This window comes from Pseudoalteromonas rubra (assembly GCF_004212645.1).
In the GTDB taxonomy this organism is placed as follows: Bacteria; Pseudomonadota; Gammaproteobacteria; order Enterobacterales; family Alteromonadaceae; genus Pseudoalteromonas; species Pseudoalteromonas rubra_G.
Map to the genome: position 1 here is coordinate 173,015 of NZ_PPUZ01000031.1, position 57,671 is coordinate 230,685.

Sequence of the window (57,671 nt, forward strand, 5' to 3'; positions counted from 1 at the left end):
TGCACCCGATATTCGGAGCGCCAAACACTGGTGCCATCGTGCGTCCAGCTCACCAAGGACAACCTCAAAGACATCTTTTTTATGCCGCAATCTTGCAGTTATCGCCGCTTACATGAAGGCCGTGGACTGGCCAGCTGGCACCCGTTACGTCATGAAGGCTCTAAGCAGCCTATGCATGACGCCGGGATCAGTATTCTGGGTAAGGCCGTCAGCGAACAGGATGTCGATCTCGAGAACGACTTTGAAGATCACATTGTCACCTGGCCTGAACATGATGTTGATTGATACCAGACGGCTTAAACTCAGAAGGTGACGCTCTCTCCTTCGTTAAGTACGTAAATGGGTCGCTGGGGTGCCAGTGTTTGTTTAACATGAAGCAGCCTAAACAGCGCTGAATGCGACGTTAAATCGCCCATTTTCCAGCTCATATTGCCATATCCCCACGGCACTACTTGCTGACAGTTAAGGTCTTCGGCCGCCACCAGCATGTCTTCAGGTGTGAGGTGAACATTGCGATACCAGTTGCCATACTCCTCATGGTGATAAGAGGCGATGGGCAGCAGGCAAACGTCAATATCGCCGTACTTCTGTTGTATGTCTTTGAAGTGGGGGGAGTAACCCGTATCACCCGCATAAAATAAGGTCTTGCCCTGGTACTCAAATATCCAGCCACCCCAAAGCGTCGCGTCATTGTCTTCTGTTAAGTAGGGGACAACGATCCGGCTGCTGAAATGATGAGCCGGTACAAAATGAATGTTAAGCTGTTCTTGTTGTGCGCTGGCATACCAGGCCATTTCATTGATCTTATAGCCGCCGCTGGCAAAGTAGTCGGCAAACCCCAGCGGCGTATAATAAGTTGGCTCGGTGCCTAAGGTATCGATATCTGCTTTATTGAAATGGTCGTAGTGTATATGTGAATACACGACCGAGGTTAGCTTGTTGAGCTCCTGATCTGCGGGCCACAGAGGCTCAGTCCGATAAAAGCCGCCGGTCCATTTAAAACCCAGGTCAACCGGCCAGTCAAACTGCTCACTTACCGGGTCAACCAGCACTTGCTGTCCGTCAGGCATGGTAAGCAAAAAGCTAGCGTGGCCAAGCCATTTTACGTTAAAGCCCAGTGAGCTGTTGATGTCGGGGCGCTCGCCTATGTAACGACATTGCTCCATGTTTTCGCGGCATTCAATTAATGGCGTAGGCGGGTAACAGTCCTGTTCACAAGTGTAAGGGTAGTGCTCAGGCTGTTTATAGAGGTTGGCAAAACGGTCTGTGTAGCCCTGAGATGTTTTGTATTTTACCACCGTCTGGTCTGACTGAGTCACTTCAACCTGATTGGCCGTGCAGGCACTCAGGCAAGTGACGAAAGGCAGAGCGAGATAAGGTTTGTTCATAAAACGCGTCTTTTCTTATTCTTTTACTGTGTTAGGCTTAGCTTAGCATAAGTGTTTAGCATTAAATCAAATACTTAGATGTAAGCAGGTGTTACTACACCAGTATTTTGATTGTTTATTTGAGAGAGTAAAGGATGGACAGAGTTGCCCCTGAAACCTGGTATGCCGTTGGGTTCTTCTTTTTGCTGATCCTGGGTCCTTTTACAATAGGGTGGGGCGTAATGAAGGCTTACCGCCGTTATCGGCCAAAAACGTCACCAGCCCAGGATGAGAGCTCAGTGTCTGTGGTGTCGCAACTCAGTGCACAGCGGGATGGTTTTTTTAAACTTTATCTGCTTGGTCTGGCGATTTGCTCGCCCGGGTTTTACTACATTTACGTTGAATATTTGGCGCATATTTAAAGGCGCGTTATCTGTGGGCTTGCTGAAAAGGCGCATCCATGCACCCGCTCTCACAGCCTGTTAAGCAATATCCTCGTAACTCGGCAAGGAATCAAATGCACCGTAGCGTGTTACGGCAAAAGCGCCGCAGCGACTGGCGTATTCTATGGCGCGATATACGCTGTCTCGGTCGGCCAATATGGTGTCGATAGGCAAGTCTGAACGGATAAAGGTTGCCAGTAATCCGCCTACAAACGCATCTCCCGCAGCGGTTGTATCTACCGCGGTTACATCGGGTACTTGCACCTCGCCCTGATAAGTCTGCCCATAAAAGCGAACAGCTTGCCTGCCATCGGTGATGATCAGCAGCTTTACATTGGCTGCCATGATGGCGTCGAGGGTATGGGACTGAGGCTGACCTGGATGACTTTGCTCATTCAAAAATACCAGTTCCTCGTGTGACAGCTTAACAATGTCTGAGAGGGAAATGACATGCCAAATGCGCTTTGAGCAATGTGTCATGGATGTCCAGAGGTTTTCTCTCAGGTTCATATCAAAGCTGGTATTCATACCCTGAGCGCGTGCCTGAGTTAAAGCATGGACGGTTGTTTTATAGATGTTGGTTTCGGTCAGGCTATTGCTGCACACATGTATCAATGTATGCGTATCAAACATGCTGGGATCAAAGTCGTCAGCACGAAACAGCAGATCAGCCGCAGGGGGGCGATAAAAACTAAAACTTCGTTCGCCGTTTGCATCTAAAGATACGAACGCCAGCGCCGTTTTGGCTTTATCTGTCGTGCTTACGTAATCACAATTAACCCCATGGGATTGCAATTCTTGTTTTATAAAGCGGCCGAACATGTCATCGCCGACCATGCCGCAAAAACTCGCTGCAATACCCTGACGCGCGGCGGCAACGGCAACATTGGCCGGTGCGCCACCTGCGTATTTAGTAAAAGACTCAGGCGTTTTTCCATCTGACAGGAAATCTATCAGGGCTTCTCCAAAACAAACCAGGCTCATAATGCCTCCTGTGCTAGTTGCTGGGCTCTGAGTACTTCGTAGCAGGCGCCCATTGTATGATAATCGGTTTTCCCGGCAGGGCTTTTTTCGTTGCTGTATGGCTGGTTTCGTTTATCTAAAATGCGGTACCAGGCACCATGTTCATGATCTATCATATGATCCCAGCAATACTGCCATATTTTGTCATACCACTGCCAGTAACGGTTTTCACCCGTTGTGAGTGCCAGTAGCGCCGCTGCGGCAAAACTCTCTGCCTGAACCCAGAAGTACTTATCTGAATCGCAAATGCTGTTATCCGGCGCGAAGCCATAACATATTCCGCCATGCGCCTCATCCCAGGCGGTTTCAAGCGCTGTATCAAACAGGAAGCGGGCGCGTTCGATCATCCAGTTTTGTGGTTTGTGCCGATACAGGATCAGCAACAGCTTACTCCACTCAGTTTGATGACCTGGTTGAAAGCCCCATGGGCGAAACAGGTGTTTGGGGTTATCCTGGTTATAGTGCCAGTCAATCTGCCAGTTATCGCTATAGTGCTCCCAGACAAGGCCGTTGGCTAATTCAGCCTGTTGTACCGTCATGGTAAAGGCAAGCGCATGTGCGCGTTCAAGGAATTTATTATCCTGCGTGGCTTCAAAACACATGAGTAATGCTTCGCACATATGCATATTGGCGTTTTGCCCCCGGTAAGGATCAGCGACACTAAAATCACCATTGTACTCATCCAGGTATAGCTGATAGTCACTTTGGTAGTATTTGTCTTCCAGTAAGCGCCATACCGACTCTATGGTCTCAGCTGCTGAATCAACACCGGCCTTAAGCGCAATCGCGTTGGCCAGCAGGACAAACGCAAGGCCGTAACAATGGTTGGTATTGTCTTCAACCTGATTTTTACTGATAACCCACGCGTAGCCACCATTGGGTTGTTTGTGTCTTTGCTCAAGAAAGTCCAGACCATGGTGAACCAGTTCGAGGTATTCAGGCTTACGCGTTTGCAAATAAGCCATCGCATAATTGAACACAAACCGGGTACTTGATACCAGATGGCGATGATCCTGGTTGTAAACAGTGCCGTCATCCAGAAAATAGTGGAAGAAACCGCCGTCAGAATCAACACATCGTGGATGGTAAAAGCCCATGGTGTGGTTGATATGTTTAAGTAAAAAGTCATCGTTTCTGAAGTTTATAGACATAACCTATCCAGTGTGTCGTCATTTAGCCTGAGTATCTTTACCCGGCAATACCTGCATTTAATCTTACTCTAGCATCATCAAAATTAAATTGGAACGGTCCAATAAAACATTTGTGATTTTTCTGTAACAGTGTGTAGAATCACTGAATCCTTTAACACGGAGTAATCCAAGTGAGCGAAATTAACACTAACCAAAGTTATGTAGCCAGTGGAGATGCAAAAAACAACAACTATTTGTTGCCACTGACCGCCATGACCACCCTGTTTTTTTTATGGGGCTTTATTACCGTACTGAACGATGTACTGATCCCGCGCCTGAAAGCGGTGTTTGACCTCAGTTACACCGAAGCTATGCTGATCCAGTTTTGCTTTTTTAGCGCCTATTTTATCGTTTCTTTACCCGCCGGCGCATTCCTCAAGCGCTTTGGTTACAAAAACGGTGTTCTGACTGGCCTGGTTGTGGCAGCAGCAGGATGCATGCTGTTTTATCCGGCCGTGGTGGTCCATGAGTACTGGATATTCCTGAGCGCGCTGTTTGTACTGGCGTCAGGTATTACGGTTCTACAAGTATCTGCAAACCCCTATGTTGCAGCACTGGGTCCAGAGAAAACCGCCTCAAGCCGATTGAATCTGGCGCAGGCACTAAACTCATTGGGCACAACTGTTGGACCGGCGGTGGGCGGCATGTTGTTATTTGGTGCCGGTGCCAGTATGGCAACTGACGCAACAGCAGACTCCGTTAAAGTCCCTTACCTGATACTTGCCGGTGCCTTGCTGCTGATTGCCGCGGTATTTGCGTTTTTAAAGCTGCCGACCATCGAAGCACATACAGAAGAAGGGGATTGCAAAGCCCGTGGTCACAAGTTGACCGAAGCTCCGCATCTGGTGATGGGTGTTGCGGCTATCTTTTGTTATGTAGGCGCAGAAGTTGCGATTGGCAGCTTCCTGGTTAACTATTTTGCCGATCCGTCAATTGCCGGAATGGAAGAGCATACCGCAGCCAAATACATTTCATATTACTGGGGTGGTGCTATGGTAGGGCGGTTTATTGGCTCTGCGGCACTACAAAAGATTGCTCCGTCAAAAGCGCTGATGTTCAATGCCATTGCCATTATTGCACTGTTGCTTCTGACGATGTCTACAGATGGCAAACTGGCTATGTTCGCGGTACTTGCTGTAGGCCTGTTCAATTCAATCATGTTCCCGACCATTTTCTCAATCGCCATTGAAGGACTGGGCTCTTTAACCAGTAAAGGGTCTGGCTGGTTATGTCTGGCAATTGTGGGTGGTGCACTGGTACCGCTGGCACAGGGTCTGGTTGCAGACAGTGCGGGGATCCAGATTAGCTTTATTGTTCCTATGGTCTGTTATGTCTTTATCGCCTGGTATGGACTGAATGTGGTGTCTCTGTACAAGCAGTGGCAGCAAAAAGTCGATAGCTAAACGCGCTTTTATCAAGCCGGCCTCAGCGCCGGCTTTTTTATGTCCGGTTAACCCCATTAACCTCGCAGCTTTGTAACTCGCTAACTATTTCTTATCCTGTTGCTATTGAATACGTATTCATTTGCAGTGTACTATAGAATCGATTGGAACGGTCCAAATAATAACAATAGGTATAGAGGAGAGATGCATGTATCGCATCATATCGGTAGCAACCCTGGCTACTATAATATCTGTCTCGTCGCTGGGGGAGGCTAACGCGTCAAACACTCAGTGGGTCGACCCATTTATAGGCACTGGCGGTGACGGCCACACCTTCCCGGGGGCTGTGGTACCCTTTGGCATGGTCCAGCTGAGCCCGGATACCGATAACCCCATGCGCGGCGTATCACCACAACCAGAGATCTATAAGCGCTGTGCAGGCTATCATTATGACGATACCACCATAGTCGGTTTTTCTCATACACACTTTTCCGGCACCGGACACTCTGATCTTGGCGATCTGCTGATCATGCCCATCAGCGGGGAAGTTAAAACCAATCCGGGCACGGCAAAAGATCCCGACTCTGGTTATCGCTCGCGATTCTCGCACGATCAGGAATGGGCCGAAGCTGGCTACTATGGAGTAGAGCTACAAGACTACAATATCAAGGCCGAGCTCACAGCCAGTCCGCGTGTAGGCATGCATCAGTATACATTTAAAAATGGTGGCGAAGGTCATGTGCTGTTTGATCTGACCAGCGCGATTTACAACTTTGAAAACAAAGTCATCTGGAGTGATATCCGCAAAATAAACGACACTACGCTGCTTGCATACCGGGCAACCAATGGCTGGGCACGTAATCGTCAAATGTACTTTGCCATTGAATTTTCGCAGCCAATCGACAGTTACCGTTTTATCAACGAAGATAACATGCGCTATCGTTGCATGGGTTGTCTGGGTAAAGAAAAACACTCAACCATAGAAAACAAAGCCGTAAAAATGAGTGCAGGTAAGGCGATAAAGTTTGTAGCCAGTTTTGACAATGTTGAAAACAAGCCTCTCCAAGTTAAGGTTGCCTTGTCTGCCGTTAGCCGCAGTAACGCATTGGAAAACCTGCACGCGGAAATACCACACTGGGACTTTAATAAGGTACGCGAAGCGGCAAGCTCCCAGTGGGCATCTTACCTGGACAAAGTAGATGTTGAAGGCACTCGCTCCGAAAAGCGTCAGTTTTACACGGCGCTGTATCATGCCTTGCAGGCGCCCAGTTTATATCAGGACGTCAATGGGCAATATCGCGGTGTTGATGGTGAAATTCACGATGGTAAAGGCTTTGAGCATTATACCTTGTACTCGCTGTGGGACACTTACCGGGCGCTGCATCCGTTACTGACCTATATCGACCCCGACAGAGTGTCGGGCATGATCCAGTCTATGTTGGTGCACTATCAGCAAAGTTACGAAAAGATGTTACCCATCTGGTCGTTCCATGCGCACGAGACCTGGACCATGATAGGCTATCACGCCGTCTCTGTGATAGCGGATGCCTATCTTAAAGGGATCCGAGATTACGACCTTGACCTGGCTGTAGAAGCCATCATTAATACGGCCAATAACCCGGTGTACGATGCGATCCCTGAATATAAGCAATTCGGTTATGTCCCAATGGATGTGTTACCAGAGTCTGTGTCTATCACGCTTGAATACGCCTACGATGATTTTGCCATTGCCAGAATGTTCGAGGCGATGGGTAAAAGTGAGCTGGCTAAGCAGTATTATGCCCGTGCAATGAGTTATAAGAATGTCTTTGACCCGCAAAGTGGCTTTATGCGCGGTCGTGACAGCCAGGGACGTTGGGATCCAGACTTTAACCCGTTTAAGGCTAAATACATGGGGCCTTTCACCGAAGGTAATGCCATGCAATACAGTTTTTATGTCCCGCAAGATGTTGCCGGCCTCATTACCTTAATGGGCGGAGATGAGGCATTCACTCAGCGTCTCGATGATTTGTTTGATACGCCTTTATCCCATGAAATGATCAAAGAGCATGAAGACATCGCCGGTTTGATAGGTAACTATGCCCATGGTAATGAACCCAGTCACCATATTGCATATTTGTATAACTACGCCGGTAAACCGTGGAAAACCCAGCAACGCATTCGCCAGATTATGGATACCTTGAGCTCGGATAAACCCGACGGCCTGGCAGGTAATGACGACGTAGGGCAAATGTCTGCCTGGTATATCTTCTCTGCGATGGGTTTTTATCCGGTAGCCCCTGGTGACCTGGCGTATGCCATTGGCGCGCCACAAACGCCCAAGGTTACGTTGAAATTGGCAAATGGTAAGCAGTTTACAACCACTGCGGTTGGTTTGAGCGATGCAAACAAATATATCCAGTCGGTTACTTTGAATGGCAAGGTCCTTGAGCGCAGTTATCTGACTCATGACGACATTATGTCGGGCGGGGAGCTGAGGTATGTGATGGGCGATAAACCAAATAAGAATTGGGGCAAGGCCTTTAAAGCAAGGCCGCCGGCTTTGTCTGAGTACCAGTAGCAGGCTCCGTATATAATGTTAACGACCAAAAGCCAGGCTGAGCTGAACGAAGATTGAGTTAGATACAGCTTGCGGTGATCATTGTGTGTAAAACAAAGGTGGGAATTATCCCGCCTTTTTTCTTTTTAACGTTGACACTTGTCCAATAACTATTCAGTTAAAAAATAAATCGTGAAAACAAGTGTATAATTGGCTTAAGACCGCAAAAGTTTCGCCGATAAGGTAAGACAAACTCGTTAAGATTTGGTAAAACAAATTTGTATTAGCAGAATTAAGACAGGATCCCCATGTTTAGTGCGCTCAAATTTACAACTAAAATAACACTGGCCGCTTCATTGGTGCTGGTGATCGTGCTTTCCCTTTTCACCGTGAATAATTTTATTCTGATGCGCTCGCAAACTCAGGCTCAGCTGACCCTGGTATTGCAGGAAATCTCTGAGTCGGTGTCGCAGAATATAGCTAACTGGCTAAACGACAGGCTGGATATTGTCAGCTCCGTCGCCAGCGGCCATCGAACGAGCGATGCCACGGCGGATATTTTACGTCGAGTACAAACGGCTCATGAGGCTGGGCATTTTAAGAATACCTTTATTGGCACGCCCGACGGCCAGTTTGTTCTTAACGATACCAGTGTCGTATTGCCCAGTGATTTTGATGCCACCCAGAGACCCTGGTATAAACTCGCTGAGCGAAAACGCGATACTGCGTTTACTACGCCCTATATTGATGTCACCAGTAACGAACTGACCATCACCGCAGTTGTTCCTATCATGATGAACGGTCGTTTCTCTGGCGTTGCTGGTGGTGACATAGACATGGCGACCATTACAGACATAGTCAACGAAATTGATTTTCTGGGTTACGGTTATGGCTTTTTACTGGATGCAGAGGGCCGGATCCTGAGCCACCCAAATACCGGGCTCAACGATAAACCTATGTCAGACTTGTTCGGTACTAAACTGCCGCTGTCCGAGTCATTCGCTGACCTGACGATAGACGGTAAAGAAAAACTGGTGTCTTTTGTCAAAATGCGCGGTATAAAAAATGTCGACTGGTACCTAGGGGTAGTGATCGACAAAGAGATTGCTTACAGCTCAGTGGCTTCTTTCCGTAATATGGCCCTGATCTACATGCTGGTGGGTGTTGTGGTGATTGTAGTGATGTTACAGCTGCTACTGAAATACCTGATGCGGCCAATGGTTCATTTGAACGAGGCAATTAAAGACATCGCCCAGGGAGAAGGTGATTTAACACGCAGACTGGAAGTTGAAAACAACGATGAGTTTGGTGAGCTGTCTAATTACTTCAACCTGTTTGTAGACAAAATTCACGAGAGTATTTCTAAGGTCAAGGAAACCACGCTGGCGCTGGAGCAGGTTATGGCCGGGCTGCAATCGCAAACCCAGGGTGCCCTGGACATTTATACCGAACAAACCAAACGTACCGACAGTGTCGCAACCGCCATTAACGAGCTGTCATCCAGCGCGGTTGAGATTTCAAATAATGCCAAGCACGCCTCGGAATTGGCGACGGAGGCAAACAGCTTGTCCAGCCAGGGCCAGGTTGCTCTGAATGCCAATATCGAAGAGATAGGCTCTTTGAGTGCTAAGATGCAGGAAGCCCAGTCAACAATCGATGGTCTGGATAAACTGACCTCAAGTATTGGCCAGGTGCTTGAAGTGATTAAAGGGGTCAGTGAGCAAACTAATCTGCTGGCGCTCAATGCGGCAATCGAAGCGGCGCGCGCCGGTGAGGCCGGACGCGGGTTCGCCGTGGTGGCCGATGAGGTGAGACAGCTTGCCCAGCGTACACAGGAATCGACCCAGGAAATTGAAAACACCATTGGCGAATTGCAACAGGGATCTGCATCCGCCGTTGCGGTGATGAAGTCGAGCATCGACGATTCCAGTAACAGTGCGCAGCAGGCTCAGTCCGCTGGGACTAAAATGCAGGAAGTGACACATGCAATCGACTCTATCGACGGTGTAAACCATGCCGTGGCCAGTGCAACGCAGGAACAAAATGCGGTGATCCAGTCGCTCGACAGTGACATTCATGGGATCAGTGATCTGTGTGTCGAGGGCAGTGACAGCCTGACTAAAACACTGGAAGAATGCCAGACACTAAAATTGCAATTTGATGAACTAGAACATATGCTCGCCAAGTTCAAGGTCTAACCCTTTCTAAGGCTGCGTCTATGCAGCCTTTTTTATTTATTGCACAAGACTAAATAAACCTCCTTCATGAATCATATATGACAGCTGTAACCTAACTGTATTTTTAGCGCAACATGGATGTCATTTAGGCACATTAGACTGCACGCAATTCCAATATAGCAACAAGCAAATATTAAAAGGTGTATGCGATGAAGTGCGTTAACCACTTGCTATTAGCAGGTATGGTCGCAGTAGCGGCTAATGCTCAGGCAAACGATCTGGATAAGGTCATTGATTCAAGTTCGGCGATTAACCAGTCCGCTTTGCAATCTCAAAACAAAATCAACTCAATTGCAGACGATATGCAGTCACGTCTGCAAAAGTTCAGAACCCTGAATAAAGAAATCGATGGCTTGGTTGTTTACAACAGCCAGCTGGATAAGCAGATCAAAAATCAATTAGAAGAAATGGCTGCTATCAATGCATCGATGGATCAGGTATCGGTTATCGAGCGTCAAATCACGCCGCTGATGATGCGCATGATCACCGGTCTTGAGCAATTCGTTGCCCTGGATGTGCCATTTCTTAAAAATGAACGCGCCGAGCGTATCGCAAAGCTACAGGCCATGATGGACCGCGCTGATGTGTCTTCCAGTGAAAAATTCCGCCGTGTTTTAGAAGCCTATCAGGTAGAGGTTGAATACGGTCGCACTATCGAAGCTTACTCCACACTGCTCACCGTTGATGGTCAGGAGCGCGAAGTCGATATGCTACGTATCGGACGTCTTGAACTGCTTTACGTAACTAAAGATGGCAGCAAAGCAGGTAGCTGGAACAAAGAGAGCAAGTCTTTCACTGCACTGCCAGACACCAACATCAGTCAAATCAACAAGGGTATCCGTATTGCCCGTAAGCAACTTGCCCCGGATATGTTAACTCTGCCAATTCAGGCTGCAGAATAAGAGGTATACAATGAACTTTTTTAAATCTTTCAGCCTAAAAACGGTTATGGCAGCGACACTGGCATTGTCGAGCTCAGCATTTGCAGCCGAGCAAGCAATGGACCTGGATACCCTGTTAAAACAACTTGAGCAAGGTCAAACAGCCCAGAACGCGCAAAACGCACAACGCGAAGCGCAGTTTAAGGCACAACAGAGCGAACAGGTTCGCATGCTGCGCGAACTGACTGCAAACCGTGACGGAGAGCTAAACCGTTCAGAGCGCCTGGAAACACAGTTTGAAGAAAATGAAATTAAACTTGGTAACCTGAGCGATACGCTGTCTAAGCGCATGGGTTCACTAAAAGAGCTATTCGGTGTGCTGCAACAGGTTGCCGGAGACTCAAGTAACAAATTCCGCACGTCTGTGGTCTCTGCCGAAATTCCAAACCGCAGCGCGTTTATGGATGATATGGCGCAGCGCATGGGTTCAAGCACTAAGCTTGCGTCTATCGAAGACATTGAAAAAGTCTGGGTTGAGTTACAACGCGAAATGACTGAGCAGGGTAAAGTCTCTCGCTATACTTCAGATGTAATTGTTGCCGGTGGTGCCAAAGAGCAAAAAGAAGTTTTGCGTGTTGGTGCGTTTAACCTGATTGCTGATGGTAAATACCTGTCTTACAACCCGGAAACTAACACATTGTCTGAGCTGACGCGTCAGCCTACTGCACGCTTCACCCAAAGTGCAGCTGACCTTCAGTCTGCGCAATCAGGTATTGTCGACTTTGCACTTGACCCAACAGGCGGCTCAATTCTGGGTCTGTTGGTTCAGGCACCAAACACCAAAGAGCAGGTTGAGCAAGGTGGTGCCGTAGGTTATGTCATCCTGGGCGTAGGTTTGCTTGCACTGTTAATTGCCATCGAGCGCTTTATTTCTCTGATGATTATGGGTGCTAAGATCAACCGTCAGCTAAAAGACTCTGTTGCACGTGAAGACAATCCGCTGGGTCGTGTGATGAAAGTTAAAGAGCAATACCCGGATGTGGCGTATGACACACTTGAGCTTAAGTTAAGTGAAGCAATCCTGCGTGAGATGCCAAAAATTACCCGTAACCTGACTCTGATTAAGATTATTTCAGTAGTTGCCCCGTTGCTTGGTCTACTGGGTACGGTAACCGGTATGATCAATACCTTCCAGGCAATTACACTGTTTGGTACAGGTGACCCGAAACTCATGGCAGGTGGTATTTCTACTGCTCTTGTTACGACAGTGCTGGGTCTGGTGGTTGCTATCCCAACCGTGTTCCTATACACCCTGCTTAACACACGCTCTCGTAACTTGCTGCTTATCTTGCAAGAGCAAAGCGCCGGCATCATCGCTGAACGCAGCGAGAAAGGAGCGTAATTGTGGTTCTTTTAGTAGATGCAATTAATGCGCTACGTGAGTTCCTAGATACAGGTGGCCAGGTTCTCCTGGTCATCGGACTGGTCACATTTCTGATGTGGTTGTTGATCCTCGAGCGCTTTATGTTTGTGTTCGGCAAGTTCAGAACGTATCGCAAAGATCTGCTGAACAGCTGGAGCAGCCGAGAGGAAAGAAACAGCTGGAATGCAGAGCAGATCCGCCAGGCCATGATCTCACGAGCCGGTATTCAGCTTAACAGTAACTTACCTTATATCAATGTGATGGTTGCCCTGTGTCCTCTACTGGGTCTGCTCGGTACAGTGACCGGCATGATAGAAGTATTTAATGTCATGGCAATTACAGGTTCCGGCAGTGCCCGTTCTATGGCAGCCGGTGTATCCAAGGCAACCATTCCGACTATGGCTGGTATGGTTGGCGCGCTGTCCGGGGTGTTTGCCTCGACCTTTTTGCAACGCAAAGCAAAGCGCGAAGTAGAACTGTTGGAAGACAAGCTGTTGCTTGACCACTAGAAAAGAATTTGAGGAAACAAAATGAGAGCTCCACTAGCAAAGGTTTTTCAGGAAGAAGAAGCCGAAGAAATTAACATGACGCCCATGCTGGACGTTGTATTTATCATGCTTATCTTCTTTATCGTTACTGCGTCTTTCGTCAAAGAAGCGGGTATTGATGTTAACCGCCCGGAAGCAGCGACAGCCGTGAAAAAGCAGCGTGCCAATATCCTGGTTGCCATTTCAGACAAGGGTGAAATCTGGATCAACAAACGCCAGGTAGATATCCGCGCGGTACAGGCCAATATCGAGCGCCTGAAAGCGGAAAATCCACAAGGCAGCGTGGTTATTCAGGCAGATAAAAAAGCAACTACAGATACCCTAATCAAGGTAATGGATGCATCTCGTGCAGCAGGCGCGTTTGATGTCTCGATTGCAGCACAGGAATCATAGGATTAGAAAATGCGTTACTTACTAGCACTCGTTATTGCAGGTATTGTGACTTTTTTCTTGTTTCTCGGTATGCAAGCACTTATCACAGGCGGCGAAGGCAAAATGGAAGAGCCCGTCAAAGGCAATGTACTTGACTTTGTTCGCCTGAAAAAAGAAGAAACAGTTCAGAAAAAAGAGCGCAAGCCACAAAAACCACCAACGCCAAAAGAGCCGCCTCCACCTATGGATGCGCCTCAGATGCAAAGTAATAACCTCGATGCTGCAGGCGCTGATTTTAACTTTAGCGCAGACGTTGCAGCCGATGTAGATCTTGCCGGTGGACTGGCACTCGAATCCAGTGATGGTGAATATCTACCAATCGTTAAGGTTGCGCCAGTCTATCCCAGACGTGCGCTGTCACGTGGTATCGAAGGATATGTGATCGTTGAGTTTATCGTGACGAAGCAAGGCACGGTAAGAGATCCGGTTGTCGTGAAAGCTGAGCCGGAGAATATTTTTGAGCGTGCGGCAATGGATGCGGCTTTGAAATTTAAGTACAAGCCTCGTGTTGTGAACGGTGAAGCGGTAGAAGTAGCCGGTGTTCAGAACAAGATCTCATTCCAGATCAATGGCTAACAGACAAAGGTGCGATTATGAAAGTATTTAAAAAAGTCTTGTTGGCAAGTGCACTTGGTTGCGCCGGCCTGGTGGCGCCAAGTATGGTCTCGGTGTTACCGGGTGTTGACCTTGCGGTTGCACATGCAGAAACCAAAACAAAACGTGTACCGGCACTGCGCGAAAAAGTATACAGCCAGCTGGCACGTGCACAAAAGCTGGCCGATGATGGCGACGTCAAAGGTGGTCTGGAAGTGCTGGACTCCATTAAAGAGCGTTCCGGTAGCATGAACTCTTACGAAATTGCCATGATGCATAATTTCTACGGGTTTATCTATTACAACGAAAATCAGCTTGATAAAGCCATAGCTTCATTCGAGCAAGTTGTTGCTGAAGAAGCGATCCCTGAGTCACTGAGATTATCCACGACCTTTAGTCTGGCGCAATTGGCCATGGCCAATGGTGATTATAAGGCTACGGTTGATTATCTCGATAGATGGAAAAAGATTAATACTCAGCCAATTAAAAGTAATTATTATGTATTAAAAGCACAGGCTTTATACCAGGATAAAAATTATCAATCGGCTGTAGAAAATATCAATATAGCGATATCATTAACAGAAAGTGAAGGTAATGTTCCCAAGGAGAACTGGCTGGTTCTGCAAAGGGCATTATATTACTCAATGAATCAACCTAAAAAGGTTGCTGACGTACTGGAAAAAATGGTCAAGCTGTTTGATAAGCCAGAATACTGGGTCCAGTTAGCGGGTATGTTTGGTGAGTTGGGCGAAGAGAAAAAACAACTGGCTCTTCTCGAAACAGCCAAACAGCGCGGCTTTATTAAAAAGCGCAGCGACGTTATCCAGCTGGCTCAGGTTTATCTGTTTAATGGTTTGCCGTATAAGGCGGCGGTGACCCTGGATGAAGGTATCAAAAGCGGGGTTGTCGAAGGCAATGCTAAAAATTACGCCTTTATCGCCGAGGCCTATGTGCAGTCTAAGGATGAAGATAAGTCCATATCCTACTTTGTAAAAGCAGACAAAGAAGTAGGGCATGGTAATTATCTGCAACGTATTGCTGAGGTCTACATTAACCTAGAAAAGTTTGATGAAGCGGCCGACGCTGCACGTGCCGCCCTGGATAAAGGGGAGCTGACGTTCGAATCCAACGCGTATGTGGCATTAGGTATGGCACAATATAACCTGCAAAACTTCGACGCGTCGATACTTGCGTTTGAACAGGCAGAAAAGCACAAAAAATCAGCTAATCTCGCCAAGCAATGGATTAAATACGTTAAACGCGAAAAAATTCACGCCGAAACGTTAAAGCAAGCTTTGTTATGATTTTATAATCGCAACACCAAAGCCGCCTTCGGGCGGTTTTTTTATGCCTGTCTTAAAATAAAAAAATTCCCTGAATTTGATACTTTCATTTTTCTGAAAATAATTAGACACACAAATGAAATATAGCCTTTATATGATAACGCCAGCTCATTTAAATACACAACGGAGAATAAAATGAAACTTACTGGGTTATTCAAAGTAAGCCTTGTTACATCTGCACTTGTACTAGCTGGCTGTGGCGGTGACATCGAAGTAACACCAACAGTAAATGATACAAGTGTTACAGATTCAAATAATACAACAACAACTACGAATAATGGCACAGGCGATAATTCCGGTGGTGATAACAATGACGGTGGTAACGACGGTGGCGATAAAGACCCTGTTGTTACTAACCCGTGTGTAAGCCGCACTGTTGCGGGTACAGAAGTACAGGGTGAATTCCGCAATTCTAAACACTGTTACTATGATTCTTCATTCGCAAGTAAAGCACTAGAAATCAAAGAAGACATTACTTTCGACGCACTGCCAAATGGTGGCGCGCATGTCTTCGCAGGCGCTCTATTGATTGGTGAAAACTGTGACACCAGCTCAAACACTGGCTGCACTGTGCCAGAAACTGGCCCAACACTAACTGTTAAGCCTGGCACTATTATGGCATTCGCTTCTGGTGAAGCCATTGTACGCATCGCACGTGGTGCAAAAATCATGGCTGAAGGTACGGCTGAAGCGCCAATCGCGTTTACCTCTGCAAACGCTATTCCAGAGTTTGACCTGACTGAAACTGGTCCTCAGTTTGCTGACTGGGGCGGTATCATGATCAACGGTAAAGGCCTGACTAACCAGTGTACCAACGAAGAGCGCGACGCAAACCTGTGTAACGCTAAAACCGAAGGTATTACCAGTCACTTTGGCGGCAGCAATAATGAAGATGGCAGCGGTACAATCAAATACGCGAAAATCTGGTATGCAGGTTCAGGCCCGCGTGAAGGTGGTGTAGGTGATGACCTTAACTCACTAACATTAAATGGTGTGGGCTCTGGTTCTAGCTTTGAGTTTTTACACATTCACCAGGGTTTTGATGATGGTATCGAATTCTTCGGTGGTGCAGCCAACCTGAAAAACATCGTTGTTACAGATACTCAGGATGATTCAATCGATATCGATGCAGGCTGGCAGGGTAAAGCTCAGTTCATCTTCATCAAACACGGCACTATCGAAACTAAGAAGCCGGTTACTTACACTGGTGAAGACGACGATGGTAAAAAAGTGACCAAGATCATTGATGCAGGAACAAAAGGTTTCATGGGCAACAATGGTTTTGAGACCGACGGTGAGAAGAACAAAGGCGATGAGTACAATCAGGTACAGCCTTCTAACCCTACCATCGCTAACGTGACTGTAATTACAACAGATGGTTTGTCAATTCGTGACAATGACCCTTCTCAGGCAGCAACGTTTGACGATGCTATTCGTGGTCAGTACTACAACACGCTATTTGTAAAAGCCGACAATGCGGAAAATAACACTGCGTGTCTTCACTTTAAAGATGACGACGCTGCACAAAACGCAACAGACAACAACCTGAACTTCAACAGTTCAGTACTGGCCTGTGTTAAGAACGTGACTGACGAGAGCAAAACTTTGCCAGGTAACGAGTCTTACACAGCATGGTGGGATAACGATGCTTCTAGTGAAATCCTGGACAAAGCAGGTGACGTACTGGCTGCGGACGGTTTCTCTACTAACAGTGAATCGGCTGACATTACAGTTGCAGCCCATGACATGACAACTCTGAACGACGATTTCTTCGTAAAAGCTGACTATGTAGGTGCTGTTTCAAGCGCAGATACTACAAGCGCTTGGTACAAGTGGGTTAAAGAAGCACTGGAAGCAGCAGACAAAGACTAATCTTTGCGATTACTTTGTTTTTAACTCAATAAGTATTTCGAAGTAGGCGCATTGATTGCGCCTTTTTTACGAGTTTTATCAGGATTGCAAATGAATACGCAGATAAAATTAAGAAAAGTCGCTTTGGCTGTAGGTGCTTCTTTGTCGGTTGGTATGACCGCACCTGTGTTTGCCGAAGAAGCGCAGGAAATTGAAGAAGTCGTTGCGGTAGGCTCGCGCTTGCAAGGTAGCGCCGCAGCCGTGATTGAAGAGCGTAAAAACCAGGCGTTCGTTGCAGACATTCTGGGTGCTGAACAGCTATCGCGCACAGGTGACAGCGATGTTGCGTCTGCACTTCGTCGTGTAACGGGTTTGACGCTGGTAGATGGTAAATTTATTTATGTGCGTGGTTTGGGTGAACGTTACTCCAGTGCGCGTTTAAACGGTGCAGCGGTACCCAGCCCGGACTTAACCCGAAATGTCGTTCCATTAGATATATTCCCGTCCAGTATCATCGAAAGCCTGGCGGTACAAAAGGCTTACTCACCTTCAATGCCAGCGGCCTTTGGTGGCGGTAACATCGACATTCGTACCAAATCGGTACCTAGTGAGTTTGTTGCCAATATCGAAGTCGGTGTTGGTCAGAACTTAAACTCTCAAGATGGTTATACCTACAACCGCAATGAAAAAGGTATTCCGGTTGCCGTTCAGACTGCAGTTGTACGCTATCGCGGCGACCTGTCTTTGCGCGGCATTGTTGAGCGTGAAGGTATTGAGGGTAACGAGACTCAGACCGCAGCCGATCAGGCTATAGCACTGAATAAAGCATTGGTTCTGGAATTGCCTCGCGATATCCGTGTACAAGAGGAATCGCTTGATCCGAACTATGATGTTAAGGCCAGTATTGGTAACAGCTTCGATGAAAGCTGGTTAGGCGGCACCATAGGCGTGCTTGCAGCAGCCTCGTACGATAACGACTGGAAATATTCAGAGCGGATGACCGCAGTACTGGATCAGTCTTTTGATGAATCATGTACCACAAAGCTTGAAACAGCTGAAGATGCTGCAAACTCTTGTTATGTGACCGTCAAGGACTCAAAGGTTACAACTCAGACAGAGCGTATCAGCGGTGTGTTCAACCTGGGTTACAAATATGAACAACACAACGTGTCTTACTCTAAGATTTATCTGGAAGACACGGAAGATGAATCAGAATTGTCACAGGCTCAGAGCCCCAATGGTAGTACCGTCAGAACCATCGCGGCAACCAACCAGGCTTATCGTACTTATGATTTTAATTATGAAGAGCGCATACTGGATATAGATCAGGTTGTAGGTCAGCATACCTTCATGGATTATATGGGGATTGGCGTAGATTGGCAGTACACTGAGTCAAAAGCCGAGACTAAGATCCCGACCAATATTGATTATGACTTTATCGATAACTTTGGCGAAGATCAGGCTTATCAGGATTCAATCGTCACGGGTGATGATAACCGGATCCTGTACTCCTACACTGAAATGGAAGACAATGTTAAGTCTTACAGCGGTAACCTGACGCTACCTGTGTATCTGGATAATGTTGAGCTGACATTTAAAGGTGGCTATGACTTTGTCGACCGCGCACGTGTATATTCAACGTCCAGCTTTGCAATCCACAACGAAACCAATATCTCGATACCGGTAAATACGGGCCTAGAAGGGATCAACAATATTACCGCTTACCTGAGCGATGACTTTGTTGCCAATAACGACTTCTTGGTTGCGTTTAATGAGCCAACGGCACCAAGTGCTGACGACTACATTGCTGCACAAAAAATCGACTCGGGCTACTTTGAGTTCGACGCTATTTTCAATAACACCTGGCGTTTAAGCGGTGGTATTCGTTATGAAGACTTCAAGCAGGTATCAATTGGTACATCCAGCCTGATCTTCGACCGCATTACACACAGCACTATTTATTCGGAAGAGCGTATTCTGGCCGGTACCGTCAACGAAGATGATTTCTTCAATGCACTGTCAATGACTTACCTTGGTGGTGAAAAGTACCAAATTCGCTTTGGTTATGGTGAAACCGTTGTTCGCCCTGACTTGCGTGAGTTGGTGCCGGTATCGTATTTTGACCCGCTAACTGACATCCGCACATTCGGTGTTGCCGGTCTTAAGAGTAGCGAACTGGCTAACTACGATGCGCGTTTCGAATATTATATGGACAATGGCGACAATTTCTCAGTGGGTGCCTTCTATAAAGACATCACAGCGCCAATCGAAACCATACTACAAGTGGGTGATGAAGATTACACCGCAACCTTTGTAAACGGTGAGACAGGTGAAGTGTATGGTGTCGAAGCTGAATGGTTATACGATCTATCTGGTGTTGTCAGCGGTATCTTTACCTCAGGTAATATCACGCTGAGTGATTCAGAAGTTGAGATTGACCCGGCAAGAGCGGGTAACCTGACCAACCCGACCAAACGCATGACGGGTCATTCAAAATATGTTGTGAACTTGCAGCTGAACTATGACTCAGCAGATGGCCAGCACAGCAGCTCGCTTGTTTACAATGTATTCGGTGAGCGGATCCTGGCTTCAGGTATTGGTGGTCGCGAGGATGCATTCGAGCAGCCGTTCCATTCACTGGACCTGGTTTACACCTGGTATCCTGATTTTAACTCACAAGTTAAGTTCAAGGTACAGAACTTACTGGATGAAGAGCAGGAAGTCACTCAGTCGGACTATATTGTTCGTCAAAAAGAAGTGGGCACCAGTGTGAGCCTGAGCTACAAATATGAGTTCTAAGTAATTTAACCCAGCTTGAAAGCCGCCGGGCCAGTATCGGCGGCTTTCAAGCTTTTAGCCCTCAAGTAGTCTAATTCTGTCATTAGATTCTTGCATATATTTCAATTTACCCTCTGCCTGACTTTTCACAATAGGGTACTAATGATAACAAATGTCGATTAATGTGATTTTAATGATGTCTTTTATTGTTGCAGGTCAAAATACAAGCGCTCAAACAGTGGTAAAAAGTTAAACTTATGTGACATCCAGCTGGTCGCAAAATTGGGAAAATATTTTCTTACTTTTCAGTTTGTTGTAATCAAAACTTCTTGAACACTCACTAGAATTAAGCCATACTTTGTTCTCACATACTAAGTCAGAATTTTGGTAATTAGACTGAGTTTCTGGTTACCACAACCTCGTTCTAAACTGCTGCTTTAGGTGGCAGTATGGGACACAACCTTTACATGTTGTATCCAAACCCCGCTTTCGCGGGGTTTTTTATCATAAATGTTCAAATTTGACGCTAAAAGTATAGTTTCTTCAGCTATTGTTTGCTATTTTTAGACGTCTAGACATACCTCTCACGCAAAATACTCAATGAATCATAAAAAGGTAATACCATGAAAAAAGTAGGACTAATTGGTTGGCGTGGAATGGTCGGCTCTGTATTGATGCAACGCATGCATGAAGAAAATGACTTTTCTGACATTGAACCTTATTTCTTCACTACCTCTCAAGCTGGCCAACCAGGGCCAGAAGTTAATGCTCAGGCAAAGGCGTTACTAGATGCCTATGATATCGATAGCCTGTCTAAAATGGATATTATTCTGTCTTGTCAGGGCGGTGATTACACCAAGGCAGTTTATAACGGGCTAAGAGAAACTGGATGGAATGGCTATTGGATTGATGCGGCGTCTGCATTGAGAATGTCCTCAGATAGCATCATTGTTCTGGATCCGGTAAATAAAGATGTCATTGAGCAGGGGTTAGAGCAGGGGGTTAAGACCTTTGTGGGCGGTAACTGTACTGTGTCATTGATGCTGCTGGCGCTGGGCGGTTTGTTTGAGCAAGACCTGATTGAATGGGTCAGCCCTATGACGTACCAGGCTGCATCGGGCGCTGGTGCACGAAATATGAAAGAACTTATCGCACAAATGGGCGATATACATGATAGTGTTAAAACCCAGCTTGACGATCCTGGCGCTGCCATTTTAGAAATCGATAAGCTGGTTGCACAAAAACTGAAATCAGACAGCTTACCAACTGATCAGTTTGGCGTGCCGCTGGCTGGCAGCCTGATCCCCTGGATAGACGTGCCTATGGAAAGTGGCCAGAGTAAAGAAGAATGGAAAGCTCAGGTTGAAGCGAACAAAATCCTTGGTTCAAGTAAACAGCCGATCCCGGTCGACGGGATCTGTGTAAGGATCGGCGCAATGCGCTGTCATGCGCAGGCCTTAACGATTAAGTTAAGAGAAGATGTTTCCGTTGAGAAGATTGAGGAAATATTAGAAGCACACAACGAATGGGTTACGGTTATTCCAAACGATCGTAAAATCACTGAGCAAGAGCTGACACCAGTTAAAGTGACAGGCACTTTGAATATTCCAATTGGCAGAATACGAAAGCTCACCATGGGGCCGGAATATATCAGTGCATTCACCGTAGGAGATCAGCTGCTTTGGGGCGCGGCCGAGCCACTGCGTCGTATGCTCAGGATCATTGTTGAGCAATAAGCTTTGCTTAAACAACACACCTCAGAATAAACAAAGCACGCGCTCGAACAGCGTGCTTTGTTTATCTAAAGGTCACGTTAAAGCTTGAACTATGAACTATTACACAGATAATAGTCATGCGACGATCCACATAACAGTCTACGATAAATATCCTATAATATATATTATGTTAAATATCGTGTTGTTGTAATTTTGTCGCTCAATGATGCCTACCTATCGCAGGTTTCATATGCCTGTTTCTATCGCCTTTCCCTGTTATTATCAATAAACCGTTTTGCTTAGTGCTCTGGGTATACCTTGGTTAGTCTTTAAGTAGTGCGTAAGATATGCCTAAACCCGTTGTTTTACCAAGCTTCCTTCAGAGGTCTTTTTGTGTTTCTTTGTCGGGCCTGAGTAAAGCTTTTCAGTTTGCATGTTCTTGTAATTCGCAGGAGCTGAGCACTTGCCATAACTGTCGTTGCAAAAAGACCGATACTAACCAGTATCGGTCTTTAATGTTTTGTGAAACAAACCACCCAAATATAAAACCAAATAAGCACGTTTAAAAAGGTAAATCCTAGTAAAAGCTACGCCGTCTTATCTTTTGGCGCGGCCAATACTTTATATAAGCCCGCAGCTCACTGGTAAACCTCCGAATGACCATGGTTGTGTCTGTAGTGGATGACTGGCATATTGATAGCTGTGTTTATACACAGTTATTTTATCGTTGCTCGGACTCACTACTATATACCTAGTGTACAGCCAAACATTCAAGGTTCAGGGTATGATATATTTGAGTAAAACTAAGGAATAAGAATATTTTATGGGTGATTTGTATACACATATGCTGCTCTACACTCTGTTATCCCCTTTGGGAATAGTAGTCTCTAGCAGTGTTTGGTTCGGTTTGAGAGTTATCCTCAGCAGAACTGGGTTCAGTTTGAGTCGAGTAAATCAGTGGGTTAGAAAGGTTTGGAAAGAATACAAGTATCTATCGCTCTATGTATTCTCGATGATAATGATTTTCGGTATTTGTGCCGGATTTTATTTTAATCGTTTTGGTTTTAAATTCAGTGCTAGTCACGATAACTGGGTTGGTACAGCGACATACTTCAATAATTTGCTGACACCACCTCTACTTGCTATAACTTCAATACTCATATTCTTAACTTGGTTCGATAGTAAGAGAGAGTTTGGTGAGCTATCTAAATACCAAGATCGAGAAGCTTCTCTAAAGCAATTTGCATCTCATATGCAGTCAGTAAAAAATGACATGAATAGCAAAGTGTCGCTAAATCTTGAATATCATTTTAGAGTTGCTCTAGCATCTCTCCTTAAAAAAGATGCCGAGGCAAACTCAGTTCTCTATCGGATTTTAACTGCAAATAAAAGCCTTGACGTCGTTAAAAAGCTCTTAAGTGAGAATGCTCTTAATGGGGTACTTAACATAGAGGAAAAGCATATCAAGGCCATCGTTAGCCACATAGTGACTTCTGAACTGTTCGAGAGACTTACATATAGAGAGTTCATAGGTTTAACAGAACGTCGGTTCATCGCATCTACTTTTGCTCGCGAGTCATATACAGATGAAGAAGCTTTTAACATGCTTAAAAGCTACGTGTGTCAAATGTTAGCAATATCAATGCTGCAAGCCCTGACAATTCATAACTCACAGAATGCTATCAGTTTCGAAAATGATTTTGTGAACAGAATTAAGCGTTTGGGTGAAGAAAAAAATATAGAAGACAAAGCACTTGCAAAACTATTAGAAACAGAGTTCAAATTCAGTTTTAGCTTTCATGATCGTCAAGGTATGGAGATCCTATTGAAAGCGTTTGACAGTTTGGAGAAAAAAGAAATTGAGCTATAGTTAGCTTACATTATGCCGAGTTCGTAAAAGAAGGTCCCGATGTGTTTCTTGTTTCACTCTATCGCTAGGCTGTCTAAAAAAGCTTGAAGTGTTGAATACTTTGAATGTAAAGCGAACCTGTCGCTTGCTCCCTCAACATTACCACCAAAAACAATCCATTAACTCCCTTTAGCCACACCTGCCCTCCCTCTCCAAAATAACAATTTTGCAAAATGTAAAAGTATACAGTATACAATATAATTTCATTGGTGTAAGTTACATCTAGCTTTTGTATCGGATGAAAATCCACCAGCGATCAGTTGTTCCATGCTAGGAGACTGATAGTAATGGGTTTTGATGTGGCCTGGGCAAAGCTCAAAGGTACTCATTGTACCAATAATAATAACACTACAAGTTAACTCGGCGGTGAGCTTAACGCGCTTATCAACAAAGCTTGTTAACAAATAAATCAACAACAGGAGAACATCTATGCCTTTTGCTAAACGTGCGTTGGCAAAACTATTTGCCAGAAAATCACTGTATCGGGCGAGCGCGATTGTACTGACTACGTTGTCATCTGGCGCGGTTTTAGCCGGACAATCCCTGGAATCCAACCTGCATATGTCGAGCGACTCACAGCTGTTAAGTACAGCATCGGCCAGCCACAAACATGCTGGGCAGATCTGTGGTACTGATCACAATTCACAGGACTGGTCGGCTATCCAAAAAGAGAATGCTCGGCAACGCTCTTTGAGTTCAAGTTTTGCAACGCACATTATGTCTGAGCTTGCGAGTCAGGATGACCAGGCCGCAGAGAATGGCAATGGTGTTCCGGGACGTTACTATATTCCGGTTGTGGTGCATATATATGGTGACAGGTACAACTGTGAGTCAGGTACCTATTGCTTAACCGAGCAAAAAGTGATTGATGGTTTGAACAAATCAAATCAGGATTTTCTTGGATTGATCACCGATGACGGCCCTATTGCACCGGAGTTTCAGGCGATTCGCGAAAATCTGAATATTGAATTTGTGCTCGCCAAAAAAGATCCAAATGGTCAGCCTACCAATGGTATTGTGCGCCATCCGCAAAAAGCAGGCTACGGTAAAGGCAGTGGTGTTGATGACCAGATTGCCGCAGACGCCTGGGATAACTTTAAGTACATGAACATTTATATTCAGCAAGACCTGTACGATGATGGTTCAACCAATAATTCGGGTGTTGCCTGGTATCCTCAGCTAAGCATGTCACAAAATGGGCTATCGCGTGTTGTTTATAATGGTGACTATGTGGGTGCCAACACCAGTGAAAATTTCCGCTCTGTGTTAACCCATGAGTTCGGCCACTGGCTCAACCTGCCCCACACCTTCGACGGCGATGTCTGTACTATTCATTCAGAAGCGTTTTGTAACGCCACCGGTGATGGCTCGTGTGATACGCCACAAATGAGTAGCAGCATTTTACAAAATAATGCCAAAAACTGCCTGGGCCAGCCAACAAACACAGAAAACTTTATGCACTACTCTGATAACTATGCCATGTTCACCCGTGATCAGGTAGACAGAATGACCGCCGCCCTGCATGGTCCGGCACGTGCTACGCTTTGGTCAAACGCCAACCTGATTGCTGTGGGCCTTGAAGAATATACCAGTAATGCCGATCACCCTTGGGATGGCACATCAGGCGCGGTATTGCCACCAAAGGGCGATGTTATTCAGTCGTTTACAAATCTGTCTGGCCAAAAAGGTGAAGTAGATAACTATGAAATTTCGGTGCCTGAAGGTACTCAGGCCGTTGCCTTTTATCTGGACGGTTACGATGAAGACCCGGACATGTATGTATCCAAAGGCAAAGCCCCGGTTAAAAATGGCGATAACTGGGAGGCCGATTTTATTTCTTTCCGAAGTGCAGGTTCTCCTGAGCTGGTCACGATTTCTGCGCCTTCAAACACTGAGTCGTATCATACGGCCATTGATGCCTTTAGTGCCTATTCTAATGCGACTTTGAGTGTGATCTCTGGCACAGACGATACGCTGTGTGCGGGTTGTGAGCGGGTATTTTTAGCTGAGATCACCGACCTTGAGTCAGCTAAAGGCGCTGAACCCAAGGCCTATCAGTTTAGCGTACCTTCTGATGCCTTGCGCACGGTTGCCGTTATACCTGGCGGATATCAGGGCGACCCGGATGCTTACGTGAGCATGAACTCGGTGCCTACATCGGACAACCACGATTGCGGCCCATTCAGTGCGCCAAGACACAGTGAGTACTGCGAATTCAATGCAGGCGGCGGTGAACTGAACGTTATGATTGATCCTTTCCTTGAATACAGCGGGGCGTCGTTGGTTGTTTATTACGAACGAGCTGCAGATTCGAAACTGCCCGTTGCCCAAGCCAATGGCCCTTACAGTGCTGTGCTGGCAGGCTCAATTCAGTTTAGCAGCAGCGGCTCAAATGATTCTAATGGCAGCATAGTGAGTTACTTATGGGAGTTTGGCGATGGTAATACCTCGACGGCTGCAAACCCGGTTCATACTTATCAAAATGCCGGCGTTTACACTGTAAAACTCAGCGTAATAGACAATGACGGTAATCTTGCCAGTGACACTGCAATTGCTGAAATTAAAGCAGAGCATATTGCACCCATAGCACAAGCCAATGGCCCCTACTCAGCAATGCTTGGTAATGCTGTTAGCTTCAGTAGTGCGGGCTCTGAGGATACGGACGGCAATATTGTCAGCTACTTATGGCAATTTGGCGATGGCAATACGAGTACAGAAGCCAACCCGGTTCATAGCTATTCAGAAGCGGGAGACTATATCGCGTCACTTGAGGTTACTGATAACGACGGGCTGCGCCATAGTGCACAAGCTACAGTGACGATTAACGCACTCGAATATTGCACCACCAGCGGTAATACTAAGTATGAATGGATAGCGAACGTACAAAGTGGCTCATTCAGCAACCCTTCTCAGGCGAACGGCTACAGTGATTTCTCGGCTCAGACCATCAAACTGAATGAAGGAGAAAATCCGTTTACATTTACGCCGGGCGGAAACTACACCGAACACTGGGTGGCCTGGATTGACTTTAATAACAACGGTCAGTTTGAAGAGTCTGAACAAGTTATGTCTGATGTTTCTGGTAAAGGTGCTGTGACGGGGACAATCAATGTGCCCGACAATATGGCAGACACCCAAGCGAGACTACGTATTGCAATGAAGTATAACGGCGCGCCATCAAGTGCCTGTGGCTCGATTGGTGATGGCGAAGTTGAAGATTATACAGTAGAAATCGTCAAGCAAGATAACGCCGGCACAGTTCCCAATGCGTGTGCTACTCAGCAGCCTATAAGCGGCGGCCGGCTGGAGCCTGGCAAGGCACAGTGTCTGGGCGGAGACGGTACCTTATGGCTGTCGATTGGTGACATCTCCTCTACTCAAAATGTGGCGATAACAACGGCACACGGCAGTAGCAATTTGCACATACTGTACAAAAACGGTGGCTGGCCAAGCGATAATGACAAAGATGCCGAGTCAAACTCAGGCTCTACTACTGAATGCATTCAAATCGCGGCCGGAGCTGATTACTGGTCTTATCTTAAGATCTCAGGTAACACTGAAAACACCAGTATTGTTGTAGATTTTGATGCACAGCAATGTCGTGAACATGAATAAGTTACGTGAAAGCACAAAGCAGCATCTGAAATAGATGCTGCTTTTTTGCTCATTACGCGCTTTTGGTATAAGCAAACTTCATCCAGAGTTTTTAGCAAGATAGTAAAAAAGGATTGGAAAATAAACCACATCACTAAGCTTACCTGACGCATAACAGCACAAGCCTTGTTTTCATTGATGCTCATTCTGTACAGATTGCAGGCTCAGACAGCCAATTTAGCCTAATATTTTATCACTAGCTGTTTACATTCATTTACATGAAAAATATATCATAACAACCTTCCGAAATATGAATTAATTATTACAAATCAATATTCTGTGTGAATTTTGTTCAACCCTTATGCTCAAATCAATATGTTATATAAGTAAAAGTAATTTAAACAAAGGGTAGCTCGGTGTTTACATTTCAAGTGCCTTCTGTACGGAATCATGGACGGAAGGAACAACAACTAATCTAGGGAAAAACTATTATGACAACTAATAATCTAAAAATCGGCGCTATCGCACTGGCTATTTCAGGCATGCTTGGCGCTTCTAATGCAATGGCAAACAGCGTAGAAGCCATCAATAACGGATTAAACGTGGCGCAACTTAGCCAAAAGATCCAAGGTCAAAACACTGCAGGTACTCAGTTTATCATTAAATACAAGGACAACAGCAACCAGCTTATGTCTGTGTCAGAGGCTGATATGTCCCCTGCTATGATGAACGCACGCGCTCAGAGCTTTGTTAAAAACTTCAAAAGTAAGAAAAAATCGTCGCTTAAAACAAGCTACGTACGCAAAATGGCGCTGAGCAACCATCACGTCATGCGAGTTAACAAAAAGCTGACTGCGGCAGAGGCGCAAACGCTAATGCAGGAAATGGCGGAAACTGGTAACATCGAGTACATTGAGATTGACCAAATGCTACAGCCTTTCGCAACGCCAAACGATCCGCGCTATTCAGATCAGTGGCATTACTTTGAGAATGCAGGCGGTATCAATGCGCCAGCAGCCTGGGACAAAGCGACCGGTAGCGGCGTAGTCGTCGCTGTACTTGATACGGGTTATCGCCCTCATGGGGATCTGAATTCGAACATTTTGCCAGGCTACGACATGATCTCTAATCTGTCAGTTGCAAACGATGGCAATGGTCGCGATAGCGATGCACGTGACCCGGGCGATGCAGTTTCAACAAACGAGTGTGGCTATACGCATAGTGCACGCAGTTCAAGTTGGCACGGTACACATGTAGCGGGTACGGTTGCGGCGGTTTCTAACAATGGTGAAGGGGTTGCCGGTGTTGCATACGACGCGAAAGTAGTGCCTGTGCGTGTACTTGGTAAATGTGGTGGCCTTACTTCGGATATCGCAGACGGTATCATCTGGGCATCAGGTGGTTCAGTATCAGGCGTACCGTCGAATGCAAACCCGGCTGATGTAATTAACATGAGTTTAGGTGGCAGCGGTGCATGTAGCTCAACTACTCAGAGTGCTATTAACACGGCGCGTGCTAACGGTACTACTATTGTAATTGCAGCGGGTAATGACAACTCAAACTCTGCCAATTTCAATCCAGGTAACTGCTCTGGCATCATCAATGTTGCTTCTGTGGGCCGTAACGGTGGTCGCGCTTACTACTCAAACTACGGTTCAAACATCGACGTAGCCGCACCAGGTGGCGCGCAAAGTTTTGCGAATGATCCGGAAGGTATTTTGTCTACTTACAACGCTGGCAGTAACGGACCTTCAAGTGATAGTTATGCATACTCACAAGGTACATCAATGGCTGCACCGCATGTTGCAGGTGTAGCGGCGCTTATCAAGCAAGCTAAACCGTCTGCATCACCCGATGAAGTCGAAAGTATCCTAAAAAATACAACCCGTAGCTTCCCCGCTACTTGTTCAAGCTGTGGTACTGGTATCATAGATGCGTCAGCCGCAGTTGATGCCGCGCTGAAAGGTATAAGTGGCAATGAACTAGAGGATGGCGTTGCAAAGACAAGCTTGAGTGGCAACAGAGGTAGCGAGACATTTTATACATTTAACGTTACCAGTGGTGTGAGCAAAGTAACCTTCACAATGAGTGGTGGTTCTGGTGACGCCGACTTGTATGTACGTTGGGCTGATAAGCCGACGACCACAGCATTCAGTTGCCGCCCTTATAAAGGTGGTAATAACGAAGAATGTACATTCAACAGCCCTTCGGTGGGAACTTACCACATCATGTTGCATGGCTACAGCGCCTACAGCGGTGTAAGCCTTAAAGCACAAACTAACTAAGGCATAACTTTAAGTTGTTTTCTTCGCAGGCAACTTAAAGTGACAGTGAACCGACCAGGGGCAACACGCTTTTGATTCAAAAGGTGTTGCCCTTTTTTCTTAGGTACTTGGCTTGTTGCCATACATTTAATCGCTCACCTTACTACACAAAAAATAGGAGTTTCCAATTTTATAGGCAAACTAAGCATGACGCTTTTTTCAGAAAACAAAAAGTTACTGTGAAATAAAGTTTAGTTTTACCGGTCTTCTAGGGACACCGACTATTTTGGGAAAACGATGTCTCACTCAACTAACCATAAAATAATTACCTATGTCCTGGCTTTAACCCTGATTGTTATCGGCAGCTCTTTTGTCCTTGGCGGACACACGCGTTATATTGAAAGTGCATTTGGCTTTTACTCAATGACAGATATTTATTCGTCGCAAAGCTTGGGGTTATTTTGGGGAGGGTTCTCTTTGCTGACCGGAATAACGCTAGCAGCCGCACCCTATTTTTCGGTACTTCGCAGACCCCAGTTTGGCCTGCTGATGATGCTGAGTGTCATTATGCTTTTAACCTTATTTGATTCTGGCCGTTGGATAGCTGAGCATGGCGGATTTCCCGTAATTGGTTCTGGTCAGGGGACCATCAAGTATTTTGCACTTTTGCCACTGGCATTCTATCTGTGCTTTGGCAGCCGGATAACCAAGCGTACACATGCATTGATGAATTATATGCCAGTCGCGATTGTGTTGTTCTGGATAGGCGGTATGAAGTTTCTCGAGCTAGAAGCCAAAGCGATAGTCCCTTTGGTTGAGACTTCGCCGTTTATGTCATGGTTATATGCGTTGTTTAGCGTACAAACGGCGTCAGACTTGATTGGTATCTACGATCTTGGTTTTGCTATTCTACTCGGTGTGGGGATCTGGTTTAGAAAGCGTTATCTGGTACTTATTGGATTAGCAGGAAGCGGTGCCGTGTTCATTATGACCCAAACTTTTTTGTTTACTGCTGAGGGCGGATTCTCAGACACCAGCTTAATAGATGGCTTAGGCCTTTTTATCATCAAGGACTTATGGTTTATCTGTAACCTGATCATCATTTTTAAGTACGCCAGAGGATGTGAGGATAGTGCTGCAGAGCAATAACTGCTGATATTGACGCGTTTTCTCGCTTTACTGAGGTCTGGCCGTTGCATTCTAAGAATGCTTAGGTCAGAATAAACCACTGTTTAAATAATCAGTGTTATACACAATATGACGCCACTCGTTGATACACTAAAGCAACTCAGATACTTAGTTGCGCACCTTGAAGATAACACGCTTGCGACTGAATACCCTGATATCGCAAATTTTATGCAGGATGAAGTTTTTGATCCGCAAAAGTGTAAAGATGAATTGGCGTTCCTTTATCAGTTTTTGTATGTGTATGGACGTAAGTCAGAGGCCACGTTTAACCGGTTTCGCAATGAAATAGAACGCTTTTATCTTTGGTCCTGGTGTGTCCAAAAAGCATCTGTGTTCGAGTTAAAACGTGAAGACATAGAGGCGTATGTTGAGTTTGTTGTAGAAACAAGCGATGACTGGGTAGCCACCTCTGTACAGTGGCGATTTAAAGACAGTAACGGCTTCAGGCGCGTTAACCCTAACTGGCGCCCCTTTGTTTATAAGGCCAATGGGGTTAGTCAGCAAACACTTGCATCTATGTTCACAGCCTTAAATGTATTTTATAAATTCGCAATTTTAGAGGAAAAAACCTTCGCCAATTTTGTGCCTGTGGTGAAAAAGAATTGCCCCTACCTGGTTGTTCAATCCCAAATTAAACTGCCAGATACGTTAAGTGACTTGCAATGGGAGTACGTTTTTGGCGTAACTAAAGACCGTTGTGAGAAGGACCCCAAACTTGAGCGAAATTTGTTTACCCTCGCCTGTTTAAAAGGTCTTTACTTACGGATCTCGGAGCTTTCCGACAGACCACAGTGGGCGCCTGTTATGAGCCATTTCTGGCAAGATCAGGATGGGTTTTGGTTTTTGCGCATTATGGGTAAAGGCAACAAATTGCGCGACGTGACATTGAGCGAAGACTTTATTGAGTATCTGAAGCGCTATCGCCTCAGTCGCGGGCTGACCTCCCTCCCCCGGGTTGATGAGCCACACCCAATCATTCACAAACTGCGAGGCAGCGGCGGCATGAATGTCAGACAAATACGCCGTATTGTTCAAGAAAGTTTCGATCTGGCTATAAAAAAGCTCAATGAAGATGGCTTTGTCGAAGAATCCGAAAACTTGCAGGCTGCAACATCACACTGGTTAAGGCACACCGGCGCAACACACGATGCGCAGCATAGACCGTTAAAACATTTATCTGAAGATCTGGGTCACTCAAAAATCGCGACGACCGATCAGATATATATTCAGACTAACATCAAAGAACGAGCTAAATCAGGGATCAAGAGAAAACTTTAAGGAGTTACTTGAAGTTTTACCTAAAAGAACACATCATGCATAATGGCTCCACATCGTTAGTCAGCTATGGAGTATATTAGTAGATAAGTTGATCATCAGGCAGATGTGCTTGCGGATTAAAATAAAAGTTTGGTTATAAACCGGCTAATATTTGTTTGATATTTGAGTGACACATCATTGGATGAGCCACCTAAATAGCTGGCTTAATTCCTACTTATATTAGCACTGGGGAGATGTATCAAGCGCACGTATTCGCGTATAGCTCAGTGTAACTGCTTCTGGTCATAACATAATTGCTTCGTCGCCTAACCTCTTTGCCAAGTCTGACAGTCGACAGAATAGCACGCTCTCTGATCGTATTTGTCTGAAACTTTTGAGTACTTAGCAGTGACAGGACCCTTCATATTTCGACTCAGCTCGGTAAGGGAAAGTTGATTGCTATCGAGCAAAGTCTCAGTTGTCAGCATTAATTAATCAAGGCGTCGGGCATGAATTTGGGGGGCAGTTTTTTATGAGCATATCGTGTAGGATGGTGATATCACGCATGGTGTTGTTATCTATTTGGTTTTTGGCAAAATAAATTAGATTAAACAATGCTGTGCGTGTCCAACATATTGATTTTAATTATGAATGTCTGGGGTTCTCAGATGGTGGCGTTATACGCATAAGGAGGAACAGTGAAGCACCTCACTCTTGTCCCAATATTGGTAATCTTATTGGTTGTCAAAGTATAAATCATTCTCCAGAAGAAAAAGGAGGAGCGATTGAAAGTTCAATTGAAAACAGAGAGTATATTCGCCCAATAGTCCACATTTCTCCTGCCTATCCAATAAAAGAAGCAAATGAAAAAGTTGAAGGGGCATGCAAGGTGTTATTCGATTTAGCAGATGGTGAGTATGGCTCACACCCGACAAATATAAGAGCGGTAAGTTGTGAGAACAGAAACTTTTTCAAACAATGCGAGAATGCACTTCAAAAGTGGCTTTTTAGACATGTAAGCAAATTAGACTCCAGAGAGTCACCTGAAGGTTTGATTACTACATGTGAATTTAGGCTTTAATACTTATAACAAGTGCTTAACTGGCGCTGGGGGTGCCCCAATTATGAGGCCTCCCAATTTGATGTATCAAGCGCACCAGCTTGGTGAGTAACAGTTGATTGCTATCGAGCAAAGTCTCTGTTGTCAGCACTAATGAATCAAGGCGATGCGCATGAATTTTGGGGCAGTTTTTCTGAGCATATCGTGTAGGATAGAGATATCACGTATAGTGTTGTTATCTATTTTTTTGGCGAAATAAATTAGATCAAAGAATGCTGTGCGTGTCCAACGTGTTGATTTTAATTATGAATATCTGGGGATTTCTCAGACATTGGCATTTCGTTCAAAAATTATAGCGCCATATCTGCTCATATTTGCCAGTGTTCGAGTTTAGTTAGTGTATTTAACAAAAGCATAATTGCCTTTAAAGATTATACTGGTGCCTTCTGCTGCATTTATCGATATTATGTTTTCTTTTCTCATATCAAAGAACAGTTTTTTTAATTTTTCATTGATATAACTTCTATTTTTAATTGTTAGAAGTATCCAGTTAGATTTTTCTTTATGGTCTAAATAGTTGTCTATTATTCTAAATTATGTTGTTGTCTTAATATTAATATCTTTTATATAAGTCATTGCTACTCAAAAGCTGGTTTGTTTTGAGTGTGCTATATTTAATTTTACTTTCTGTAATTTTATATATGTGTCCGTCATTAACTATCGAAGATATTCTTGATATAAGAATGATGTATCTCTAATCGATTATTAAGATGCGTATTAATTGAAACATTGTCAAATTCGCTATTATATATTTTGGTCTTACGGCCAAATTTGACCACCCTTCTGAGTGTACGATTGTAACAAGCAGCCATACCTTGAATTGTTGTATTTTCAAAAGTCGCATTTCTGAAAAAAGTATCGCTAACTACATTTAGCACTCTGCCTGCCCCTGAAATACTCGTATAGTTACCGCCAAATACAGTCAGCACATTACGAGAGAGAGCCTGGAAAATGCTCCTTACTGAGTTTATACGGTAACTTTATAAGAAAACTAAAAAGAACACATCTTACATTGTTTTAAACAATGGCCAACTCAGCATCTGTCACACTACTGAACAAAATATACCCGTCAGAATCCCGAAATTTGGCCAGTAAATAGTTATGTTAAATTAAGTGTTTCGTAGGGATAGTTCGGTGAATTGGTGGGTAGTTGTAAAGCAGCGACGAGAAAATACGTCGCTGCTGACTTATCTAAATATTTTTAGCAATGAACTCAATCGGGTGCATTGGCTTTTGATTTTCGTAACGCTTCACCTGGCAGCGGCATGAAAAGCCTGTCGCCAAAATTGTTTCACTGGCCATATTTTTAGTGTGATGCTGCCAAGACATTTCATACAGGTTTCTTGAATTCTCCTGATGATCCGTTTCGTGGCCATACGTTCCAGCCATGCCGCAACACCCAGTCGTGGGAGTATTCAATTCTATTCCCAGGTTACTGAATATTTCACTCCAGACATTTTTGCTTTGCGGCATCGCGCTGGTTTCAGTACAGTGACTTAATAACTTAACCGGTACCTCGTTCTCTATTCGCCCAATTGAGTTCCAGTCCTGTGTTGCGAGCCATTCATGCGCAAGCTGAACTTTAAAATCTAGTTCATCTTTATTAAGGATTTTGAGGTATTCGTCTCTGTAGCAAAGCACTAATGAGGCATCTAAACCAACCATAGGTCTTTCATAACGCGCAATGCGAGAAAGAAATTCATTGGCCGAAGACGCTGTGGATTTAAATTCCTTAAGGAAGCCTTTTACATGTTGTGCTTTACCATTAGGTACAAATGGTAACAATATCGGCTTGTTGCCTAGTTTGCTGATCAGAGTAATAAACGATTCGACCAACTCAGCTTCATAGTAACTGGTAAAGGGATCCTGAACGATAAAAATAATATCGGACATTTCTTCTTTAGATAGCTTTGCAAATTGAGCTTCGTCATACATCAGTGCACTGTTAACACGTGAAGCTAACGTTGGCACACTGAGCTTTGGCGTATCAACGTAGCCAACAATATTTTTCAAAGCTGATTTGACCGGCGGCAGGTTAACGAAAAAGTTGGTTAACCTTGGCACCTTAGCCATCAGAGGAGTTGTTTTCTCGACGCCGGCTACCAGGTGATCCTTTAGCGGCCGGTTGTATTTGCTATAGTAAAGATTCAAAAATCTCGCCCGGAAACTCGGTACGTCAACCTTGATTGGACAAGCCGTGGTACATGCTTTACAAGCCAGACACTCGTCCATCGACTCTTTCACTTCGTTTGAAAAATCATAAAAGCCTTTTCGCTTTTTCTGAGTATTTCTAAAACGCTCCCACCAGGTGGTGTCATTTTCTTTTTCTATGAGTGTTTTTTCTGTTGCCAACAGATCAACGCCCTGCTCTTCTTGTAAACGGAACCATTCGCGTATTAAAGAAGCTCGTCCTTTCGGTGAGTGACGACGATCTTTTGTCACTTTGTATGATGGACACATTGGTGAGTCTTGGTCGTAGTTAAAGCACAATCCATTGCCATTACAGTTCATCGCGTTTTCAAAACTCTCGCGTACTTGAATATTGATCGACTTATCGAACCAAGCGCGTTTTTGGTCGTCCACACTGACAAGACTATCTGCACTGTCTAGCGGCGTACAAATTTTTCCTGGATTAAGGCGGTTGCTTTTGTCGAATATGGTTTTTATTTTTCTGAGTTCAGTAAAAAGTGCATCACCAAAAAATTCCGGTCCGTATTCACTACGATAGCCTTTACCATGTTCGCCCCACATTAAGCCACGATACTTAGCCGTAAGCGCAACCACCTGATCTGAAATTTCTCTCAGTAATTTTTCCTGCTCTGGGTCACACATATCCAAGGCCGGTCGAACATGTAGTACGCCTGCATCAACGTGACCGAACATACCGTAGTGCAACCCTTTACTGTCTAACAACTCACGGAATTCTAATATAAAGTCTGCTAAATTTTCTGGCGGCACAGCAGTATCTTCTGCAAACGCCAGCGGCTTTTGCTTGCCCTTTGTATTACCCAGCAGACCGACGGCCTTTTTCCGCATCGCGTATATTTTCAGAATATCTGACTTGTCATTGGTAAGCTGGTATCCTACGACGCCCGCTTCTTTGTTTGCTATCAGCTGGTCAAGCTGAGCACACAGCGACGTGACTTTACCTTCAATTTCTTCCGGGGTTTCACCATTGAACTCAACCATGTTGAGTCCCTGAACATCAACGCCCGGGACATCTGAGATTAAGTCCGATACTGAATGCCAGATAACATCTTGTTTTGCCAGGTTAAGAACTTTGCTGTCTACCGTTTCCACTGATGTCGCATTGGCCGCGACTAAAAATGGGGAGTTTCGGAGTGCAGATTCAAACGAGTCGTATTTTATATTTATGAGGGTTTTAAATGGTTGGATACGAGTAACATTTAATTTAGCTTCTGTCACTATGCCTAAAGAGCCTTCCGAACCCGTGATCACTCTGCTCAGATCAAAGGTTGTCATTTCGCTGTCGAAGACATTCTCCAGATCGTAGCCCGTTAGGAATCGATTCAGTCTTGGGAATTTTTCAAGCACCAGCGCACGGTTGTCTCTGCAACTGTTTAATACCACATTATAAATTTCGCCGACGCGATTGGTTTGTTCGGCAAGGACTTGTGCTTTTTCTAACTCAAGTTTGCAGGTGTTTAGTTCCGTGCCATCCACAAGAATGGTTTTCAATTCAAGAACATGATCGCTGGTTTTTCCATAAACAAGTGACCCTTGGCCAGAAGCATCCGTATTAATCATCCCGCCTATCGTTGCACGGTTACTGGTAGACAGATCGGGGGCAAAAAAGTAACCATAGGGTCTTAAAAAATCATTAAGTTGATCTTTTATCACGCCGGCTTGTACTCTGACCCAGCCTTCTTCTTCATTGATCTCGATGATATTACGCATGTAGCGTGATAAATCCACAACAATACCGGGAGTCAGTGACTGCCCATTTGTACCTGTTCCACCACCTCGTGGGCCAAAACTCAAAGACAGAAATGGATCCAGAGATGCAACCTGCATTGCTACCTGGACATCTTTGGTGCATTTTGGATAAATAACAGCCTGAGGAATCTCTTGGTAGATACTGTTATCCGTAGCCGTAACAATGCGGGTAGCATAGCTTGTGTCGGTATCTCCACTAAACCCCTGACCGGTAATCTTTTTTATATAGTCGTTTAGTAACGTGTTGGCAGAATCCTGCTGGGTAATTTCGGCAATCATGACGGTAATAAATTATTGCTTTGTGGTTATTGTACCATGTTGAGTGGTATTACAAATCCAGAATTTTTCGTTTTGTTACATTTTGAAAAAGCTTAGGAATCGAATTTAGAGTAGGCTTTATATGAAACGATAAAAGTGAGATACGTATGAAGAAGACTTTATTAAACCTGGCCGCTGTGATGTGCGCCTTACTGGCTCTGGTGTTTATCGTTGTGCCTGGTCCATCGGTTATTTTCTTGCTTGGCGGATTACTTTGCTTATCTGTTAATTATCCCTGGGCAAGAAATTGGTTAAGGAAAACTCAGATCGCATTCAAAAATATGTGCGTGAAACTCGACCATCGTCTTCGTTAGTGGAGCACTAAAAAAGGCCTGTTAAAACAGGCCTTTTATATTTCTTAGGTTGCCTTATGCTTTGTTTTGCTCAGCAAGGTATAACCATGTTTCCAGAACTGTATCTGGGTTGAGCGATACTGAATCAATGCCTTGCTCTACTAACCAGGCTGCAAAATCTTCATGGTCCGAAGGACCCTGACCACAAATACCTACATATTTGCCTTTTGCTTTAGCAGTTTGAATTGCCATTGATAGTAGCTTTTTAATAGCAGGGTTACGTTCATCAAACAGGTGTGCGATCAGACCTGAGTCACGGTCAAGACCCAGAGTAAGCTGAGTGAGATCGTTTGAGCCGATTGAGAATCCATCAAAATACTCAAGGAATTCATCTGCCAACAGTGCGTTTGAAGGAAGCTCACACATCATGATCACTTTCAGTCCATTTTCACCACGCTTAAGACCGTGTTCTTCAAGCAACTGGATTACTTGTGCGGCTTCTTCAAGTGTGCGCACAAATGGGATCATAATCTCAACGTTTTCCAGACCCATTTGGTTACGTACGCGTTTGATTGCTTCACACTCTAGCGCAAAACACTCGCGGAAATCTTCTGAAATGTAACGCGAAGCGCCACGGAAACCAATCATTGGGTTCTCTTCTTCCGGCTCGTACTGCTGACCACCGACAAGGTTGGCATATTCGTTTGACTTGAAGTCGGACATACGAACGATAACGCGCTCTGGCGCAAATGCCGCGCCTAAGGTTGAAATGCCTTCAACCAGTTTTGCGATATAGAATTCTACCGGAGATTCATAACCGGCGATGATTTCTTTAATTTCAGCTTGCAGCTCAGCAGACTGCGTGTCGAAGTTAATCAGTGCTTTTGGATGCACACCAATCATTCGGTTGATAATGAATTCTAGGCGCGCAAGTCCGATACCGGCATGAGGTAGCTTTGCAAAATCAAATGCGCGATCCGGGTTGCCGACGTTCATCATGATTTTCATTGGGATTTCAGGCATTGAATCAATGCGCGATGAAATTACTTCAAAATCAAGTTTACCCTGGTAGATATAACCTGTGTCGCCCTCTGCGCATGAAACAGTGACTTCATCGCCATGTTTGATGGTATCTGTTGCATTACCACACCCAACTACCGCTGGGATACCCAGTTCGCGGGCGATGATTGCAGCGTGACAAGTACGACCACCACGGTTAGTGACGATAGCAGCAGCACGCTTCATGATAGGCTCCCAGTCTGGGTCTGTCATGTCGGTAACCAGAATGTCGCCCTGCTCTACTTTATCCATTTCATCGATGGAGTTAAGTACGCGTACTACACCGCTGCCAATTTTGTGGCCAATTGCGCGACCTTCGCATACGATGTCTGACTTTTCTTTAAGCTGGTAACGCTCCATAACGTTAGCATCTTCGTTTGAGCGAACAGTTTCTGGACGCGCTTGTACAATGTAAAGCTTGCCATCGTTACCGTCTTTGGCCCATTCGATGTCCATTGGACGGCCATAGTGTTTTTCGATGATAACGGCTTGTTTGGCTAGTTCCTGTACTTCGCTGTCTGTGATAGAGAATTTGTTAGACAGCTCAGGTTCCATATCAACGATCTCAACTTGTTTGCCGTGAGATTCATCGCTTGAATAGACCATTTGAATGGCTTTGGAACCGATGTTACGTCTAACAACTGCTGGTAAGCCTTTAGCCAGTGTTGGCTTGTGAACGTAGAATTCGTCTGGGTTAACAGCTCCCTGAACGACCATTTCTCCAAGACCATAGCTTGAGGTAACAAATACTACGTCTTCGAAACCTGACTCGGTATCGATCGTAAACATAACACCAGAAGAGGCTTTATCAGAGCGAACCATGCGCTGGATGCCAGCTGACAGTGCAACACCACGATGGTCATAGCCCTGGTGAACACGGTAGGAAATTGCACGATCATTGAACAAAGACGCAAATACATGCTTGATGGCAACCATCACAGCATCAATACCTTTCACATTTAGGAAAGTTTCTTGCTGTCCTGCAAATGAGGCATCTGGCATATCTTCTGCTGTAGCAGATGAACGCACTGCAAAGGAGACATCGTTGTTTTCATCACCATGAAGTGATGCATAGGCGTTGCGAATTGCTTGGTCTAATTCTGGCTGGAAAGGTGTATCAATAACCCATTGGCGGATTTGGGCGCCGACTTTGGCTAGTTCGTTGACGTCGTCAACATCGAGTGAATCGAGAATAGTGTGAATTTTCTCATTTAGGCCGGATTGCTCGAGGAATTCATTAAAGGCGTCTGCCGTTGTTGCGAATCCACCGGGTACTTGTACACCTGCATTGGCAAGGTTAGATATCATTTCACCCAGAGAAGCATTTTTACCACCAACTCTAGGTACGTCTTGCATACCTAATTCTTGATACCAGAGAACGTAGTCTTGCACGGAACTGTCTCCAAAAACAAATTGTATTTAATGTGAGAGAAAAATTGACCTTCCTATAGGTCGAAGGCATTCTACAACTTAAAGCATAGCGACGTAAACCGCGACGCGAAAAAATACTAAAAAAGTAATTTAAAGGTTAAAATGAGAACTGCATTTTATATATCAGACGGGACGGCGATTACATCTGAAGTATTCGGCCACGCGACTTTATCTATGTTTCCTGTAGATTTTAATCATAAGACCATACCATTTGTTGAAACCGTCGATAAAGCACAAAAAATCAAAGAGCTAATTAACTCAACGGCACAGTCTAGCGGCGAGAAACCGCTCGTGTTTTTCACGTTTGTAAACCCCGTTCTATCCGATATTATTTTGGCTTCTGATGGTGTTTGCTATGACTTTTTGTCCTATTCGAGCGAAATCGTAAAAAGAGAGTTAAAAGTTGCACCAGTACCAAAAGTACATAGGACGCACAGTATCCATGAAGCAACCTACGACTTTAGGATTGATGCGGTGAATTACGCTCTGGCCAATGACGATGGCGCGAATGTAAAGGATTATGAAAAAGCAGACATCATTTTGGTCGGCGTGAGCCGCAGTGGTAAGACGCCGACTAGTTTATACCTTGCGTTGCAATATGGTATTAAGGCGGCAAACTATCCCATGACAGAAGATGACTTGGAAAAAGGTGCGCTACCTAAGTGTTTATTACCCTTTAAGCATAAGATTTTTGGCCTAACGATAGACCCCGAACGTTTGTCAGCTATCAGACAGGAGCGCATGGCGAATTCACGCTATGCATCTATACGTCAGTGTAGAATTGAAGTACGTGAAGTCGAAATGTTGTTTAAGAAAAATAAGATAGCTTATTTAAACTCAACCAAGTTTTCGGTTGAAGAAATATCCGCCAAAATAATTTCAGAAACGGATCTGGAAAGACGTAAATACTAAAAAAGGCCCTGTCAGGGCCTCTTACTTTTTATTCTAGACTCGATTTCTAGCGTCTTTTAGCAGATCCGCAACCAGGAAGCCCAGCTCCAAAACCTGATCCGCATTTAACCGTGGGTCGCATTGCGTGCGATAACGCTGTGCTAAGTCCTCATCTGACAAGCCGTAGGCACCACCAATACATTCGGTTACGTGCTGACCAGTCATTTCAAGATGAACACCGCCCGGGTAAGAGCCCTCCGCCTTGTGAACGGCAAAAAACTGGCTAATTTCACGCAAAATGTTATTGAAACTACGTGTTTTATATCCCGTGCTGGCTTTTTCTGTATTGCCGTGCATTGGGTCGGAGCTCCACACAACTTTGCGACCTTCTTCTTGCACTTTTCTGACAAGTGCTGGGAGCTTTTCAGGTAGAACATCCGCACCCATCCGCGTGATCAACGTAAGTCGACCTGGGATATTGTCTGGGTTTAATGCGTCAATTAGCTGAATAAGCTCGTCAGGCTTCATGCCTGGGCCAACCTTAACGCCAATTGGGTTTTTAATTCCCCTGAAAAACTCAATGTGAGCATGATCTAACTGTCTTGTACGCTCACCGATCCAAACAAAGTGGGCGGAACAATCATACCAGTCTCCACTGAGGTGATCGCGGCGAGTGAGCGCTTGCTCATAACCTAATAGCAAAGCCTCATGCGATGTATAGAGGTGCGTTTCTTTCAGGCTTGGCGCCACAGAAGAATCAATACCACACACTTCCATAAACTCTAATGCTTCTTGGATCCGGTTAGCCAGTTGCTGGAATTTCTCTTTCATCGGGTTTGCCGCAACAAAGCTCATGTTCCAACGGCTTACCTGATGTAAATCTGCTAAACCACCCTGAGCAAACGCACGCAGTAAGTTTAACGTGGAAGCACTGTGATGATATGCTGTTAGCAATCTTTTTGGATCTGGAATACGCGCCTCTTCGGTAAACTCAAAACTGTTTACAATATCTCCTCGGTACGAAGGCAAGGCGACACCGTTAATTGTTTCGTAGTCTGACGATCGAGGTTTAGCATATTGACCTGCCATTCTCGCAATTTTAACGACCGGGCATTTACCACCGTAAGTAAGCACAACTGCCATCTGTAATAAGGTTTTAAATGTATCCCTGATGCTCGTTGCACTAAAGTCAGCAAAGGATTCAGCGCAGTCGCCCCCTTGCAATAAAAAGGCTTTACCTTCACAGACATCAGCAAGGCTTTTGTAAAGACTTCTGGTTTCTTCAGCAAAAACTAAAGGGGGGGCTGCATTAATTTGTTTTTCAACTGTTTCCAGTTCTAGTTTATCCGGGTATTCAGGTTGCTGAACTATCGGGTGATCTCTCCAGCTATCTGGACTCCAAGGCTTCATGTTTTTTCCTCATTCCTCATTAGTTACCTCAAAGGCAAGTTACCTTATAGACGCGGCAGCTTCAAGGATATTTCGAAGAATTTAAAGGATAATTTAACGAATAAGAACACATCATACATTAAAGAATACCTATCTTTACCTCAGCATCTATTTCTTATTTGTAAAAATAGCTTACGCACGACTAAGTTTTTGGGTGCGGGTAGTCTCAAGGAGACACATCCTGCTGTAGCGAGAGATAAGGTAACTTACTCAGAAGTTGCATTATGTTAAATGTGCGGTAAACATATAGACTCTACCTCAATTGCCTTGTGGTAAAGATTAGCACTGTGCTTAATTCCTTTATTTGGGTCTGCTATTCTACACATCGAAGAGCTTACACACAGTTTTGATTATTACCATACCTCTCCTATAACTTACTCCTAAGAGCACAATTTTACGTAGCACTGTCATCATCTCTTCAGTATGCTGCTGGTTAATGCCCTTTAGCGGCGTATCCGATACATTATTTTTACGCCAATGAAAATTGGTGCTAGCTCATACACTTTCTGCTCCGTTCTCACCTGGCTGTAAGGACATATTGTTTAAGGCCACTACTAAATGCTTTTTTTCTTAGGCCCTTGCTTAATTGCCCTGGTATCTTTCGTGCCAACTGCTTTATGAGCTGTTCTTCCTACGCAATGGACTGGCCTGAGTAAGTAGCCCTGAACTTTTGGAGCAGTTACTTAGGGTTTTGGGCAACTCAAGATTTGTTGCGTAATTACATCAAAGATTATATTTAGCTTTAGCCAGGCCTGGCGCTTAATCGCACCCTATTTTCTGGCCAACTACATGCTATTACGTTTGCAGTCAAAACAATTGTCAATCAAGAGAGCGGACTAAGATAAATGCCGGTTTGGTATTACGCTTGCCTAAGCAATTACAAGCTTTTTACTCTAAACCGAATGTATTCATTGATCACTAATAAACGCATTTTCAGCTTGAAGAGACAAGAAAAATACAACTCGTAAAGTCAGGCAGGTTTCAATCGCCCTTTAGAAACAAAGGTTGGGGTTCGTATCTAACGAATATGACTTTGTGATAATCGCGTCGGTTAGAGTTAGTATTTTTCAAAAATTACGTCTCTGTGTCTACTTTTGAGATCTGATAGTACAAGGCTAACGCTCTATTATTAAATAAACAAAACCTGGGCGGAAAGGTTGATACAATTTTCTGACTCACCGCTCTTGCTTTGGTGACCTTAACTCACCAATATACGAATGGGCTTTACCGTTTTTTAGTGGTTGGGCAAACTGCTCTCCATAGTTACAATTGTGCATGAGAATAAAACTTAGCTTAGTCACAACATTGTTTGTGGTTTTTTGCAGAGTAGAAATTTTAAAACCTTCTTTTATTCCATCTATGAGCCAGAGCGAAAATATGAGAAACAAATGCTTATTTTTAATCCACTTGCTCATAAAAATGTCACAGGACAATAGTTGTCTTTCAAATTCTGATGAGTGAGCACCATTGAAACACTTCTCTCTTAATTAATTACATAATACTTTTATAAGGCTTAAGCACTTAGGTAGCAATGCGGAAATTTTTGAAAGTCACTTTCTGAGAGAATACTTATAACAATTTCACCTTAACAGCCATTACTAATCCTACCCTTTACAGAGTACTCTTCATCCTAACTGTATAAAAGTGAAAGCTCATTCACTTGCATTAAAGAAGAAACTTAATTAAAATAAAAGGAACACATCATACTTGTTAAACGACTATCAATAAATCTGCGGCTACAGGTTTTCTATATCAGAAAGCTGACAGTCGATCATTTATTAATTTTTAAACTAATAAAATGTATAATGACAACTTGTGTAACACTGGTTTTGCGCTATGAAAAACAAACTTTCAATACGTTCTCATTTTGATTATCTATTTGACCAGGTATCTCTGTTATGTGAAGAAATCAAGCACGCTGACATAACAAAGGCGTACTACTATAGACTTCCTCCTGTCCAGAAAAAAGATGAGCTTTCAGCGCCAGAAAAAATCCATGTAGAAAAAATTACCGGTGATTTGGCTTTGGCTAACTGTATTGCTTCATACAAAGACCTTTTCATTGAAAAAAAAGAAAGCGGAAAAGTATTAACCAGACACCCCGGTATCATTCTCGTTAATGACCCCAATGATGAGTTGAAAAACAGGCTTGTCGAAGTAAATCTCGCGAAAGAAGCATTTAAAGAACTTGTTCTCGAAATTGCAAATAATGACGCGCGATTTGAAGCCGTTCATAGCGCAGTACCTGGTCTGGTTACTCTCGCCGCATATAGAAAGATCCATTTTGAACAGTCTATTCCATACTCTGTTCGTTTTACATGGATGACTAAACACTCCACTAAATCACTTTCAAAGAAAGCGGCCTTAGAAATACTCCAAAGGTCTTCTCAGTACACAAACCCAAGAGCAATTGACCAGCAAAGTTGGCAAACACTACTAAAGCAAGAGAAAATCCGAGTTTCAAGTTTACCATCAACTTCGAAACTAAGAATAAGAAGGCCAACTAGGGTAAGTCCAGAAGTGAATGTCCGTTTCAGTGCTAAAAATAGATATCATGTGAGTGGTGCACTTCCTTTTGTGTTATTAAATCCACAGGAGGAGACTAAAATAGGTGAGCTTAAAAATTATATGCGAGACGATAGTGACCCAAGGAAAAAAGAGTACAACTATCTAATTGAAAGAATCTATCTCGAAGAAGCTGAAAATTGACTAAAAGAGATATAGGCCTAATGACAGTTGAGTTAGGGTTCACGGATTAAAAACCATTACTTTACTCTGTGATTTTCTTTCTGTCGACGAACATGGTATTTATGTATAAAAAAGTGCTTTCTTTTACTAAGCCCCATTTACATATTATTCTACCTCTTGTTAGTTTAAAAAACGAACCCAACAACCGACTCGAATCATATAGTTCTAATTCAACCATAATTCTAAGTTTTTTCCCATATGAATACCCTACCTGAATCTACACCAATTAAATAATGTAGATTCAGATAGCCGGGATGCTCTTACGAGAAGACACTGTCATTTGGTTTATACCCAACAGGAACACATAATTAATAAGTAAGGAGTACTCTAAACTACGTTCGAAAACAAAGCTACTGAACTGCAACTGTAAAAGAAGCTAATCAATCGTCCAAGGTACCTATCAACAAAACATAGAAGTAGCCGCTAGATACTTATTAGTATCCCCACAACAAGAACACATCATAAATATGACGAAATCGCAATCCGTGCAAGACGCACTCAACTGAGTCATCATCTTTCAAAGCTCCTTCGTGTTTCTCGCTTTATCAGATCTGCAATCCTGTGAGCAAGTCATTACATAACCGAACAGAGAACACATCATAAATATAAGTTATATTAATAGTTTCCAAGTCGACGTAAAAATAACTCTCTCACGTCAATGTTTCTCAAGAACATACCCTTTCTTTGAATAAGCTTATCAGCAACCCTAGCAACAAGTCACGACTGGATTCTGTACGACCATCATCCAACTAAAGAACACATCATTAAATTAGATAAAGATATATCTCCTTAAGATTAGATGTACTCAAAAACTTGGTTGATTGGTAGCTTGTTTTTGAAATATAAAATGTTTGCCGAGGGATACATTAAATTAACCTACTGTACGATGTGTTCTCATTTATTAAATTCTTCGAAATATCCTTCCTGTATAACCCAAATTCACTCAACAACTTCTCTTCCAAGTTTTTGCATTCCTTTTAATCAACCTGATCAGTAACACTGTCAGCAAGTCACTACTGAATTCTTTGCGGCCATCACACCATTAAAGAATTCATCATTAACTAGTGAAATCAAACTAATCTCAGTCTGTCTAAAATGCACTCATCCAAGTCATAGCCTTTCGAACTATTCACAGTCCTTGCTTAAGCAGATCAATAAGTCACCAAAGAGTTTATACGACCATCACCCAACTCAAGAACACATCATTAATATAGTAGCATCGAAGTGATTCAATTCGTGAAAGTGGACACATCCGGATCAAGGCCTTTCAAGGTTCCTTCTGATCTGCACATCACCACCATGATTTTCACGACCGCCACTCAAACTAAGAACACATCATTAAATTGAGAGACCTTAATAATCCAAACTTGTACAAAGATATTGTTATCCCCACTCTTGCACTCAAGGAAATACCCATCGTTTTGATTCAGTTGCTCGATAACCCAGGCACACGTCACCACTCAATTCTATATGACCACCACCCAGAAAAGAACACATCATTTGAATAGATAACCTAAATAACCCATGCATACAAAAATATCGTAATCCACTTTGTTGCCTTACAAAGAGATACCCTTTGTTTTGATTGGGCTAATCGATAATCTTGCCACTCAGTTTTATACTGCACATCACCACCATGCTTTTTACGACTGCCACGCAAGATAAGAACACATCATTTAAATGGTAAAACCGCAATTACCTCAATCTATGAAAAATGTACTTGTTCCAGTCATCACTTATAAAAACTCCTTCCTGGCACCCGCTTGATCAGATCAGCAATTCTGCAAGCAAGTCAGTACAAAGCTCATTAAGAACACATCATTAAAGTGGGAAACCTAAATAATGCAGATTTATACAAAAATATTGTTATCCCCACTCTTGCACTCAAGGAGGTACCTGTCGTTTTGATTGAGTTGCTCGATAACCTTGCCACTCAGTTTTATGCTGCACATCACCACCATGCTTTTTACGACTGCCACCCAAGATAAGAACACATCATTAATATAGTAGCATCGAAGTGAACTCAATTCGTGAAAATAGACACATCCGGATCAAGGCCTTTCAAGGCTCCTTACTGTCTTCAGCTGATCTGAACATCACTCCCATGGTTTATACGACCGCCACTCAATATAAGAACACATCATTAAAATAGATAAACCTAGATGACCCAAATCCTTACAAAAATATCGTTATCACCATTGTTGCCTTACAAAGAGATACCCTTTGGTTTGATTGGGCTGATCGATAACCCTGCCACTAGGTTTTATTCAACCACTAGCCAAATCACAACATATTTCATAAAGAACACATCATAAAATAATCTAATAAAACAACAGTGTAGCAACAGATGTATAACTATAAATATCATCACCGATTTAACATAATCGATGTTTAATTATTGACTACTAGCAGTAGTCGTAATTTATTTCCAAAGAGCGTTGATACACGCTCTCACTAGGCAGGTTTAAGTCGATGTGTTATTTCTTTACGATTTCTTCAAGCGTGTCTTCATCAATGACTTCAGCATTTTCCACAATCCGTTTGCCACCTTGTATTTCAATACGCTTATTGTGTTTGTTTAATGCTAATATTTCATCACAGAACTGTGCAGATGGGTGCATTTCGTACACATAATCGATAATTTTACCGCTCTTATCATCTTTAACATTGGAAATATGATACTCAGAGATAGCCCCTTTTTCGATCAGGTCTTTCATCGTTGTAGTCATATCCCTTCTTAATGCTTTCAGCTTATTGTCGGTTATTTCATCATCCGGATAGATAGAACCATATTTTTCCATGATAGAAAGCAGGCGAAAATGATAAGTTTTACCAGGCGCCGCATATCTCCACAAATGGTACAAGCGCAGCATCATCCATCGCGATAACCCACGTTTCAACTCTTGCGCACTGTTGAAATAGTAGCCTTTGTACTCCAAATTATCGATCATGTTATGTACAAAAGCATTAAGGCAGGCAACACACTTAACATTACCACCCTGACCTTTTTTCCCACTAAAGTGTAACGAAGACAAAAAGTTCATATTAGACTCGTAAAAAGAGTCGTCTATATCTGTGCTTTTCGTATCTGTGGCGCGGTATTTAAATGACAACTTTGAGCCTTGAAGCGCCTCTAAAGATTCTTTAATTTGAGGGTAAGGCATTGATTGGCCAACAGCTTTTAATTCTTGAGCCAACTCATTCATAGAAAAAATTACCGCATATTGAATACCGGACTTAAAATTAATTTTTACTATTTTACCTTTTGAGGCTAGCCGAATAAGGGCACGCTCAACTTTTTCTTCCCTGTCTGACGGCCACACCAAAAATTCAGCTTCTTCACCGTCCTTTTTGCTACTCACCACTGCAGGTGTAATTTTTAGTTCACCATCGTATACAATACCATCAACTTTTTCAGAAATTCTTCTCGAAATGATAGTTTTCTTTGGTGCTTCTTCTAGTGGTAGCTTTTTATAGCCAGAACGAACAAACCGTCCCCAAAGGTCGTAATGGTTAAAGGTGTTAGAGTAAGCTCTCAAGCCATGAGTGGCACTTTCAAGTGAAACACGCACGTCTTTGTTGTCAGTAAACAACGCTAAGCTCTCATTGTCAGTTGCACTTTCAACACCATGGATCTGACCTCTAAGGGAATCAGGTAAATTATCAACGGAGATGTTTACCTTGCGGCTCATTTTATTACTTCCAGAATTTTGTGACGGTTAATGACAACACATTCACGATCAAAAGTTAATTGTTTAAGTTAGTATAAAACTGATCTGGACTAAAAAACACGGAGAGATCACGTTTTTACTAACATGTGCTCAGTTCAGGATCAATATTATACCAAGTAGCAAAGAAATTTGCTGTACAATATCAAAACCGACCGCAGTTTTACGCCTGAGATCACTTGTAGTGCGCCTGATTGTGGATAAATTAAGATCCTGCTAGTAAGGATCCGATCCGTTCTAAGTAGAGATCAGATCTATACCAATTAGATCCCGCCAAAAAACTTATAAAAGTGTATAACTACATGAAATTACTTAGTAAAATATGGATCCAAACGCACATAAAAGTGGATAACGCTGTGCATAAACTGTGACTAATGAAAGTTTTGAAAATGCGGTAAGTAAAAACCCGATCCATGAGTACGAAAGGATCTGATCTAAACCAAGTATTTTCTTGATCCAAATTTATCAGTAATATTCAATAAAAACATGTGCTTAACTTACATAATTTCGTGCTTAGCCTTTAATACCTATAGATCTAACCATTTCTAAACTTACTTATTTATACCTTAAGCAAAGTTAAAATTGAGATGTCATTGTTTTTTTATGTTTACTGCAAAAGTAATGGACATTATAATTATAGGCATCATTTGAAGGAAATAACGTATGTCTATCAATAGTAATGCGCTCTCAACCTACCGGCTGCTGAAAGCAACAGCTGAAGTAGCAGAAAAGTCACTTGAAGGCCGAATTCAGCATTATCGTGCACACCTGAAAAGTGAAGATAAAGAACTTCGCACTTATACGCAAAAAGCAGCCGCCGATTTATTGGGTGTAAATAATAGAACTCTCAAAAGACGACACGATCAAGGCGACTTTGATCACTTAGCTATTCAAAAAGGCGCCAACGGCCACTATGCCTATACTTTGGCAAATATCTTCTCTATGGCTGAGATTTTAGGGATCGAAGCGGATCATCGAAAGCCAACCGATAAACTTCAGGTCATAGTAATCAACAGTCTCAAAGGCGGATGTGGTAAAACAACTAGTCTTGTGAACATCGCAGCGGCGCTGGCAACCACGAATATCAAAAGATATCGCATTGGGATCATCGATTTGGATCCACAGGGATCGTCGTCCAGCTTCTTCCCTTCGCAAGATCCTGAACCGATCACGGTTGGCGATCTAATGCGTGATTGTATAGAACTCGATGAAGGTGAAACATGGGAACAACTCGTTTCAGATGCTTTCAGAGAAACACATATCCCGAATATCCGGGTATTACCTTCCGGGATGGATGATTTCTATTTCGAGCACGAAACAGCAACTGAATTAAAAGAATCATCAAGCTATGCGCAAACACGGCACTATCACAAGTTGAAGGAGAAGGTCATAGACCCAGTCTCAGAGCAGTTCGACATTATCTTAATAGATACCGCACCTTCACTTAATTTTATGTTCTACAATGCGCTGATGGCGTCTACGGCCATGTTGATCCCAGTCCACCCGGAAGCGGTAGACTTTGATGCAAATAACAAGTATCTCAAACGTTTAGGGGAGATTTATCATACAGTCGCTGCCCTAGGACATGAAGGCTGGGACTTTATGCAGTTCCTGGTGACCAATTACGTAAAAGGTAACCATTCACAGCGTGATATAGTTAAAGATGTTCGCAGTGCTTTCGGCCGCCAAGTCATGAGTTACCCGATTAACCATAGCTCGGCAATCACGGCAAGCTCCTCATCATTCAACACGATTTTCGATCAAAAAACGTCAGATTCACTAGCAAGTCGAGAATCTCTCATTAAGTCGCAGGAAAACATTAAAGATGTTGTCGATGAACTGGAAATGTTGATCCGTTCAAATTGGCCTTCAACTCAGTCATCACTCGATCAGTAAGCAGGTAAACAATTTCATGGCTAGAAAACGTAAAAACGACACACGCATGGATCCATTTGCAACACCCGTTGAAGGAAGTAGTCTGGATGATCTATTAGATAAGGCCAAAGTTGGTGATGTGGTGACTATGCCAGCGCCAAGCGATCCTAACAGAATGATCACTTTGATCTGTAAAGTGATCAAGCATAATGAAATTTCGCAGGTCACAAAGGTATATGGCGACAACAGGCGTGATCAAACATTGCTCAATGAGCGTTCTGTAGCAGATATACTCCCTGCTATTGAAGCGGATAAACGCAACCTGCACCCAGCGTTGTGTTGGGATAAAGGCGCCGTACACGAAGTACTGTCAGGCTCCAGACGCAGAAAAGCCTGTTTACTCGGTGGTGCCGATTATGTGATTTTAACTTCTGCAGACTTTACAGAAGAAGATGCAAAAGTCCTGTCAGTATCGTCAGATCAATACATTGCACCGAGTTTATGGGAGCAAGGCAAAGCATTTTCTCAAACTAAGCAAGCACTTATTAGCCAAGGCAAGAAAGGCTCTTATCGTGAAATAGCGGCCATTGAAGGCTTATCACACACTGCCATTGCAGATTCTTTGAAAGCGTATGAGCATATTCCGCTTGAAGTGGTGAGCCTTTATCCAACCGCAAATCATCTGGGCCGGGAAGCCGCTAAAAAGCTTATCACAGCCATTCAGGAACACAGCGAAGCATTTAAACAAAAAGTCGCACAATACAATGCTGATAAACTGACATCAGAGCCAGTCAGCGATGAAAAGCGGGCTGTGTTGTTAACCAATTACCTGACAACATTTTCAAAGGCTGAGTCCAGGAACGTTGCACTACTCGAAAACGACTATGTGAAGGTACAAAAAAACATAAAAAGCGGTGCCATCACAGTAAAAATTGATGATCGCGTGATAACTGAGAAACGCCTTGAGCAATTAGAGAAATTACTCGCAAGTTTCAATTAAGCATAACGGCCGGATTTCCCGGCCGTTTTTCGTACTTTATCGACTCACTTGTCATCCAACCAGTCACTTTTTCCCGATTTATCGCCATTTGCCCCTTTAGCTCAAATACGTAATTTCATATACTGCTCTTTTACGTCTTTTTTATTGTAAACGAATGTCTTCGCAGTTATCTAAAGAGCAACTTCTAGCACTATTTGAGGAAATTAAGCAGGAACAGTCGACTCAGTTCCCATTGTCAGAGCGATTCCTCAAACAGTATTTCAATGCTGCCTTGTTAAGCAAGGCAAAACAGTATTTGCATGATGAGCAGATCAGCTTTTTGGATCATTCCGACGATTTTACAAAAATTGACGCTCAGGTTATGGGCAATTTTGGTAACACTTTTACTCAGCATATCAAAATTGAGCAAGTCAAAGGCACGCCGTCCGTTGAGGCGCAGTGTACCTGTTCAAATAACCCAAAGTGTCGACATATTGCCGCGGTACTGCTTAAGTTAAAAATTGACCACTCGGGTGGGTTTGGCGAGTCTTATCTGGTCAACGATTGGTTTAATGAGCTGGCTCAGTTACAGCAAGCCAATGACCTGGATGTGACTAACGTACTGCTGTTCGTGCTCGAACTACGCGGTAATGAGTTACTGGTTAATCCAAAAACCACTCCGCAAAAGCCTGATGGTATCTATCCACTTGGACGTGCTCTGACCGAGCATCAACTAAATAGTCAGGTACCGCCAAAGGACATACTAGAGAGCGATTTCAGGTTGTTCTCCTGGATCCGTTCGCAAAACACGCCTGGGCACTTTGAGCTCTCAGGAAGCTGGGGGTTCTCGGCTTTGCAGCAACTGGTTCAGAGTAAACGTTGCTTCTATCAAAGCAGTCGTAAACCGCTTACCTTTGGGCACAAGCAACACCTTGAGTTCAATTGGCAAAAAGAGCGTGATGAATACCGCTTAACCAGCCATCTAACGGGTGTAGAGCAATGGCAATTGATCAAAACAGATCCGCCGGTGTATCTTGATACCGATAACATGATCTTGGGTCGTATTGAATCTGAATTAAGTGCACAGGAAATTGCCCATTTACACACCATGCCTTTGATCAACGCCACAAAGATCGAAGCCGTGATCAAACGTTTTCAGGATGTGTTTGCCGACAATATCGTGCCGCCGCCTCAGGGGCATGAGCATCTGGTTAACAAGGATAAGCTGGTCGCTAAACTGAGTATTGAGCCCGGCTCACCACTTAAGCTGGCATTGTCCCTGCTCGATAAGGAAGGGCGCTACTCAAAAGCGAAGCAGCTAAACCGCTGCGAAAAAATGCTCAACGGACTTGGTTTTTCCGCACAGCAAGATCACTTTGTACTCCCCCACGACGATGACGTTACCTATCACTGGTTTAACAGCGAAGTCCGTCCTTACTTACAGAGCAAACTTTGGCAAGTGGACGAGCTGCAAGGCGGTCGTCCGGTGTTAACACCTAAGGTAACGCTGGTACTGAAACGAGATAAAAAACACCACGTGATTGGCCGCGTCATGTTTGATGACAAGCTGGTCACACTTGACTGGGATAAAGTGCCTTCTCATGAGGTTAACTCACTGGCCAATGTCTATCAATACATCAACATTGCAGAGCAGTTTTATGCCATCCCTAAGGCCGTTTATGATGAACTGTTGCAGCTGAAAGCCAGGTTTAGCTATTACCTTTCAAGCTCGCAATTTAAGTTCCCGCTCTCTTATGCCAGCAAGTTGTTTGAACTGACAGCGATTGAGAGCGTATCAGATGACCCCCGCCTGCTTGACTACCTGGATGAGCTGAGCAAACCAGAGCCGACTGGCACTGTGGTCACAACGGGTGAGAGTGAGCATTTTACCCTGCGTGATTATCAGGTGCATGGCGTTGACTGGCTACGGTTTTTGAATCGGCATCAGCTGGGTGGGATCCTTGCAGACGACATGGGACTGGGCAAAACCCTGCAGGTGATTGCGTATTTTATTTCACAGCACAATACCCTGGTGACAAAGCCTTCTTTGATAGTGTGCCCGACCAGTTTGGTTGGTAACTGGCAGAACGAATTCCGTCGTTTTGCCCCACACCTGCCTTTGCTAACGGTACATGGTGCGCAGCGAGATAAACAGCTCAATCAGGTTGCCAATGCGCGTTTTATTATTACCACCTATCCGTTGTTGAAACGAGATTTGGCGCACTATTCAGAACTTGAGTTTGACTCTATCGTGCTCGATGAAGCGCAGTATATCAAAAATGAAACCGCGCAAATTTCCAAGTGCGTCAAACAGCTATCTGCCGAGTTTAAGCTGTGTCTTAGCGGCACGCCCGTTGAAAATAACCTCTTGGAGCTTAAATCTCTGCTGGATTTTGTGATGCCAGACGTGCTTGGCACCAAGCAGCAGTTTAAACACTACTTTCAGCAGCCCATTGAAAAAGAAAACGACACTCGCCGCGCTAAAGAGCTCCAATCTTTGATTGCACCTTTTATTCTGCGTCGTACTAAGTCCGAAGTAGTACGGGAGCTGCCGGCGAAAACCGAGTTGGTGAAAAAGCTTGAGTTTAGCGGGGCTCAGGCAGATATGTATCATCAGGTGCAGGCCAAAGTCGAATCTAACCTGGTTGATTTGTTCAAAGAGCAAGGCGTGGAGCGAAGCAAGCTGGCATTTCTTGATGCACTGTTAAAGCTGCGTCAGATCTGTTGTCACCCAAGCCTGGTCGACAAAACTCAGGCATTTAACAGTGCCAAGTTTGACTGGCTTTCAAGCCACCTGCCTAACTTCCTCAAAGAAGGTCGTAAGGTGATTATTTTCAGTCAGTTCACCAGTGTGCTGGATATGATAGCCAGTCATTGTGATGGTTTAGACATTCCATTCACTATGCTGACCGGGCAAACAAGACAGCGTGATAAAGTGATTTCGCGGTTTACTGAAGGCGAAGTGGATGTTTTTCTGATCAGCTTAAAGGCGGGTGGAACCGGCCTGAATCTGACTCAGGCAGATACCGTGATCCATTTCGATCCCTGGTGGAATCCGGCGGTAGAGAATCAGGCAACAGACAGAGCGTATCGAATAGGCCAGGACAAGCCTGTATTTGTTTATAAGCTGATCATTGCCAACTCCATAGAGCAAAAAGTCTTTCAGATGCAAAAAGACAAACAGGCGCTGGTCGACGCCCTGTTTGCTGATGCGGGCGTAAATTTAACTCAGTTCAATGAAGCACAAATGCTCGAAATGATAAAAAACTAATTTTTTCTGAACTTTTCTCAACACCGGGGGGTCTATCATTATGCTTGTTGTTAACGCCCAGTTTGTAGTAAGCATATTGTTGATTTCCCCCTATTAAATACAAGTATTGTATCGAGCCGGTTCTTAGTGAACCGGCTTTTTTTTGCGCGTTTTTAAGCTGTTCCATATTTGATCCACAATGTTGGACTTTAATAACCATATTGGCGAATTAGGACGCAATGGACTCAAGGGGCGAGCTATGTTGTGCTACGAAAATGCAATTTCACAGTTAAACTTTATTGAACCTCAGTCACAGTGTGATTATGATCTACTGAACGAGGTCGCCAGTTCAGAGGATCTGGCAAGCATTCTGACCATGCTGCTGTTTGATGAAACATTATCGGATAAACTAAAAGGTCAGGTTAAAAAGCAGCTTTCACAACTTAAGGCTAAATCGAGAGGCTAAATGACATCTAAGCACCATATTCTTATCGTTGAGGATGATTACGATATTGCAGAGCAGGTAATGCTGTTTTTCAAGGCTTCTGGATTCGACATTTCTCATATTGCGGATGGTGCTTTGGTGGTCGACTGGGTCAGAGAAAACAAACCCGAGGCCATTTTGATGGACATCATGCTGCCAAATCAGGACGGTGTAGAGTGTATGCGCCAGATCCGCGAGTTCTCTATGGTGCCAATTGTGATGCTGACGGCAAAGGTCTCAGAGGCCGACCGATTAAAAGGCTTAGAGTTTGGCGCCGATGATTACGTCTGTAAGCCATTCAGTGCTGCTGAGCTGGTCATGCGTATCAAAGCCATCTTACGTCGCTGTCAGGCAGCACCCAGCGCGTCTCAGGAGGCGCCAATAGTCGTTGATGTTGAGCAACTGATTGTGGCTATCAAGGGGCAGACTCTGTCTCTGACCAAAGTTGAATTTGACGTGTTTGCCATGTTGTACCAAGCGCCAAATCGGGTTTTTTCACGTCAGCAGATCCTTGATCATATTCAGCCAGACAACTTTGATATTTCCGACCGCGTTATCGACAGCCACATTAAGAACATCCGTAAAAAAATTAAACAAATCGATTGCTCGCCCAAAATTGTAGAATCGGTTTACGGTGCGGGTTATCGTTTTAACGAGCAACAACTCGACGCATAATAGACGGCGCATTAGCGCCGTGACATCACCGCAATAAACCCGAAGAAAAGCACAATATAATAGGCATTTAGGCTATGTAATTGATATTATCTAAACATAGCAACAGCAAGAGAATGCCTATGTTTTGGTCCAGTTTATCCTCCCTTTCTCCCACACATATTTTGACCCTGCTCAGTGCCGGTGCTGTGTTATCTTCCTGCGTCTTTGCCCCACTGTATTTATTGTTTCGGCAAAAGAACCAAACTGCTCGGGCACAATTGACGATGCAAAACGAGCAACTGCAAAACCAGCTGGCGCAGCGAGATGATGAGCTTAAACAGGCACAGGCCCAGCACTGGCAGCTACATGGCGACTGCCAACAGCTGCAGGCCCGGCTTGCTGAAAAGCAACGCCAAGCCAGTGAGTTGCAGGTTCGCTGGCAAAAAGCGGAAGACATGGCTCAGGACACACAGGCGTATGCACATCGCCTTGAGTTGGAACTGACCGATGTGAAAACTACGCTGACACAGAAGCAGCAATCTTTTGATGCGCAACTGGCACAGCTGGAGCAATCAAAATCCATTTTGAAGCAGGAGTTTGAAAACCTCGCGACTCAAATCTTTGAGGATAAAAGCGAGAAGTTTGCCCGTCACAGTCAGGATAAAATTTCTCAGCTGCTACAACCGGTGCAAGGCGAGCTCAAGGGCTTTCGGGATAAAATGGAAGCCATTCACAGTGAAGAGCTAAAGCAACGAGCAGCATTGCGCACCGAGTTATTGCATTTGCAGGCCAACAACCAGGCCATCACCGAGCAGGCGCATAAGCTGACAAACGCGTTGCAGGGCCAGAAGAAAACTCAGGGTAACTGGGGTGAGCTGATGCTGGAAAATGTGCTTGATAGTGCGGGGTTGCGTCCCGGCAATGACTATCAGCGTGAGGTGAGTTTTTCGACCGACGAAGGTAAATACCGCCCTGATGTCATTGTTTATCTGCCCCAGGAGCGCCATCTGGTAGTGGATGCAAAAACCTCTTTGAACGCCTATACCCGTTATGTTAACGCCGAGCAGGATAGCGAGGCCAATCAAGCCATTGTCGCGCATGTTGAGGCCGTGAAAGCCCGGGTGAAAGAGTTGGGAGACAAATCTTATGAACGTTTGCCTGGTTTAAACTCTCCCGAAGTGGTGATCATGTTTATTCCGGTCGAATCTGCATTTGTCGAGGCCATTAAATATGCACCCGATTTATATCAGTATGCTCTTGAGAACAAAGTTTTAATTGCAACGCCCACTACCCTGCTGACCAGCCTGAATATCGTGAAACAGTTGTGGCGATTTGAAGAGCAAAGCAAACACAGCAAAGAGCTGGCAATACGAGCTGAGAAGTTTTACAGCAAGTTGAATGCCTTTTTACACAGCCTGGAAGGTGTTGGTAAACAGCTTGATAAAGCTCGGGAAGGCTATGATAAAGCAATGGCTCA

The 57,671-nt window shown here is 44.2% G+C and carries 36 protein-coding genes and 1 pseudogene (2 of these 37 running past the window's edge); 29 read left to right on the forward strand and 8 right to left on the reverse strand.

Annotated elements, in window-relative coordinates; genetic code table 11:
• Window positions 1-285 carry the 3' portion of a YcgN family cysteine cluster protein gene (locus C3B51_RS11545; protein ID WP_125718069.1) on the forward strand. It extends 222 nt beyond the left edge of the window, so the window shows 285 of its 507 coding nt (coding positions 223-507); its start codon lies off the left edge, out of view; its stop codon occupies window positions 283-285.
• A 17-nt stretch (window positions 286-302) separates the two neighbouring features.
• Here C3B51_RS11545 and C3B51_RS11550 read toward each other — a convergent pair whose 3' ends face one another.
• A complete protein-coding gene (locus tag C3B51_RS11550; protein WP_130245140.1) occupies window positions 303-1,388 on the reverse strand; it encodes an MBL fold metallo-hydrolase in 1,086 nt (361 codons plus the stop codon).
• Between the two features lie 134 nt (window positions 1,389-1,522).
• On the opposite strand from C3B51_RS11550, the gene C3B51_RS11555 reads away from it, so the two are divergent.
• Window positions 1,523-1,789 carry a hypothetical protein gene (locus tag C3B51_RS11555; protein WP_125718065.1) on the forward strand — a complete coding sequence of 89 codons (267 nt, stop codon included), beginning with the start codon at window positions 1,523-1,525 and terminating at the stop codon, window positions 1,787-1,789.
• Window positions 1,790-1,849: 60 nt separating this feature from the next.
• Here C3B51_RS11555 and C3B51_RS11560 read toward each other — a convergent pair whose 3' ends face one another.
• Window positions 1,850-2,794: a carbohydrate kinase family protein gene (locus C3B51_RS11560; protein ID WP_130245141.1), complete on the reverse strand. Its 945-nt coding sequence runs from the start codon at window positions 2,792-2,794 to the stop codon at window positions 1,850-1,852.
• Window positions 2,791-3,984: an AGE family epimerase/isomerase gene (locus C3B51_RS11565; RefSeq protein ID WP_130245142.1), complete on the reverse strand. Its 1,194-nt coding sequence runs from the start codon at window positions 3,982-3,984 to the stop codon at window positions 2,791-2,793. The genes C3B51_RS11560 and C3B51_RS11565 overlap by 4 nt, the downstream gene beginning before the upstream one ends.
• Before the next feature lie 170 nt (window positions 3,985-4,154).
• Between C3B51_RS11565 and C3B51_RS11570 the strand changes: the two genes are divergently transcribed.
• The 17 genes from C3B51_RS11570 (at window position 4,155) to C3B51_RS11650 (ending at window position 31,979) form a co-directional block, all read left to right on the forward strand.
• Complete coding sequence (locus C3B51_RS11570) at window positions 4,155-5,426, forward strand: sugar MFS transporter (RefSeq protein WP_125718059.1); 1,272 nt, start codon at window positions 4,155-4,157, stop codon at window positions 5,424-5,426.
• A gap of 187 nt (window positions 5,427-5,613) precedes the next feature.
• The gene (locus tag C3B51_RS11575; RefSeq protein WP_130245143.1) at window positions 5,614-7,965 is read left to right on the forward strand and encodes a GH92 family glycosyl hydrolase; all 2,352 of its coding nucleotides are present in this window, start codon (window positions 5,614-5,616) and stop codon (window positions 7,963-7,965) included.
• Window positions 7,966-8,252: 287 nt separating this feature from the next.
• On the forward strand, window positions 8,253-10,142 hold the full coding sequence (locus C3B51_RS11580) for a methyl-accepting chemotaxis protein (RefSeq protein ID WP_130245144.1): 1,890 nt from the start codon (window positions 8,253-8,255) through the stop codon (window positions 10,140-10,142).
• Window positions 10,143-10,330: 188 nt separating this feature from the next.
• Complete coding sequence (locus C3B51_RS11585; RefSeq protein ID WP_125718053.1) at window positions 10,331-11,083, forward strand: DUF3450 domain-containing protein; 753 nt, start codon at window positions 10,331-10,333, stop codon at window positions 11,081-11,083.
• Window positions 11,084-11,129: 46 nt separating this feature from the next.
• Window positions 11,130-12,464, forward strand: a complete 1,335-nt coding sequence (locus tag C3B51_RS11590; RefSeq protein ID WP_428838745.1) for a MotA/TolQ/ExbB proton channel family protein — start codon at window positions 11,130-11,132, stop codon at window positions 12,462-12,464.
• A 2-nt stretch (window positions 12,465-12,466) separates the two neighbouring features.
• Window positions 12,467-12,994: a MotA/TolQ/ExbB proton channel family protein gene (locus C3B51_RS11595; RefSeq protein WP_010381299.1), complete on the forward strand. Its 528-nt coding sequence runs from the start codon at window positions 12,467-12,469 to the stop codon at window positions 12,992-12,994.
• Between the two features lie 21 nt (window positions 12,995-13,015).
• On the forward strand, window positions 13,016-13,426 hold the full coding sequence (locus tag C3B51_RS11600; RefSeq protein WP_010381303.1) for an ExbD/TolR family protein: 411 nt from the start codon (window positions 13,016-13,018) through the stop codon (window positions 13,424-13,426).
• A 9-nt stretch (window positions 13,427-13,435) separates the two neighbouring features.
• A complete protein-coding gene (locus tag C3B51_RS11605) occupies window positions 13,436-14,041 on the forward strand; it encodes an energy transducer TonB (protein WP_046005184.1) in 606 nt (201 codons plus the stop codon).
• Window positions 14,042-14,058: 17 nt separating this feature from the next.
• Window positions 14,059-15,363 (forward strand): tetratricopeptide repeat protein, encoded by a 1,305-nt coding sequence (locus tag C3B51_RS11610; RefSeq protein WP_125718051.1) that lies wholly within the window; start codon window positions 14,059-14,061, stop codon window positions 15,361-15,363.
• Window positions 15,364-15,537: 174 nt separating this feature from the next.
• A complete protein-coding gene (locus C3B51_RS11615; protein WP_125718049.1) occupies window positions 15,538-17,274 on the forward strand; it encodes a hypothetical protein in 1,737 nt (578 codons plus the stop codon).
• 90 nt (window positions 17,275-17,364) lie between these two features.
• Entirely contained in the window at window positions 17,365-20,052 is a 2,688-nt protein-coding gene (locus tag C3B51_RS11620) for a TonB-dependent receptor plug domain-containing protein (protein ID WP_125718047.1), read from the forward strand.
• A gap of 602 nt (window positions 20,053-20,654) precedes the next feature.
• Window positions 20,655-21,767, forward strand: a complete 1,113-nt coding sequence (gene asd / locus C3B51_RS11625) for an aspartate-semialdehyde dehydrogenase (protein ID WP_125718045.1) — start codon at window positions 20,655-20,657, stop codon at window positions 21,765-21,767.
• 802 nt (window positions 21,768-22,569) lie between these two features.
• Window positions 22,570-23,616, forward strand: a complete 1,047-nt coding sequence (locus C3B51_RS11630) for a hypothetical protein (RefSeq protein ID WP_130245145.1) — start codon at window positions 22,570-22,572, stop codon at window positions 23,614-23,616.
• Between the two features lie 468 nt (window positions 23,617-24,084).
• Window positions 24,085-27,270, forward strand: coding sequence for a M43 family zinc metalloprotease (locus C3B51_RS11635; RefSeq protein WP_130245146.1), 3,186 nt, complete (start codon window positions 24,085-24,087; stop codon window positions 27,268-27,270).
• A gap of 470 nt (window positions 27,271-27,740) precedes the next feature.
• Window positions 27,741-29,534 carry a S8 family peptidase gene (locus C3B51_RS11640; RefSeq protein WP_130245147.1) on the forward strand — a complete coding sequence of 598 codons (1,794 nt, stop codon included), beginning with the start codon at window positions 27,741-27,743 and terminating at the stop codon, window positions 29,532-29,534.
• A 276-nt stretch (window positions 29,535-29,810) separates the two neighbouring features.
• Window positions 29,811-30,662: a DUF417 family protein gene (locus C3B51_RS11645; RefSeq protein ID WP_130245148.1), complete on the forward strand. Its 852-nt coding sequence runs from the start codon at window positions 29,811-29,813 to the stop codon at window positions 30,660-30,662.
• A gap of 108 nt (window positions 30,663-30,770) precedes the next feature.
• Complete coding sequence (locus tag C3B51_RS11650) at window positions 30,771-31,979, forward strand: tyrosine-type recombinase/integrase (protein WP_130245149.1); 1,209 nt, start codon at window positions 30,771-30,773, stop codon at window positions 31,977-31,979.
• A 374-nt stretch (window positions 31,980-32,353) separates the two neighbouring features.
• Here the strand turns inward: C3B51_RS11650 and C3B51_RS23925 are convergent.
• Window positions 32,354-32,525 (reverse strand): annotated as a pseudogene (locus C3B51_RS23925) (IS4 family transposase); the annotation flags it as partial.
• Between the two features lie 52 nt (window positions 32,526-32,577).
• Between C3B51_RS23925 and C3B51_RS11655 the strand changes: the two are divergent.
• A complete protein-coding gene (locus tag C3B51_RS11655) occupies window positions 32,578-33,039 on the forward strand; it encodes a hypothetical protein (RefSeq protein ID WP_130245150.1) in 462 nt (153 codons plus the stop codon).
• 1,230 nt (window positions 33,040-34,269) lie between these two features.
• On the opposite strand, the gene ydiJ is transcribed toward C3B51_RS11655, so the two are convergent.
• Window positions 34,270-37,314, reverse strand: a complete 3,045-nt coding sequence (gene ydiJ, locus C3B51_RS11660) for a D-2-hydroxyglutarate dehydrogenase YdiJ (protein WP_130245151.1) — start codon at window positions 37,312-37,314, stop codon at window positions 34,270-34,272.
• A 179-nt stretch (window positions 37,315-37,493) separates the two neighbouring features.
• Here ydiJ and C3B51_RS11665 point away from each other — a divergent pair, with 179 nt between their 5' ends.
• Window positions 37,494-37,667, forward strand: a complete 174-nt coding sequence (locus C3B51_RS11665) for a PGPGW domain-containing protein (protein ID WP_240701895.1) — start codon at window positions 37,494-37,496, stop codon at window positions 37,665-37,667.
• A 54-nt stretch (window positions 37,668-37,721) separates the two neighbouring features.
• Here the strand turns inward: C3B51_RS11665 and ppsA are convergent, their stop codons facing one another.
• Entirely contained in the window at window positions 37,722-40,097 is a 2,376-nt protein-coding gene (ppsA, locus tag C3B51_RS11670; protein ID WP_130245153.1) for a phosphoenolpyruvate synthase, read from the reverse strand.
• A gap of 141 nt (window positions 40,098-40,238) precedes the next feature.
• Here ppsA and ppsR point away from each other — a divergent pair, with 141 nt between their 5' ends.
• Window positions 40,239-41,048 (forward strand): posphoenolpyruvate synthetase regulatory kinase/phosphorylase PpsR, encoded by an 810-nt coding sequence (gene ppsR, locus C3B51_RS11675; RefSeq protein WP_125722084.1) that lies wholly within the window; start codon window positions 40,239-40,241, stop codon window positions 41,046-41,048.
• A 33-nt stretch (window positions 41,049-41,081) separates the two neighbouring features.
• Here ppsR and C3B51_RS11680 read toward each other — a convergent pair whose 3' ends face one another.
• Window positions 41,082-42,437 carry a class II 3-deoxy-7-phosphoheptulonate synthase gene (locus C3B51_RS11680; protein ID WP_125722149.1) on the reverse strand — a complete coding sequence of 452 codons (1,356 nt, stop codon included), beginning with the start codon at window positions 42,435-42,437 and terminating at the stop codon, window positions 41,082-41,084.
• A 1,875-nt stretch (window positions 42,438-44,312) separates the two neighbouring features.
• Between C3B51_RS11680 and C3B51_RS11685 the strand changes: the two genes are divergently transcribed.
• Window positions 44,313-45,185: a DNA replication terminus site-binding protein gene (locus tag C3B51_RS11685; protein WP_130245154.1), complete on the forward strand. Its 873-nt coding sequence runs from the start codon at window positions 44,313-44,315 to the stop codon at window positions 45,183-45,185.
• Window positions 45,186-47,701: 2,516 nt separating this feature from the next.
• On the opposite strand, the gene C3B51_RS11695 is transcribed toward C3B51_RS11685, so the two are convergent.
• Complete coding sequence (locus tag C3B51_RS11695; protein WP_125719856.1) at window positions 47,702-48,916, reverse strand: replication protein A; 1,215 nt, start codon at window positions 48,914-48,916, stop codon at window positions 47,702-47,704.
• 699 nt (window positions 48,917-49,615) lie between these two features.
• On the opposite strand from C3B51_RS11695, the gene C3B51_RS11700 reads away from it, so the two are divergent.
• The 6 genes from C3B51_RS11700 to rmuC form a co-directional block, all read left to right on the forward strand.
• Complete coding sequence (locus C3B51_RS11700; RefSeq protein WP_125719854.1) at window positions 49,616-50,848, forward strand: AAA family ATPase; 1,233 nt, start codon at window positions 49,616-49,618, stop codon at window positions 50,846-50,848.
• Between the two features lie 16 nt (window positions 50,849-50,864).
• A complete protein-coding gene (locus tag C3B51_RS11705; protein WP_130245155.1) occupies window positions 50,865-51,827 on the forward strand; it encodes a transcriptional regulator in 963 nt (320 codons plus the stop codon).
• Between the two features lie 154 nt (window positions 51,828-51,981).
• On the forward strand, window positions 51,982-55,077 hold the full coding sequence (locus C3B51_RS11710) for a DEAD/DEAH box helicase (protein ID WP_130245156.1): 3,096 nt from the start codon (window positions 51,982-51,984) through the stop codon (window positions 55,075-55,077).
• Between the two features lie 238 nt (window positions 55,078-55,315).
• On the forward strand, window positions 55,316-55,522 hold the full coding sequence (locus C3B51_RS11715) for a hypothetical protein (protein ID WP_046005164.1): 207 nt from the start codon (window positions 55,316-55,318) through the stop codon (window positions 55,520-55,522).
• The gene (locus C3B51_RS11720) at window positions 55,523-56,215 is read left to right on the forward strand and encodes a response regulator (RefSeq protein ID WP_046005163.1); all 693 of its coding nucleotides are present in this window, start codon (window positions 55,523-55,525) and stop codon (window positions 56,213-56,215) included.
• A 263-nt stretch (window positions 56,216-56,478) separates the two neighbouring features.
• A protein-coding gene (gene rmuC, locus C3B51_RS11725) for a DNA recombination protein RmuC (protein WP_130245175.1) crosses the window boundary here: on the forward strand, window positions 56,479-57,671 show its 5' portion. It continues 121 nt past the right edge of the window; the window shows 1,193 of its 1,314 coding nt (coding positions 1-1,193); the start codon lies at window positions 56,479-56,481; its stop codon lies beyond the right edge, outside the window.

Coding starts and splice junctions, on each gene's coding strand:
- C3B51_RS11550 (WP_130245140.1), bottom strand. CDS start 1,388: ATGAACAAACCTTATCTCGCTCTGCCTTTCGTCACTTGCCTGAGTGCC.
- C3B51_RS11555 (WP_125718065.1), top strand. CDS start 1,523: ATGGACAGAGTTGCCCCTGAAACCTGGTATGCCGTTGGGTTCTTCTTT.
- C3B51_RS11560 (WP_130245141.1), bottom strand. CDS start 2,794: ATGAGCCTGGTTTGTTTTGGAGAAGCCCTGATAGATTTCCTGTCAGAT.
- C3B51_RS11565 (WP_130245142.1), bottom strand. CDS start 3,984: ATGTCTATAAACTTCAGAAACGATGACTTTTTACTTAAACATATCAAC.
- C3B51_RS11575 (WP_130245143.1), top strand. CDS start 5,614: ATGTATCGCATCATATCGGTAGCAACCCTGGCTACTATAATATCTGTC.
- C3B51_RS11580 (WP_130245144.1), top strand. CDS start 8,253: ATGTTTAGTGCGCTCAAATTTACAACTAAAATAACACTGGCCGCTTCA.
- C3B51_RS11585 (WP_125718053.1), top strand. CDS start 10,331: ATGAAGTGCGTTAACCACTTGCTATTAGCAGGTATGGTCGCAGTAGCG.
- C3B51_RS11590 (WP_428838745.1), top strand. CDS start 11,130: ATGGCAGCGACACTGGCATTGTCGAGCTCAGCATTTGCAGCCGAGCAA.
- C3B51_RS11600 (WP_010381303.1), top strand. CDS start 13,016: ATGAGAGCTCCACTAGCAAAGGTTTTTCAGGAAGAAGAAGCCGAAGAA.
- C3B51_RS11605 (WP_046005184.1), top strand. CDS start 13,436: ATGCGTTACTTACTAGCACTCGTTATTGCAGGTATTGTGACTTTTTTC.
- C3B51_RS11610 (WP_125718051.1), top strand. CDS start 14,059: ATGAAAGTATTTAAAAAAGTCTTGTTGGCAAGTGCACTTGGTTGCGCC.
- C3B51_RS11615 (WP_125718049.1), top strand. CDS start 15,538: ATGAAACTTACTGGGTTATTCAAAGTAAGCCTTGTTACATCTGCACTT.
- C3B51_RS11620 (WP_125718047.1), top strand. CDS start 17,365: ATGAATACGCAGATAAAATTAAGAAAAGTCGCTTTGGCTGTAGGTGCT.
- asd (WP_125718045.1), top strand. CDS start 20,655: ATGAAAAAAGTAGGACTAATTGGTTGGCGTGGAATGGTCGGCTCTGTA.
- C3B51_RS11630 (WP_130245145.1), top strand. CDS start 22,570: ATGGGTGATTTGTATACACATATGCTGCTCTACACTCTGTTATCCCCT.
- C3B51_RS11635 (WP_130245146.1), top strand. CDS start 24,085: ATGCCTTTTGCTAAACGTGCGTTGGCAAAACTATTTGCCAGAAAATCA.
- C3B51_RS11640 (WP_130245147.1), top strand. CDS start 27,741: ATGACAACTAATAATCTAAAAATCGGCGCTATCGCACTGGCTATTTCA.
- C3B51_RS11645 (WP_130245148.1), top strand. CDS start 29,811: ATGTCTCACTCAACTAACCATAAAATAATTACCTATGTCCTGGCTTTA.
- C3B51_RS11650 (WP_130245149.1), top strand. CDS start 30,771: ATGACGCCACTCGTTGATACACTAAAGCAACTCAGATACTTAGTTGCG.
- ydiJ (WP_130245151.1), bottom strand. CDS start 37,314: ATGATTGCCGAAATTACCCAGCAGGATTCTGCCAACACGTTACTAAAC.
- C3B51_RS11665 (WP_240701895.1), top strand. CDS start 37,494: ATGTGCGCCTTACTGGCTCTGGTGTTTATCGTTGTGCCTGGTCCATCG.
- ppsR (WP_125722084.1), top strand. CDS start 40,239: ATGAGAACTGCATTTTATATATCAGACGGGACGGCGATTACATCTGAA.
- C3B51_RS11680 (WP_125722149.1), bottom strand. CDS start 42,437: ATGAAGCCTTGGAGTCCAGATAGCTGGAGAGATCACCCGATAGTTCAG.
- C3B51_RS11685 (WP_130245154.1), top strand. CDS start 44,313: ATGAAAAACAAACTTTCAATACGTTCTCATTTTGATTATCTATTTGAC.
- C3B51_RS11695 (WP_125719856.1), bottom strand. CDS start 48,916: ATGAGCCGCAAGGTAAACATCTCCGTTGATAATTTACCTGATTCCCTT.
- C3B51_RS11700 (WP_125719854.1), top strand. CDS start 49,616: ATGTCTATCAATAGTAATGCGCTCTCAACCTACCGGCTGCTGAAAGCA.
- C3B51_RS11705 (WP_130245155.1), top strand. CDS start 50,865: ATGGCTAGAAAACGTAAAAACGACACACGCATGGATCCATTTGCAACA.
- C3B51_RS11710 (WP_130245156.1), top strand. CDS start 51,982: ATGTCTTCGCAGTTATCTAAAGAGCAACTTCTAGCACTATTTGAGGAA.
- C3B51_RS11715 (WP_046005164.1), top strand. CDS start 55,316: ATGTTGTGCTACGAAAATGCAATTTCACAGTTAAACTTTATTGAACCT.
- C3B51_RS11720 (WP_046005163.1), top strand. CDS start 55,523: ATGACATCTAAGCACCATATTCTTATCGTTGAGGATGATTACGATATT.